The sequence below is a fragment of the Shewanella sp. AC91-MNA-CIBAN-0169 genome, from assembly GCF_040310165.1.
Classification (GTDB): domain Bacteria; phylum Pseudomonadota; class Gammaproteobacteria; order Enterobacterales; family Shewanellaceae; genus Shewanella.
Window position 1 is genome coordinate 57,672 of the sequence record NZ_JBEOPM010000010.1, and the last position, 57,671, is coordinate 115,342.

The 57,671-nt window shown below is 41.3% G+C and carries 55 protein-coding genes (2 of these 55 cut by a window edge); 28 read left to right on the plus strand and 27 right to left on the minus strand.

What is annotated here, in order from left to right:
* On the plus strand, positions 1-473 hold the 3' end of the coding sequence (locus tag AAEY98_RS10490) for an HD-GYP domain-containing protein (protein WP_351016822.1). 751 nt of this gene lie to the left of the window's left edge; only the last 473 of its 1,224 coding nucleotides appear in the window; the start codon falls outside the window, past its left edge; it ends in the stop codon at positions 471-473.
* Positions 474-625: 152 nt separating this feature from the next.
* On the opposite strand, the gene AAEY98_RS10495 is transcribed toward AAEY98_RS10490, so the two are convergent.
* Positions 626-1,690 (minus strand): 3-deoxy-7-phosphoheptulonate synthase, encoded by a 1,065-nt coding sequence (locus AAEY98_RS10495; protein ID WP_101086933.1) that lies wholly within the window; start codon positions 1,688-1,690, stop codon positions 626-628.
* A gap of 206 nt (positions 1,691-1,896) precedes the next feature.
* Positions 1,897-2,709: a posphoenolpyruvate synthetase regulatory kinase/phosphorylase PpsR gene (gene ppsR / locus AAEY98_RS10500; protein WP_101086934.1), complete on the minus strand. Its 813-nt coding sequence runs from the start codon at positions 2,707-2,709 to the stop codon at positions 1,897-1,899.
* A 126-nt stretch (positions 2,710-2,835) separates the two neighbouring features.
* Here ppsR and ppsA point away from each other — a divergent pair, with 126 nt between their 5' ends.
* From ppsA to AAEY98_RS10530, 6 genes are all read left to right on the plus strand, one after another.
* Positions 2,836-5,205 (plus strand): phosphoenolpyruvate synthase, encoded by a 2,370-nt coding sequence (ppsA, locus tag AAEY98_RS10505; RefSeq protein WP_101087220.1) that lies wholly within the window; start codon positions 2,836-2,838, stop codon positions 5,203-5,205.
* Positions 5,206-5,335: 130 nt separating this feature from the next.
* Positions 5,336-8,383, plus strand: a complete 3,048-nt coding sequence (ydiJ, locus tag AAEY98_RS10510; RefSeq protein WP_351016893.1) for a D-2-hydroxyglutarate dehydrogenase YdiJ — start codon at positions 5,336-5,338, stop codon at positions 8,381-8,383.
* A 9-nt stretch (positions 8,384-8,392) separates the two neighbouring features.
* Positions 8,393-8,848 (plus strand): DUF1285 domain-containing protein, encoded by a 456-nt coding sequence (locus AAEY98_RS10515; RefSeq protein WP_162023306.1) that lies wholly within the window; start codon positions 8,393-8,395, stop codon positions 8,846-8,848.
* Positions 8,849-8,976: 128 nt separating this feature from the next.
* Positions 8,977-9,393: a MarR family winged helix-turn-helix transcriptional regulator gene (locus AAEY98_RS10520; RefSeq protein WP_101086936.1), complete on the plus strand. Its 417-nt coding sequence runs from the start codon at positions 8,977-8,979 to the stop codon at positions 9,391-9,393.
* 148 nt (positions 9,394-9,541) lie between these two features.
* Positions 9,542-10,174 (plus strand): 3'-5' exonuclease, encoded by a 633-nt coding sequence (locus tag AAEY98_RS10525; protein WP_351016826.1) that lies wholly within the window; start codon positions 9,542-9,544, stop codon positions 10,172-10,174.
* Between the two features lie 375 nt (positions 10,175-10,549).
* Positions 10,550-11,035 (plus strand): VOC family protein, encoded by a 486-nt coding sequence (locus AAEY98_RS10530; RefSeq protein ID WP_101086938.1) that lies wholly within the window; start codon positions 10,550-10,552, stop codon positions 11,033-11,035.
* Between the two features lie 689 nt (positions 11,036-11,724).
* Here AAEY98_RS10530 and AAEY98_RS10535 read toward each other — a convergent pair.
* Positions 11,725-12,168 carry a SirB2 family protein gene (locus AAEY98_RS10535; RefSeq protein ID WP_182743910.1) on the minus strand — a complete coding sequence of 148 codons (444 nt, stop codon included), beginning with the start codon at positions 12,166-12,168 and terminating at the stop codon, positions 11,725-11,727.
* Between the two features lie 406 nt (positions 12,169-12,574).
* Between AAEY98_RS10535 and AAEY98_RS10540 the strand changes: the two genes are divergently transcribed.
* Positions 12,575-12,979 (plus strand): NUDIX hydrolase, encoded by a 405-nt coding sequence (locus AAEY98_RS10540; RefSeq protein WP_351016830.1) that lies wholly within the window; start codon positions 12,575-12,577, stop codon positions 12,977-12,979.
* Here AAEY98_RS10540 and AAEY98_RS10545 read toward each other — a convergent pair.
* Together AAEY98_RS10545 and AAEY98_RS10550 are read right to left on the minus strand one after the other, a co-directional pair.
* Positions 12,941-13,963 carry a Gfo/Idh/MocA family protein gene (locus AAEY98_RS10545; protein ID WP_351016832.1) on the minus strand — a complete coding sequence of 341 codons (1,023 nt, stop codon included), beginning with the start codon at positions 13,961-13,963 and terminating at the stop codon, positions 12,941-12,943. The genes AAEY98_RS10540 and AAEY98_RS10545 overlap by 39 nt on opposite strands.
* Before the next feature lie 3 nt (positions 13,964-13,966).
* Positions 13,967-14,281: a putative quinol monooxygenase gene (locus AAEY98_RS10550; RefSeq protein WP_242445139.1), complete on the minus strand. Its 315-nt coding sequence runs from the start codon at positions 14,279-14,281 to the stop codon at positions 13,967-13,969.
* Positions 14,282-14,410: 129 nt separating this feature from the next.
* Between AAEY98_RS10550 and AAEY98_RS10555 the strand changes: the two genes are divergently transcribed.
* The gene (locus AAEY98_RS10555; RefSeq protein ID WP_101086941.1) at positions 14,411-15,280 is read left to right on the plus strand and encodes a LysR family transcriptional regulator; all 870 of its coding nucleotides are present in this window, start codon (positions 14,411-14,413) and stop codon (positions 15,278-15,280) included.
* A 166-nt stretch (positions 15,281-15,446) separates the two neighbouring features.
* Positions 15,447-17,168: a sensor domain-containing diguanylate cyclase gene (locus AAEY98_RS10560; RefSeq protein ID WP_351016835.1), complete on the plus strand. Its 1,722-nt coding sequence runs from the start codon at positions 15,447-15,449 to the stop codon at positions 17,166-17,168.
* A gap of 76 nt (positions 17,169-17,244) precedes the next feature.
* Here AAEY98_RS10560 and AAEY98_RS10565 read toward each other — a convergent pair whose 3' ends face one another.
* From AAEY98_RS10565 to AAEY98_RS10580, 4 genes are read right to left on the minus strand one after another with little or no spacing between them, the layout of a single operon-like run.
* On the minus strand, positions 17,245-17,646 hold the full coding sequence (locus tag AAEY98_RS10565) for a CBS domain-containing protein (protein ID WP_101086943.1): 402 nt from the start codon (positions 17,644-17,646) through the stop codon (positions 17,245-17,247).
* The gene (locus tag AAEY98_RS10570; RefSeq protein ID WP_011637728.1) at positions 17,643-17,993 is read right to left on the minus strand and encodes a P-II family nitrogen regulator; all 351 of its coding nucleotides are present in this window, start codon (positions 17,991-17,993) and stop codon (positions 17,643-17,645) included. The genes AAEY98_RS10565 and AAEY98_RS10570 overlap by 4 nt, the downstream gene beginning before the upstream one ends.
* Before the next feature lie 3 nt (positions 17,994-17,996).
* Positions 17,997-18,770 carry a DUF1538 domain-containing protein gene (locus AAEY98_RS10575; protein ID WP_350996900.1) on the minus strand — a complete coding sequence of 258 codons (774 nt, stop codon included), beginning with the start codon at positions 18,768-18,770 and terminating at the stop codon, positions 17,997-17,999.
* Between the two features lie 24 nt (positions 18,771-18,794).
* On the minus strand, positions 18,795-19,532 hold the full coding sequence (locus tag AAEY98_RS10580; RefSeq protein WP_101086945.1) for a DUF1538 domain-containing protein: 738 nt from the start codon (positions 19,530-19,532) through the stop codon (positions 18,795-18,797).
* A 225-nt stretch (positions 19,533-19,757) separates the two neighbouring features.
* Here AAEY98_RS10580 and AAEY98_RS10585 point away from each other — a divergent pair, with 225 nt between their 5' ends.
* Positions 19,758-20,864, plus strand: a complete 1,107-nt coding sequence (locus AAEY98_RS10585; protein ID WP_350978062.1) for an energy transducer TonB — start codon at positions 19,758-19,760, stop codon at positions 20,862-20,864.
* Between the two features lie 47 nt (positions 20,865-20,911).
* Here the strand turns inward: AAEY98_RS10585 and AAEY98_RS10590 are convergent, their stop codons facing one another.
* From AAEY98_RS10590 to AAEY98_RS10610, 5 genes are all read right to left on the minus strand, one after another.
* Complete coding sequence (locus AAEY98_RS10590) at positions 20,912-21,256, minus strand: hypothetical protein (RefSeq protein ID WP_101086947.1); 345 nt, start codon at positions 21,254-21,256, stop codon at positions 20,912-20,914.
* 354 nt (positions 21,257-21,610) lie between these two features.
* Entirely contained in the window at positions 21,611-22,069 is a 459-nt protein-coding gene (locus AAEY98_RS10595; RefSeq protein ID WP_101086948.1) for a CBS domain-containing protein, read from the minus strand.
* Positions 22,070-22,175: 106 nt separating this feature from the next.
* Positions 22,176-23,915: a bifunctional ornithine lipid synthase OlsF gene (gene olsF, locus AAEY98_RS10600; RefSeq protein WP_351016838.1), complete on the minus strand. Its 1,740-nt coding sequence runs from the start codon at positions 23,913-23,915 to the stop codon at positions 22,176-22,178.
* A gap of 13 nt (positions 23,916-23,928) precedes the next feature.
* On the minus strand, positions 23,929-24,831 hold the full coding sequence (locus tag AAEY98_RS10605; RefSeq protein ID WP_101086950.1) for a UDP-2,3-diacylglucosamine diphosphatase: 903 nt from the start codon (positions 24,829-24,831) through the stop codon (positions 23,929-23,931).
* A gap of 260 nt (positions 24,832-25,091) precedes the next feature.
* Positions 25,092-26,123: a Glu/Leu/Phe/Val dehydrogenase dimerization domain-containing protein gene (locus AAEY98_RS10610; protein ID WP_101086951.1), complete on the minus strand. Its 1,032-nt coding sequence runs from the start codon at positions 26,121-26,123 to the stop codon at positions 25,092-25,094.
* Positions 26,124-26,407: 284 nt separating this feature from the next.
* On the opposite strand from AAEY98_RS10610, the gene AAEY98_RS10615 reads away from it, so the two are divergent.
* Positions 26,408-26,848 (plus strand): DUF4826 family protein, encoded by a 441-nt coding sequence (locus tag AAEY98_RS10615; protein ID WP_101086952.1) that lies wholly within the window; start codon positions 26,408-26,410, stop codon positions 26,846-26,848.
* A 144-nt stretch (positions 26,849-26,992) separates the two neighbouring features.
* Here AAEY98_RS10615 and AAEY98_RS10620 read toward each other — a convergent pair whose 3' ends face one another.
* The 6 genes from AAEY98_RS10620 to AAEY98_RS10645 form a co-directional block, all read right to left on the minus strand.
* On the minus strand, positions 26,993-28,135 hold the full coding sequence (locus AAEY98_RS10620) for a ribosomal protein uL16 3-hydroxylase (protein ID WP_162024353.1): 1,143 nt from the start codon (positions 28,133-28,135) through the stop codon (positions 26,993-26,995).
* 93 nt (positions 28,136-28,228) lie between these two features.
* Complete coding sequence (purB, locus tag AAEY98_RS10625; RefSeq protein WP_101086954.1) at positions 28,229-29,599, minus strand: adenylosuccinate lyase; 1,371 nt, start codon at positions 29,597-29,599, stop codon at positions 28,229-28,231.
* Positions 29,600-29,638: 39 nt separating this feature from the next.
* Entirely contained in the window at positions 29,639-30,271 is a 633-nt protein-coding gene (hflD, locus tag AAEY98_RS10630; RefSeq protein WP_351016841.1) for a high frequency lysogenization protein HflD, read from the minus strand.
* Positions 30,272-30,274: 3 nt separating this feature from the next.
* Entirely contained in the window at positions 30,275-31,393 is a 1,119-nt protein-coding gene (gene mnmA, locus AAEY98_RS10635; protein WP_101086955.1) for a tRNA 2-thiouridine(34) synthase MnmA, read from the minus strand.
* A 282-nt stretch (positions 31,394-31,675) separates the two neighbouring features.
* Positions 31,676-32,149 carry an NUDIX hydrolase gene (locus AAEY98_RS10640; protein WP_351016843.1) on the minus strand — a complete coding sequence of 158 codons (474 nt, stop codon included), beginning with the start codon at positions 32,147-32,149 and terminating at the stop codon, positions 31,676-31,678.
* A 32-nt stretch (positions 32,150-32,181) separates the two neighbouring features.
* Positions 32,182-32,877 (minus strand): pseudouridine synthase, encoded by a 696-nt coding sequence (locus AAEY98_RS10645; protein WP_351016846.1) that lies wholly within the window; start codon positions 32,875-32,877, stop codon positions 32,182-32,184.
* Positions 32,878-33,257: 380 nt separating this feature from the next.
* On the opposite strand from AAEY98_RS10645, the gene AAEY98_RS10650 reads away from it, so the two are divergent.
* The gene (locus AAEY98_RS10650) at positions 33,258-35,483 is read left to right on the plus strand and encodes an NADP-dependent isocitrate dehydrogenase (protein ID WP_351016849.1); all 2,226 of its coding nucleotides are present in this window, start codon (positions 33,258-33,260) and stop codon (positions 35,481-35,483) included.
* Between the two features lie 155 nt (positions 35,484-35,638).
* Here AAEY98_RS10650 and cspD read toward each other — a convergent pair whose 3' ends face one another.
* Positions 35,639-35,845 carry a cold shock domain-containing protein CspD gene (gene cspD, locus AAEY98_RS10655; protein ID WP_011637711.1) on the minus strand — a complete coding sequence of 69 codons (207 nt, stop codon included), beginning with the start codon at positions 35,843-35,845 and terminating at the stop codon, positions 35,639-35,641.
* Between the two features lie 196 nt (positions 35,846-36,041).
* Between cspD and clpS the strand changes: the two genes are divergently transcribed.
* The gene (gene clpS / locus AAEY98_RS10660) at positions 36,042-36,350 is read left to right on the plus strand and encodes an ATP-dependent Clp protease adapter ClpS (RefSeq protein ID WP_101086959.1); all 309 of its coding nucleotides are present in this window, start codon (positions 36,042-36,044) and stop codon (positions 36,348-36,350) included.
* Between the two features lie 42 nt (positions 36,351-36,392).
* Positions 36,393-38,651, plus strand: coding sequence for an ATP-dependent Clp protease ATP-binding subunit ClpA (clpA, locus tag AAEY98_RS10665; RefSeq protein WP_101086960.1), 2,259 nt, complete (start codon positions 36,393-36,395; stop codon positions 38,649-38,651).
* Between the two features lie 398 nt (positions 38,652-39,049).
* Here the strand turns inward: clpA and infA are convergent, their stop codons facing one another.
* The 3 genes from infA to aat all read right to left on the minus strand — a co-directional run bounded on the left by infA (position 39,050) and on the right by aat (position 40,764).
* Positions 39,050-39,268: a translation initiation factor IF-1 gene (infA, locus tag AAEY98_RS10670; RefSeq protein WP_011496276.1), complete on the minus strand. Its 219-nt coding sequence runs from the start codon at positions 39,266-39,268 to the stop codon at positions 39,050-39,052.
* Between the two features lie 79 nt (positions 39,269-39,347).
* Positions 39,348-40,067, minus strand: coding sequence for an arginyltransferase (locus AAEY98_RS10675; protein WP_162023297.1), 720 nt, complete (start codon positions 40,065-40,067; stop codon positions 39,348-39,350).
* Positions 40,057-40,764 (minus strand): leucyl/phenylalanyl-tRNA--protein transferase, encoded by a 708-nt coding sequence (gene aat / locus AAEY98_RS10680; protein WP_101086962.1) that lies wholly within the window; start codon positions 40,762-40,764, stop codon positions 40,057-40,059. Before aat ends, AAEY98_RS10675 begins: the two co-directional genes overlap by 11 nt.
* A gap of 52 nt (positions 40,765-40,816) precedes the next feature.
* Here aat and AAEY98_RS10685 point away from each other — a divergent pair, with 52 nt between their 5' ends.
* The gene (locus AAEY98_RS10685) at positions 40,817-41,305 is read left to right on the plus strand and encodes an outer membrane lipoprotein (RefSeq protein ID WP_502959385.1); all 489 of its coding nucleotides are present in this window, start codon (positions 40,817-40,819) and stop codon (positions 41,303-41,305) included.
* A gap of 174 nt (positions 41,306-41,479) precedes the next feature.
* Here the strand turns inward: AAEY98_RS10685 and AAEY98_RS10690 are convergent, their stop codons facing one another.
* Entirely contained in the window at positions 41,480-41,842 is a 363-nt protein-coding gene (locus AAEY98_RS10690; RefSeq protein ID WP_192115052.1) for a hypothetical protein, read from the minus strand.
* Between the two features lie 424 nt (positions 41,843-42,266).
* On the opposite strand from AAEY98_RS10690, the gene AAEY98_RS10695 reads away from it, so the two are divergent.
* A complete protein-coding gene (locus AAEY98_RS10695) occupies positions 42,267-43,019 on the plus strand; it encodes a Nif3-like dinuclear metal center hexameric protein (RefSeq protein ID WP_347813079.1) in 753 nt (250 codons plus the stop codon).
* A 101-nt stretch (positions 43,020-43,120) separates the two neighbouring features.
* The gene (locus AAEY98_RS10700) at positions 43,121-45,046 is read left to right on the plus strand and encodes a monovalent cation:proton antiporter-2 (CPA2) family protein (RefSeq protein ID WP_162023294.1); all 1,926 of its coding nucleotides are present in this window, start codon (positions 43,121-43,123) and stop codon (positions 45,044-45,046) included.
* Positions 45,047-45,165: 119 nt separating this feature from the next.
* Here AAEY98_RS10700 and metG read toward each other — a convergent pair whose 3' ends face one another.
* A complete protein-coding gene (gene metG, locus AAEY98_RS10705) occupies positions 45,166-47,217 on the minus strand; it encodes a methionine--tRNA ligase (RefSeq protein WP_101086967.1) in 2,052 nt (683 codons plus the stop codon).
* A gap of 156 nt (positions 47,218-47,373) precedes the next feature.
* On the opposite strand from metG, the gene apbC reads away from it, so the two are divergent.
* The 9 genes from apbC to AAEY98_RS10750 are packed head-to-tail and all read left to right on the plus strand — an operon-like array spanning position 47,374 to position 54,466.
* Positions 47,374-48,489 carry an iron-sulfur cluster carrier protein ApbC gene (gene apbC / locus AAEY98_RS10710; RefSeq protein ID WP_101086968.1) on the plus strand — a complete coding sequence of 372 codons (1,116 nt, stop codon included), beginning with the start codon at positions 47,374-47,376 and terminating at the stop codon, positions 48,487-48,489.
* A 9-nt stretch (positions 48,490-48,498) separates the two neighbouring features.
* On the plus strand, positions 48,499-49,137 hold the full coding sequence (gene udk, locus AAEY98_RS10715) for a uridine kinase (protein WP_101086969.1): 639 nt from the start codon (positions 48,499-48,501) through the stop codon (positions 49,135-49,137).
* 23 nt (positions 49,138-49,160) lie between these two features.
* A complete protein-coding gene (gene dcd, locus AAEY98_RS10720) occupies positions 49,161-49,745 on the plus strand; it encodes a dCTP deaminase (protein WP_101086970.1) in 585 nt (194 codons plus the stop codon).
* Positions 49,745-50,578, plus strand: coding sequence for an aminodeoxychorismate lyase (gene pabC / locus AAEY98_RS10725; RefSeq protein WP_192115050.1), 834 nt, complete (start codon positions 49,745-49,747; stop codon positions 50,576-50,578). The genes dcd and pabC overlap by 1 nt, the downstream gene beginning before the upstream one ends.
* The gene (gene mltG, locus AAEY98_RS10730) at positions 50,578-51,588 is read left to right on the plus strand and encodes an endolytic transglycosylase MltG (protein WP_424540183.1); all 1,011 of its coding nucleotides are present in this window, start codon (positions 50,578-50,580) and stop codon (positions 51,586-51,588) included. Before pabC ends, mltG begins: the two co-directional genes overlap by 1 nt.
* The gene (tmk, locus tag AAEY98_RS10735; protein WP_351016856.1) at positions 51,585-52,232 is read left to right on the plus strand and encodes a dTMP kinase; all 648 of its coding nucleotides are present in this window, start codon (positions 51,585-51,587) and stop codon (positions 52,230-52,232) included. Before mltG ends, tmk begins: the two co-directional genes overlap by 4 nt.
* Before the next feature lie 28 nt (positions 52,233-52,260).
* On the plus strand, positions 52,261-53,244 hold the full coding sequence (gene holB / locus AAEY98_RS10740; RefSeq protein WP_192115048.1) for a DNA polymerase III subunit delta': 984 nt from the start codon (positions 52,261-52,263) through the stop codon (positions 53,242-53,244).
* A 51-nt stretch (positions 53,245-53,295) separates the two neighbouring features.
* Positions 53,296-53,622: a PilZ domain-containing protein gene (locus AAEY98_RS10745; protein ID WP_182743898.1), complete on the plus strand. Its 327-nt coding sequence runs from the start codon at positions 53,296-53,298 to the stop codon at positions 53,620-53,622.
* 55 nt (positions 53,623-53,677) lie between these two features.
* The gene (locus AAEY98_RS10750) at positions 53,678-54,466 is read left to right on the plus strand and encodes a TatD family hydrolase (RefSeq protein ID WP_192115047.1); all 789 of its coding nucleotides are present in this window, start codon (positions 53,678-53,680) and stop codon (positions 54,464-54,466) included.
* Between the two features lie 483 nt (positions 54,467-54,949).
* Here AAEY98_RS10750 and rsmF read toward each other — a convergent pair whose 3' ends face one another.
* Positions 54,950-56,404, minus strand: coding sequence for a 16S rRNA (cytosine(1407)-C(5))-methyltransferase RsmF (gene rsmF, locus AAEY98_RS10755; protein ID WP_192115046.1), 1,455 nt, complete (start codon positions 56,402-56,404; stop codon positions 54,950-54,952).
* A 124-nt stretch (positions 56,405-56,528) separates the two neighbouring features.
* Here rsmF and AAEY98_RS10760 point away from each other — a divergent pair, with 124 nt between their 5' ends.
* Positions 56,529-57,671, plus strand: the 5' portion of a protein-coding gene (locus AAEY98_RS10760) for a spore maturation protein (protein WP_162023288.1). The gene runs 84 nt beyond the window's last position; 1,143 of the gene's 1,227 nt are visible here — the first part of the coding sequence; the start codon lies at positions 56,529-56,531; the stop codon falls past the right edge of the window.

Here is a 57,671-nt window from a genome sequence, read left to right on the forward strand (position 1 = left end):
AAATTAGCCTCTCAGCCATTTTGCATGATATTGGCAAAGTGGGTATCGCCGATCATATTTTGTTAAAACCAGGGCGCTTATCGGTAGAAGAATTTGAGCAGATTAAGGCTCATCCAGTGATTGGAGAAAAAGTGCTTAACAGTTTATTAGCGTATGCCCCTCAGTGTACATTTATAAGAATGGGACGTGACATTGCCGGCGCCCATCATGAAAAGTGGGATGGCAGTGGTTATCCTAATGGGTTAGCAGGCGAATCTATCCCGTTGTCAGCCAGAATTGTAGCCTTAGTCGATGTGTACGATGCATTAACCTCACCACGATGTTACAAAAGGCCTTTTAGTCATGAAGAAGCGATGGCGTTGATTCTTGAAGGAAAAGGCAAACACTTTGACCCTAAATTGGTCGATAGCTTTATGGTCATTAGTGAACAATTTTCTGTGTTGTCAAAAGCATCTTTACTCGAAGAGGATTAACGTTATTGATAGAGACGTATAAACAACAATGCCAGTCCTGGGGACTGGCATTGTTAAACAATATTATACAGTTACGGTAATAATAGAGCCGATATATAAACAGGATTTTAGTTGGCTTTGTTTTTGCCAGCCATTAACCCATAGCGAGGCTCTTACTGTGCTAGCAAGGCTTTACGTTCTTTTGAAGCTTGAGCTAAATCACGTAAAAGTTTTTCAGAATCAGCCCAATGCAAACACGCATCGGTAATACTTTGGCCATACACTAATGGTTCGTCTTTAACCACTTTCTGGTTGCCTTCAATCATAAAGCTTTCTGCCATAATACCTGCAATTGCGGTACTACCACTGCGCAGCTGAGCCATAATGCTATCGGCAACATTTAACTGATTTTTATGCTGTTTCTCACTGTTACCATGGCTAAAATCAACCACCATACGTTGAGTTACGCCCACTTGTTCAAGCTGTGCGCGTGCAACTTCAATATCTTCAGCTGAATAATTTGGGGTTTTACCACCACGCAAAATAATATGTCCAAATGGGTTGCCGTGGGTACGGTAAACCGCCATAGCGCCGTCTTTATCTGGAGAGTAAAAAATATGCGGCGCCTGTGCGGCACGTACAGCATCAACAGCGATATTGATGTTACCGTCAGTACCATTTTTAAAGCCAACAGGGCAAGACAATGCAGAAGCCATTTCGCGGTGAATTTGGCTTTCAGTAGTACGTGCACCAATAGCACCCCAGGTAATAAGGTCTGCGATGTACTGGCCGTTCACCATGTCTAAAAACTCAGTGGCGATAGGTAACTTGAGTTCAGTGATTTGTTGTAATAACTGACGTGCCATACGCAAGCCTTTATTCGGGCTAAAGCTGCCGTCCAAATCTGGATCTGAAATTAAGCCTTTCCAACCAACAATGGTACGAGGTTTTTCAAAGTACACCCGCATTAAAATGCACAAGTCATCTTTTAGTTCGTGATGTAAGGCCGACAAACGCTCTGCATATTCGAGTGCTGCTTTAGTGTCATGGATTGAGCAAGGGCCAATGATGACCAGTAAGCGCTGATCTTCTCCGGCAATAATTGCTTCTACTTCACGACGTTGCGCAACCAAGTAGTCTGCAGCATTTTGCGTTAATGGATATTCTGAAGCCAACTGAGCAGGAGAAATAACTTTGCTTAATAAGGTTGTTCTGAGTTCATCTGTTTTAATTGTCATGCATATTACCGAGAAATCGTGAGATGCATCTGCATCATATTGAACGGGATTATATACCCAAAGAAGTTCAAGATGCGAGGCTTAGCCTCGGATTCTAACGGTTAAAAAACAGATTGCCGTAAAAGGCAAAGACGAATCAACCTGGGTTAAGTTCGTCTTTTGGTGGTTTTTCATTCTATTTCATGCAAAAAATGATTGTTTATAAATTAGAACATATGACGTTCTAAACCGGTGATATCAAGAATTTTGGTGGCAATTTCTTCAACCGAATGGTTGGTGGTATTTACAAAGGGAATACGTTCTTTTTTATACAGCATTTCGACTTCTTTCACTTCAAGTCGACATTGTCTTAATGAAGAGTAGCGGCTATTTTCCATGCGGCTTTGACGTATCTCATGCAAACGATGAGGATCGATGGTTAAACCAAAGAGCTTTGATTTGTTGCGTTTCAATGCTTCAGGTAACTTGAGGTTATCCATGTCATCTTCAGTAAACGGGTAGTTTGCAGCCTTTATACCAAACTGCATTGACAGATATAAGCTTGATGGCGTTTTACCGCAACGAGACACGCCTAATAAAATAATGTCAGCTTTATCCATGTGTTTCATGGTTTGGCCGTCATCATTCTCCATGGTGTAGTTAATCGCATCGATACGGGTTTCATAACCATGGTTACTTTTACCATGAGTTCGGTGTAATAAAGGCTTAGCTTGTACCCCTAAGTGTTGTTCTAGTGGCGCAACAAAGGTGTTCAAAAAGTCATAATCGACACATTCACTCGAAAAAATCACATTGCGGATCTCAGGATTAATGATTGAGTGGAACACAAGCGGCCTTTCGCCTGTTGTAATAAAACAATCATTTATTTGTTGCTTAACTTTTTGAGCTCGCTGAATTGTTTCAACGAATGGAATCGTAAGTGCTTCAAATTCTATAGGAAATTGCGAAAGTACGGCATGTCCAAAAACCTCTGCTGTGATCGCGGTCCCATCTGAAATATAGAATACTTTTGGTGTCATTCTGACCTCTTGTAGTAATAAAATTACAAATAAAATTATAGATTTACGCTTGTTGTATGGGAGTGTAAGATGCTCTTGCCCTCGTGTGAAGTGGCCACTGAAATAAAAACTTGCGGAGATAAAACTGTGCAGCAATACGTACTCTGGTATCAAGAATTAGGCATGGGCGATGTAAACAAGGTTGGCGGTAAAAATGCATCCCTTGGAGAGATGATCAGCAATCTGGCTAATGCAGGGGTTCAAGTTCCTGGCGGTTTTGCAACGACCTCGCATGCGTTCAATGAGTTCCTTGAACAAAGTGGAGTTAACCAGAAGATTTTTGACATTCTGGCGACATTGGATGTTGATGATGTCAATAAACTGGCAAAAGTAGGTGCGCAGATCAGACAGTGGGTTATTGAAACCCCATTCCAGCCGGCATTAGAAGACGCTATTCGTGAAGCTTACGAGCAGTTGTCAAGCGAAACTCAAGAAGCGTCATTTGCAGTGCGTTCATCAGCTACCGCTGAAGACATGCCAGATGCCTCTTTTGCAGGCCAACAAGAAACATTCCTAAACGTTAAAGGTTTTGATGCGGTCATGCTAGCAATTAAGCATGTTTATGCCTCGCTCTTTAACGACCGTGCAATTTCTTATCGTGTTCATCAAGGTTACGAACATCAAGGTGTGGCTTTATCTGCTGGCGTACAACGTATGGTACGTTCAGACAAAGCCGCTTCTGGTGTGATGTTTACCATGGACACTGAGTCAGGAAACAATGACGTTGTCTTTATCACTTCATCTTTTGGTTTAGGTGAAATGGTTGTACAAGGCGCGGTTAACCCAGACGAATTCTATGTGCACAAACCGATTTTAGCGCAAGGGCATAAAGCTGTTGTGCGCCGAAATATCGGCAGTAAGTTGATTCAGATGGTTTACTCTGATGATGCTGGCCATGGCAAGCAAGTTAAAATTGAAGATGTTTCTGCTGAACAGCGTCGTATTTTCTCGATTAACGATGACGAAGTCATGGAGCTTGCTAAGCAAGCAATGGTTATTGAAAAGCATTATGGCCGTGCGATGGACATTGAATGGGCAAAAGACGGTAACGACGGTAAGTTGTATATTGTTCAAGCTCGTCCAGAAACGGTTCGTAGTCGTGAAGATGTCCAGTTAATTGAACGTTATCACTTAAAAACGAAGGGTGACGTGATCTGTGAAGGTCGTGCAATTGGTCATAAAATTGGTACCGGTATCGCGAAGGTATTAACCTCGATTGATCAAATGGACCAAATTGAACCCGGTGACGTGTTAGTGACCGACATGACAGACCCAGATTGGGAACCTATCATGAAACGTGCTAGTGCGATTGTGACCAACCGTGGTGGTCGTACTTGCCATGCTGCAATTATTGCACGTGAATTAGGTGTACCCGCTGTAGTAGGTTGTGGTGATGTTACCGACCGTATCAAAACGGGCGACATCGTCACAGTATCTTGTGCAGAAGGTGATACCGGTTTAATTTATTCAGGTAAACAAGATTTTGAAATCATCACTAACCGTGTTGATACATTACCTCCTTTGCCAATGAAAATTATGATGAACGTGGGTAACCCAGATCGCGCATTTGATTTTGCACGTTTGCCTAACGAAGGTGTCGGTTTAGCGCGTTTAGAGTTCATCATTAACCGCATGATTGGTATTCACCCTAAAGCTTTGCTTGATTTCAACGGTCAGACTGCTGAACTGCAAAATGAAATCAACGAAATGATCGCGGGTTATGACTCGCCTGTTGAGTTTTATGTTGCGCGTTTAGTTGAAGGTATTGCCACTATTGCATCGGCTTTCTATCCGAAGAAAGTTATCGTACGTATGTCTGACTTTAAGTCGAACGAGTACGCAAACTTAGTGGGTGGTGACCGTTACGAGCCAGATGAAGAAAACCCAATGTTGGGCTTCCGTGGTGCTAGCCGTTATATTTCTGAATCATTCCGCGATTGTTTCGCGCTTGAATGTGAAGCGATTAAACGTGTTCGTAATCAAATGGGCTTAACTAACGTTGAAGTGATGATCCCATTTGTTCGTACCGTAAACGAAGCATCTCAAGTCATTGAGTTACTGAAAGAGCAAGGCTTAGAGCGCGGTAAAGATGGCTTACGCGTTATTATGATGTGTGAACTACCATCAAACGCTTTGCTAGCTGATCAGTTCCTTGAGCATTTTGATGGTTTCTCTATCGGCTCAAATGACTTAACTCAGTTAACATTAGGTCTCGATCGTGACTCAGGAATCATCAGTCACTTGTTTGACGAGCGTAATGATGCAGTAAAAGCATTGCTTTCAATGGCCATTAAAGCGGCTAAAGCAAAAGGTGCTTATGTGGGGATTTGTGGCCAAGGCCCATCAGATCATTCCGACTTTGCTGCATGGTTAGTTGAACAAGGTATTGATTCTGTATCACTTAATCCTGATACGGTCATTGACACTTGGTTATATTTAGCCGAAGCACATGGCTAAATAAGAGTAAAAATTACAGGTTTATTTATTCTCCAACCTGTATTTTTATCAAGTTGTAATAAAAGCCGCTTTTTAGCGGCTTTTTTTTGTTTATAATGGTTACAATATGCCAATAAATAATAAGTCCTCTATGTTACCTTTGCTATCACATAAACAAACATTAGAACCTATCTATCTTGAGTATCTTGACGCGCTTGAACAAAGCGAGTTTGAAGGTGAAATAGACAAGCGTTACAGTGCGCGGCTTATTCAGGCAACCGATAATTCGGTGTATCAATTTTTGCCCCAAGCGGTGATATATCCTCTACATCAACAAGATGTCGAGCTGGTGTTATCGTTAGCGGCACAACCACAATATAAACAAGTGACCTTTAGTGCGCGTGGCGGCGGAACGGGAACAAATGGCCAATCGCTTACCCACGGATTAATTTTAGATGTGTCACGCCACTTAAACCAAGTGCTAGAAATTAATGCCGAGGAAGGTTGGGCGAGGGTACAAGCCGGTGTAGTGAAAGATGCGTTAAATGACGCCTTACGTCCACATGGATTCTTTTTCAGTCCCGACTTATCAACGTCAAACCGTGCAACTGTTGGTGGCATGGTCAATACCGATGCATCTGGTGCAGGTTCATTAGTTTACGGTAAAACCTCCGATCATGTGTTAGGCATAACCAGTGTACTGATTGATGGCAGCGTATTAACCACCACACCAATCGACCAAGACAAACTGGCTGAGCAACCTTTTGGTGACAACCAACTAGGAAATAGCATTGCCAGTCAAGTCGCAGAAGTTTGTCGCGTAAAGCGTGACACCATCATTGAACGTTTTCCAAAATTGAATCGTTTTCTAACGGGCTATGATTTAAAGCATGTGTGGAACGATGATTTAAGCCAGTTTGATTTATCGCGTATTTTAACGGGCTCAGAAGGTACGCTTGCGGTGATCACCGAAACCAAGCTAAACCTGACCCCATTGCCGAAAACCCGCATGATGGTCAACATCAAATATGATTCATTTGAATCTGCGTTGCGTCATGCCCCATCATTGGTACAAGCTAAAGCAACGGTAGTCGAAACGGTTGACTCAAAAGTACTAAACCTTGCCCGCGAAGACATTATTTGGCATTCAGTTGCCGAGCAAATTAAAGCGGTACCTAATAAGACCATTGAAGGGCTTAATATGGTCGAGTTTGCTGGCGAAGATGACGATGTGAAACAGAAAGTCGCTTTGCTAGAAGAGATGCTCAGTGGGCAGCTCAGCCAACAACAATTTGGTTTAGTGGGTTTTCAAGTTATTACCGACAGAACGGATATTGACAGTATCTATGCCATGCGCAAAAAGGCCGTTGGCTTATTGGGTGCAACAAAAGGCAGTCGTAAACCATTAGCGTTTGCCGAAGATACCGCCGTACCACCTGAAAACTTAGCCGACTATATTATGGAGTTTCGTGCACTGCTCGATAGCCATAATTTACAATACGGTATGTTTGGTCATGTGGATGCAGGTGTACTGCACGTGCGACCAGCATTAGATATGTGTGATGTTGCCGACGAGCAATTGCTGAAAGTGATATCTGATCAAGTTGCCGCCTTAACGCTTAAGTATGGCGGTTTAATGTGGGGCGAACACGGTAAAGGTGTCCGTGGTGAATATGGCCCTGCGGTATTTGGTGATGAGCTTTATGCTGTGCTTGAGCAAATCAAAGGCTTGTTTGATCCTGATAATCGCTTAAATCCAGGTAAATTAGTGGCGCCTCCTAAATCTGGCCCATTAATGTTTAACGTCGACAGCGCCAAACGCGGCAGTTTCGACCGACAAATCCCCGTTCAAGTGCGTGATGCTTTTCCAGATGTGATGAACTGTAACGGTAATGGCTTATGTTTTAATTACAGCAGTTACTCACCAATGTGTCCGTCATTTAAAGTCACTGGCGATAGAGTGCAATCACCTAAAGGCCGTGCTGGATTAATGCGCGAATGGTTACGTTTACTTGAAGCCGAAGGTGTTGATGTTGACGCGTTAGCAAAATCTAAACCACTAGGGTGGATGCAGCGTACTCAAAATACCCTCAATAACCAGCGTGACTATGATTATTCGCACGAAGTCATGGAATCACTTAAAGGCTGTTTAGCCTGTAAAGCCTGTTCGGGTCAGTGCCCGGTTAAAGTCGATGTGCCTAAGTTTAGAGCCCAGTTCTTTAATATTTATTACAAACGCTATTTACGCCCAGCCAAAGACTATTTAGTTGCAGGTATCGAAGATTCCTTACCACTGATGGCCGCAATGCCTAAATTAACCAATTTGGCCTCGCAAAATCCGCTGAGCAAGTGGGTGATAAAAAAAGCCATTGGTTATGTCGATGCGCCTAAGTTATCCGTGCCGACACTAAAACAGCGTTTAGATGGTCATGCTAGCCGTGGTTACGATTTAGAAGCCTTGTGCGCAATTCCGCAAGCGCAGCGCAGTAAACATGTATTAGTAGTGCAAGATCCATTTAACAGTTTTTACGATGCAGGTTTGGTTTATCGGTTTATTCAATTAATCGAAAAGTTAGGCTTTAAACCCGTATTACTGCCATTCAAGCCCAATGGCAAACCGACTCATATTAAAGGCTTTTTAGACAAATTTGCTAAAACAGCGCAAAACAGTGCCGATTTCTTAAACCGCGTACATGCCCTTGGCATGCCGATGGTGGGGTTAGATCCTGCATTAGTGTTATGTTATCGCGACGAATACAAAGAGGTCTTAGGTCAGCGTCGTGGGCCATTTGAGGTGCTATTGGCCAATGAGTGGTTAACCGATGTAGTAGTAAACCGAAGTGAAGCATCTGCTTTAGCAACAGATGCACCGCAATTCACCTGGTTTAGTCATTGTACTGAATCGACAGCCAAACCTAATACGGCTAATGAATGGAAAGCGATATTTAGCCACTTTGGTGCCAAACTAAGCAGCGTTAATTTAGGTTGTTGTGGTATGGCGGGCACCTATGGCCATGAACTGGAAAACCTTGAACGCTCAGAGCAGTTATTTGAAATGTCTTGGCAACCAAGCATTGAGAAAATTGCTGAGCATAGCCAAGTATTAGTATCTGGTTATTCATGTCGTAGCCAAGTTAAACGCTTTGCTGGTTTTAAACCGCAACACCCTATTGAAGCGTTACTTAAATTACTCGGATAGGTAAGCATAATGACAGATGAAACAGCAGCATTAGGTTCGTATACTCACCCTCAAGGTGTGGCACTTTGCAGTGATGAAGCGCTGTTTCATATTCAAGCTAATGGTGATTGGCTTTACCTCAATAGTCCGTTGCCTGCAAAGTTTGCGGCTTTGTTCAGTAGTATTTTGCACTGTATCGACAATGAGTATTTATTAATCACCCCGGTCGAAAAAGTCAAAGTCACCGTTGAAGCCTATCCATTCCTGCTGGTGGACTATCATCAAGCTGCATCAACGGAAGTTCAGGTAAATGATAGTCAGTTGATATTTACCAGCAGCATAGGTACGCAGCTCTCAGCCATTAATATCGCAGATATTATCGTCACAGATGATGGCATATACGCGCCATTAATCAGAGGCTTGGTGGGGCAATTAAACCGAGCCTGTTATTATCGTTATATCAATGAATACTTATCTTTTGACTAAAAGAGCTTTTCTTAACGTATAGAGATGGTAATCTAAAATCTGTTCAAGTGTGGTTGAACTGCAGTGTAGGCATTAGTATTTGTCTTAACACAGTCAATTTATCTCACTGACGATGTAGGAGGTATCATTTGAAACGCTTTGAAAGTTTAAGTTACCTGATTTCTCATCTTAATATTGCCTTGCAGCAAGAAATTGATACGCGCTTAAAGCGCTACGACTTAGACAGTAAACTTTGGCCGGTATTATTTACCTTATGGCAAGAAGAAGGTTTAAGCCAAACTGAGTTATCTAAACGTTGTGATGTGGCTAATTACACCATGACTCGTCTGCTGGACCATCTGCAAGTCCAGGGATTTATCACCCGTCATCAAGAAGCGGATAACCGCCGCGCATTCCAAATATTTTTAACCGACAACGGTAAAGCGCTTCAACAAGATTTAATTCATGAAGCTGAGTGGGTCAATCAACGTTTTTTAGCGGCATTAGCTGATGACGAGCAAGATGAGTTTATGCGGCTGTTGAATAAAGTGAATCAGTTTAGTTAATAATTTTTAACGGTGACTAGCGCTCTTTATGGTCTAAGATCATGCAATTTGTCGTGTAAAGTAAGCAGGTTAAGTAAACCGTTACCTAATAATTTGGATGTGGCATCGGGCAAATCCAAGAAGCGATTTATGCCTTGTAAATAGCACAATGAATACTGACTCTCTGGAAAATAAGGATCCAATGGAAAGGCCAACAAAGGAACAAATTCGTGATTTACCCATTTATAATGGTATTAGTCTAGATAATATAATCGTTGTCACAAACAAAGCAGACTCGATAAGTGCAATAGCGGAGTTAAGAACACACTCTTGTTTAGGGTTTGACACAGAGAGTAAACCTTGTTTTATAAAAGGTGAGGTCAGTGATGGACCTCATCTAATTCAGCTAGCCACAAAATCTAAAGTATTCTTATTTCCTACTAAATTTTATGAAAACTTTACTGCAATCGCAGAAATATTATCTGACCCAACAATAAGGAAGGTAGGTTTTGGGTTGAAAGAAGATAAAAAAATTCTTTTTAGAAAATTTGGAATTAAATTAGTCAATACAGAAGAACTATCTTCAAAAGTGATGCGTTTTACGCAAATTAAAGAACGCGTTGGCGCTAGAGTTGCGGTTGCGATATTTTTTAATCAACGGCTCTCAAAGAGCGCACAACAATCAAATTGGTCAATATTTCCTCTACACGATCATCAAAAAAAATACGCAGCAAATGATGCTCATACCGCACTATTAATAGAACTAGAAATTGAACTAGAAATAGAAAGACAGAGCCATTAATCTCCCTAAAGCATGTGAGTCTCTCACCAATCAATAGACAATATACAGTTATTTGGCCAAGTGAATATAGCTGATCGCGATGAGTTAGGTGCTTATAAACTGTCCGCTTTGGCTCTGCGCTTACCTACTCATTTATAAAACCTGCTATTTGATTTCTACTTGATTGCTTTCAAGCTTCTTTGCTGTGCTGAATCTGTCATATTAACTCTGGCTAAGCCATTACTTGATAAAACTTACTTTTTTGACCAATCAATTGTCATAAATTTTAGTTATTAATTTGATAATATTTGATAATTTTTATTTATTATTAGTTCACTGTAAGATTACTCCATCGAAACAAATGACGAATCAATCAATAGTTTTTAGGGGTAAGTTATGAAAATGAATCACGTAGGTTTGATGGTTGGCGACATGGATAAAGCGGTTGAGTTTTATACTAAAGCGCTGGGTCTAAGAGTGGTAATGGGTAACACTAAGGTTCAAGAAGAACGTGAAACTGCTATTGGCAGAATGTGTGTGGCAGTATTTGGTGAAGGCTTCAAAGGCTTTAACATTGCACATTTAGTCACGACTGACGGTATTGGTGTTGAGATGTTTGAAATGAAAGATCGTCAAGAACGTCATGAAGTTGATTTCACCCGTCTTGGTATCTTCCACTTTTGTTTGCAAACAGATGATTTTGAGGGGGCAATTGCACGTACTGTGCAATATGGCGGTAAAGCTCGTATGGATATCATGCGCTACCACCCAGAAGACGACAACAATCTAACCCAAATGGTGTACTTAGAAGATCCGTTTGGTAACTTGTTTGAACTTTACTCGCACACCTATGAAGAAACTTATTCTACTGATTACGAGTAATTTTTTAAGCTTCTCTGCGCAACATGAAAAAGTTACCAAAAGGTAGCTTTTTTATGTCTGGCGGTAAATTTTCTAGGCTACATTGGAGTATTTCAGGATTAGAAACTCCGTTCACATTAACCCATCAAACAAGTGGTAAAGCTTAATTAAGGTAATGCTTAGCTTCTCATCGCATATAAACCGAAAACTAACATGGCCAACGAAAGCTAGCCTGACTCTGATACGCAGGATGCCTTGAAGCACAGGGTCAATGATGTTTCCGATATCATAACGACATTTCCAATATCCATATAGGTCAGATGTGCGAGAAAGGCCTGTCCGGCTCATGCATTCTATTGTAAAGAGTCTTCAACGTCCTTAAATTCACAGTTGAATTTGTCCATTTCTAAGTCAAGCAAACTAACTCGTTTATGTGCAATTCTGAGTTTGATGGCTGACACATTTATGTCCCTAAACGTGTTTGGACTATGGCCTGCTATCACTATCGCCGTGGCGCTTCACCCACACCAGACTAAGAGGAAGCCCACAGTTGTCCTAAATACTTGCGTAGACGTGACACACTCATGCCTAAAACAAGTGACTAATTATTATAAACATCTTAAATCGGCCTAATGAATAAACACCGAGCGCATAAGCATTTGTCTTATTAATAGTGGCTAAAATTAATTAACCACTTTAATCAAAACAGCTTAGCAAATAGCAGTTAGCATAGACTGGCCTAAGTCATAAAAAACATTAGCACCTTCTTCAATTCCTTTTGATTTAAGATGGTCGGCAAAACCAAGTCGTGCAGTCATTGCTAACCAAAAGATTGTGCTCAGTAAGCCGACAATACGCCACGGTGTTGACTTGGCCCACTTAAGTGCAAAAGTAATAGAGAGCACATACAGTACGAAACCACCTAATTTAGATGAAGCCCAACCATTCACAAAGGGGTACAGGTTAAGTGGATTTGCTACAACCAGATAAATAAAGGTGCAGATAAAGAGAGTATATAAAACATGCGGCCCGATTTTTAGTAATTTATGATTGACCTTGTCAGACCCTTTCATCGTTAACACAAAGTTAATCATAAAAAATATAAACGTAATCGCAATTATTGTTAGATGAGTGTGCTTAACTATCATGTACATATTGTTGTTTCCTAAAAGTAATTTTCATTTAAGACTTATACCGCCTCTAATTTAAAGCAAACCTTGTAACAAACAAGCGTTAGTAAGGTAGCGACTTTTTAAGCATCTTTACCTTTTTAATTAAAATTAATGCCATATGATTACGCAAAATACTGAACTTAAGATTAATCAGGTTGACTTGTCCTAATCAACATACCATGAGTATCGAATATGTGTATGTTTAGAATAGAATTTCTTTCATAAATGTTAGTTGTTTTTATCTATATTACTATGTTCTCAATTACTTATTGAGTAGAGTAGAGTTGATTTGATGTCGTATTCTGAACGATAGATAAAAGTCTAATGCGATTGTTTGAGTGTAGTAATCATCATAGCAATCACAACTAATTTAAAATGGAAAATCATCATGGCATTTAATGATTTATTTAGACTCAGTTCCCACGCTGTTATCACCAATGACGATGGGCAAGTGCTGTTGTTAAAAGCCAATTATGCTGACAAAAATTGGGGCTTGCCGGGTGGTGGACTTGACCCTAATGAAACGATTCATCAGGCATTACAGCGAGAATGTTTAGAGGAGTTGGGTTGTGAGGTTGATGTGCAATATCTGTCTGGAGTGTATTTTCACAGTGCATATCAGTCGCAAGCGTTTATCTTTCGTTGTCAGTTACCGCAATGCGCGCAAATACAGCTTAGTGATGAACACAGCGAATATGCTTACGTTGCTGTTGCTGAATTATCGACGATTCAGCAACAGCGGGTGAACGAGTGTTTATCGTTCAGTGGTGTGGTTCGCAGCGCAGCTTTCTAACGCGGCGTTATGCCATGTTGTTAGCATTTGCATGACATCCACAGAGTCACTGAGCTGTACTAAGGGTCTTGGTACTGTGTATTGCTTATTGTCTAATGCGTTAAGCACTGCTTCTACTTGATAGTAAAAACCATTGCCTTTGGCTTCAACGTCTACTACTTCAACATCTTGTTCATATAACCTAACGGTAAAATGATTACCCTGAGATGCTGGTAACCAAGGGTTTGAGGTGAACTCAATACATCCTAAGCTGCCCAAGATAGTAAAGCCTGCGTGCAGACCATAGTCTTCAGCGGTGTGAAGATGACATTGCACGCCATTGCTGTAACTGACGATGGCAGTCGATTCGCAAATATTACTGTCTTGACCACGTCTTCCGGTCGCTTCTATGTGGTATTGCTGGCTCAGCTCGGTGCCAAATTGTTGCTGCATCACTAGCTGCATTAATGATGCAGGGTAACAACCTAGGTTAAATAATGCCCCAAGGCTGGCAGGGTTAACAAACTGGCTAATGGCAGCGCAATATTGGCCGCGGATACTTTTAACTTCACCTATTACACCACTTGCTAGCGTTTTGCTTAGCTGTTGCATAAATGGGTGAGCTAAATACATTAAGCCTTCAAGGAAAAACACCTTGTTTTGAGCTACTGCCGCAAGACTTTCGATGGTTTTTGGCATATCTACGGACAGTGATTTTTCACATAAAATCGCTTTGCCAGCATCAGCAGCTTTTACCACGTATTCATGATGTAAGTGATTTGGCAGGGCAATGTATATAACATCGACTTCAGGGTTGTTGATTAACGCATCAAAATTAGTAAATTGATGTGGAATTTGATACTGATTCGCAAACTCTGCCAATGTTGTGGTGTTGCGCCCTGCAACGCCATAAATTGTACTTTGACCTTGTGCTTTAATCGCATCGGCCATTACACCAGAGATAAAACTGGTGCCTAATATTGCCCACTTAATTGATCCAGACATTCATTATCCCTCAGTGGTTAATAGTTGATAGTCAAACGCTTGCTGTAGATCGGTTAATGCCGATTTGATAAATGCTTGGGTATGATCGGCTGCAAAGTGGGCATCAAACGCAGCTTGGTCATCATAACGTTCCCAAAAAACAAACTGTTTAGGGTTCGTTTTATTTTGCAGCGCCATTGCAAGCGAACAGCCTGGTTCGCTATTCATATCCACACAAAATTGACGGACAGCTGCGATTCCCTGTGCTAATGGCACTTGGTCTTTAATGTGAATTTCGGCGGTGATGAACACGCCTTGTTGATCCAGTTTGTTATCCATATCGACCCCTTAATAATAATGGGTCATCGTAAACCAGTTCGGCGCAAGGCAAAATGGTTTGATGGTGTTTACAGAAAACACCATAGGTTTATAATTAACACTGGTTTGATGCAGGATTAGGGATATTCAGTGGATAAATTAACCGCGATGCAGGTGTTTAGTCATGTGGCTGAGCAGGGCAACTATGGCACAGCTGCGCATAAATTTAATATCAGCCGGACTATGGTCAGTAAACACATTAATCAGTTAGAGGCCTACCTTGGAATTAAGCTGATTAACCGTACCACCCGCCAGCAAGAACTCACTGAGTCTGGGTTAGTGTATTATCAAGAATGTAAAACGATTTTAGCGTCTATTACAGAAGCTGAAAATACCTTACAGACGATGACAGGCACGCCGCGAGGTAGTATTAGAATTAATGCGCCTGTCAGCTTTGGTAATACCGTGTTAGCACCGATAGTGAATCAATTTTTACTGCAATATCCTCAAATTGATGTGGAATTACGCCTTGATAATCATCTCATCGATCCTATTCACAATAATGTGGATTTAGTGGTGAGAATAGGTGCGTTGGATGATTCGGCGTTAATTGGACGCCATATTATGAATTATGAAATGCAATTTTGTGCGTCATCGCAGTACTTAGCACAACATCCAGTAATACAATCGCGTGACGATTTACGCCACCATCAGTGTCTGGGCTTCAGCTATTCTACCAATGGGTCATTGTCTATTGCACATCAACAAATTTTTGGTAAACGTCATTTCAGATTATTATCAAACAGCGGTGTGGTACTCACCCGGGCAGCCATTGATGGCTTAGGGGTTATTTTACAACCGACTATTGTCGTGAGTGAGGCGATAGCTGCGGGCTTACTGGTGAATATTGATTGTTTAATCCCGCCAGAAGCCATGCCAATTCACTTACTGTATAAAGACAAAAACCTGCCGCTTAAAACCAGAGCATTAATTGATTTTATTGTGGAGCAATTAGCCTAACGGTTGGTATCTAATGGCTGCTTTAATGGCATTATTAATCGTATTAATATTGTTTATAAGATCGAACAAAAATATGTTTGATGTTGCCTGTTTGTTAGACAAAAAGTACATCAGAGGCTAATCTAATATCAAACAATTCGATTGAGTATTTACTATTCGCTTCTTAATGATCTTTTTATTCTTTTATAGTTTTCACGTTACAAGTAAACCTATTGAATTATCAGATGTTGTTGAAGAGTTATTCATTAACGAACACGTCAGTATTCTGCAGGTTGCGAGTGATGATGTTTCGTTTGAGAATGCGTTTATCCAATACCAGCAAGGACAGTTTGCTCCAAATCTTGACGGAAAAGTCAGTTTTGGTTTTACTCATGATGTACTTTGGGTGTCTGCGTTGATTAATAATTCAACAAAAAAACCACTAAAAAAGTTTTTTTATCTCGACTCAGCTTGGTTAGATCACGCTGATTTCTATTTTATTCGACAGAGTCAGGTAATAGAAAAAGCATTTACGGGTGACGCCATCCCCTTTAGCCTGCGAACAAATCAAACTCGAATGGTAGCTCAACCGCATGTATTTAAACCCGGTATAACTCAGGTGTTAATGCGGTTTGAGTCAAAAGACCCTTTGTTGATCCCACTGTATTTAACGACCGAAGAAATCATTCAAAGTAATTTAGAAGTGACGAATTATTTTTATGGTTTTTTATACGGCGCTTTTTTTATCTTATTCGTTTATAACATTGTGCTTTCTGTAAGCTTAAAAGACAGTAGCTATATATATTATTCTTTGTATTTATTGTCATTTTTAAGTTTAAATATCGCTTACACGGGCCATGGTTTTAAAGTTATCTGGCCAGAAAATTTGTTTGTGCAGCGCTGGGCAATGATACTTTTTTTATATTGTTACATCATTTTCGGTATCGCGTTTTGCTTTGAGTTCCTTAAATTAAAAGTCTATTTACCTAACGTATATCGTTTTAATAAAACGATATACGCCTGTCTGGTGTTGTTAGTTGTGTCGCTGTTTATATACGCAGATCAATTACTCGCCGTTAATGTTGGTGTGGCATTGACTTCATTATTAGTCGTTATTTTTATTAGCTTAGGTTTTTTAGCCTTAAGAAATGGCCATGCAATGGTCAAATTTTTTATCCCTGCGGTATTTTTAGGTGCGGGTGGTGCAGCCCTTTCTGCCGCAACAACTTGGGGTGCTATTCCGTATAACACGATGTTATTTCACAGTATTGAAGTAGGCATGCTGATTGAAATGTTTATTTTAGCCTTGGCGTTAGCGTTTAATTTAAAACAAGTTGATAAAGCGCGGATTACAGCCGAAGTCATCGCGCAAGTAGATCATTTAACCGGGTTATATAATCGTCGTGCTTTTATTGTCAATGCCAGTCCTCTGTGGGATCTTGGCATGAGAGAACAAAAAACATTTTCAATGATCCTGTTAGATATCGATTGGTTTAAAACAATAAACGATGATTATGGTCATGCTGTAGGTGATGCCACCCTTAAAAGTATTGCTGATACACTAAAGCAACATATTAGAAATAGTGACGTGTTAGCGCGTTGGGGTGGAGAAGAGTTTATTATTTTTTTACCTAATACCGACAAATTAGCGGCTATTCAACTGGCTAATTTTATTCGTAAAAAAATTGAAAAAATGGTTGTGTTACATGATGGCTGTTCGTTATCAATAACCGCAAGCTTTGGTGTTGCAGAGTGTAATAATCAAATGACAAAATTAGAAGACCTCACCAAAATTGCCGATATAGCATTATACAGAGCTAAAAATAGTGGACGTAATATTGTCTGTGAAATACCGGAAAATTTAACAAGCATAGATCGAGTTGTAGGGCAAAGTCAGCCAATCAGTTAGGTTGCGGTTAGGCTCACTGATCATGAAGTCTGTTCCGCTTCATCATGCTAAAATGCCCCGCTGTAGTATATTGATATTATTTTTTAATCATGCCCTTAAGTACAATATTGTCATAAGTGACAAAACCTAAAATCTCACCCGCTTCAATCACCGGCGCTTTATTGATATTAAAACGTTCAAAAAGTCGAGCCGTGTAGCGTACGTCCATATCAGCAGACAATGAGAGCACTGGCTTTATCATGATTTCGTAAATGTTGGTACGCTCTGGTGACTTGTCTTTGGCTAACACTTTGCGGGCGATATCGCTCATGAGTACCATGCCGAATTCGTCATGCTCATTGCGTTTATTTACCACTAATATATTCACGTTATTGCTAATGGCTTCTTGGATCGCTTCGGCCACTGTGTGCATACCATCAACCATGACGTACTGGTTATTCATGACGTCGCGGTTACGTATAGGGGTTGTGCTACTCATATTTGATCCTCAATGTCTTTACTCAACTTTTGAACCTGATGGGCCACACCAACGGCATCCTCAACATCAATTTGTATCGCAATACCTTTGCCTGAATTAGTGTCAAATTCACCTACATTTGAAATGGTTTCGAGAATGTTGCGGCTCATGTGTTCTTCTACCAACCATAAAATCACATCACGCTGAACATCTAAGGTAAGCCCCATAAAGGTTTTCTTTTTTTCTAAGCCTTCACCGCGAGCATGATTAATTACCGTGGCACCCGTTGCACCTGCAACACGCGCTGCATCAAGTACCTTATCGGTACAGTCATCGTCGACAAAGGCGACAATTAATTTAAAGCGCATAGGTTACTCCTTAGTGGCTTTTCGTTTGGATAAATAGTCAACCGCTTGGGCGTACCCCATTACAGTGATCATCGGAAATAAACTGGCAAAGGCAATCAAGCCAAAGCCATCAATTAATGGATTACGGCCTTCAACATTGGTGGCCAGTCCAAGTCCTAATGCCGCGACTAATGGAACCGTTACCGTTGAGGTGGTTACGCCACCAGAGTCATAAGCTAAAGGGACAATCATTTTGGGGGCATAAAAGGTTTGAATGACCACCACAACATAGCCGGCCATAATGTAATAGTGAATGGGATCACCAACCACAATACGAAAACAGCCTAACGTAATCCCAATCGCCACGCCAAATGCCACTGACATTCGCAGACCTTGAATGCCAATGGTGCCACCAGAGACTTGGTTGGCTTTGATGGCCACTGCGATTAATGACGGTTCTGCGATGGTGGTGCTAAAACCGATTGCGGCGGCAAACACATAAACCCAAAAGTAGTCTTGCCAAATATACGGCTCATTGCCACCATCAGGGTGTAAAAACTCGCTGGTGGTCAATTGATTGGCCATGCTCTCACCGATAGGGAATAGCGCCAATTGTAAGCCCACGAGAAAGAAGGTGAGGCCGATAATCACATAAAAAAATCCAAGCAATACTTTACGCCATTGGTTTATTGGGCGTTTAAGCACGCCCAGCTGAAAGCCAAATAGAATTATCGCAATAGGTATGACATCACGAGCAGTCAGTAATAAAGTGCTAATCAGTTCATTGAGCAAAACCACTCCTCATTTTATTGGCGATAGCGATCACTGCAAAAACACCATGCCGTATAGCAATACAAAAATCATTGGACTAAGGCTTGCAAAAGCAATTAATCCAAAGCCATCTACCATCGGATTACGACCTTTAATGACGCTTGCCAGGCCAACCCCTAGTGCAGTGACTAAAGGCACAGTAATGGTCGATGTGGTGACGCCACCAGAATCATAAGCGATACCAATAATGTTGGCTGGTGCAAAGCTGGTGAGGATCATCACCAACACGTAACCGCCAATAATGAGGTAATGGATTGGCCATCCCTTAAGAATACGAATGACCCCAAGTAAAATGGCCAGACCAACCGAGATAGCGACGGTTAATCGTAAGCCCATTGCATAGGAACTCATGGCTTGTTGGTTTGACTCTATCGCACCAGCATTCGCGGCAACCTGCGCTGCTTCGTTTGCAACAGCCGTAAGAGCAGGTTCTGCTAATGTGGTGCCAAAACCTAACGAGAATGAGAAAATAACTAACCAAAATACACTGCCTTTTCGTGCTAATGCTTCAGCCAGTGATTCGCCAATCGGAAATAAACCCATTTCCAAACCAAATACAAAAAAGGTCAGTCCCAATACAATAAACACCACACCCACAAGAATAGATCCAAGTTGTGCAGGCGCTTGATGAAGCACAAATATTTCAAAAAAACTGACCACTAAGATAATAGGAATAAGGTCTTTGAAGCTGCTTAACATCGCTTGGAGCAATTTGATGATGGCTGACATCTTAGCTCCTGTAATGGTTTCGCTGACATAAATAGCCAGCAACTAAATTAGTGTGCCTATGGAACAATATTTCACAACATATTGTTTACAATTATTTGCAGTAAGTTGACGTAGGTCATAAAAATGGGTAAAAGTGGAGGGCTGTTTATTAAAATATTACTCGACCAGTATTTTTCGAAGTGCGAGAAAAGGTTAAGGATAAAATCAAAAAGGATTTAGAACGTTATGAAGACACTTTTACGCTTATCGATAGCAGCGGCTTTTATGAGCCAATTTGCTTATGCTGAACCAGCAAACACAGAAGCTTTTTCACACGCTTACCAGCAATACAATGTTTCTGTTGAAAACCACAACAACCAAGATACGCTGAAATATGCGCAGCAAGCCTATGAGTTAGGTCAAATTAAATTCGGTCAAGACAGCTTTGATAGCGCTAAGTTAGCCATTAATTATGCAAATGCGGTAATGGTTGAACCTAAGAAAAAGAATCAAGGCCGTGTTATTGAAGATGACGCGACGCTTAAGGCGCATCAATTATTTACTTCTGCATTAGCTGTATACCGTGAAAACGTGACCGATAATGGTATCGAGTTAATCGATCCTTTGATTGGGTTAGCTGAATCGACAACAGATGATAAATACGCGAAAACGTTATTATTTGAAGCAATAGAGATTGCAGAAAAAGCTGACAATGAGTTAACGGTTGCCGAAGTAAAACTCATTACGTTTCATCGCTTATCGCATACCGAGTATTATACCCGCACAGTGAGAACTTTGGCGTTTGACGCTTACGATATTTATACCAGTAAGTTACCAGAAGATGCCATTAAACGAGTTGATGCTACTTACCTCGTTGCTGCGTTATATGATTCCATGGGTAAGCCAAGTCAAGCAATTACAAATTTAGTTGAAGTTATCAAACAATATCAGGCATTACCTTATAGTCATCCTTATGAACTTCGTGCGCATGCCTTGTTAGTGAAACTGTATGAGCAAAAAGGCCTAGGAGATAAAGCCACTGAGCATTGTATTGCGATTGGTAAAATGACGCCATGGAATGACCAACAAGAACAAACCCCGTTATTTAGAAAACCACCAAAATACCCGCAATCATATGCCCAAAGAAGAAAATCTGGTTGGGTGCAAGTTGAGTTTACAGTTGATGAAAATGGTTTTGTTAAATCACCTGAGATCATTGACTCTAAAGGTGGCACCCAGTTTGAAAAAGAATCGATAGAAGCGCTTAGTCAATGGCGTTATGCGCCTAAATTTGTTGATGGTAAGCCAACAGAAGCAAAATCTACCGTTCAGCTTGATTTCACCATAGGTTAATACCTAAGCCAGCTTGTGTTATACCAATCTCATTGGTTATGTTTAACTTAAGTTAACCAATACAAGCTGAGCATGCCAACACATACAACAACGAAGCTAGTTTCGATTAGGAACTGGCTTTTTTGTAGCTGTTTTTTACCTTGATTTAAAATAGTCACCAATTGGTTTTGTTTGTAAATACGGCAAGAGACTAATTCTGTTTGTGGATCGACTATTAATTGAAAACGACACTTTTTGCCATTATTAAGCAGTACATCATGCATGCTTTGTAAACCAAAGTTGAACTTGCGTGACACCACTTTGCCATTAATAAATACTCGTTCTAGTCCGCACCAATTACTCGCTTGCAACTCAATGTTGTCTTGATTGAGGTGGTATGTAAACTTAATCATAATGCTGTCCTTATCACATGATAGCCACGAGCCCTGTGTCTAATAAAAGCAGAGTAATGTGACATTTTCCAGCATATAAATATGAACAATTTACGAAATGAAGCTATCTAGTTGGCAAGCTTAGTAATATTTATTTTTTGGAAGAGCTATTGCCAAAATATGATTTTTCGGCATTTAAATATTAGCGGTTGATGATAAATGAAGCAGGGTTGTATGTCGGAATATACGGATAATATACGGAACTTATACATGAGTATTCGATCAAAAGAACAGATCAAAAGAACAGTTCAAAAATACAGTAGTAACAGGCAGACTATTTTTTGTTAACGATTAAATAGATGAAAAGCAGACCATTTACTTCACGTAATAGGCCTTCAATAGATCTTTCCAAGTAATAATGCCCACGATGGTGTTGTTGTCTAATACCGGTAAACACCCTATATCGTGGTCTAAAATAAGTCTGGTTGCTTGGTTGATATCGCAATGAGGGGCGATAGTGAATGGATTGTGAGTCATGACTTGATGAACCCTTTTATGCAGGGTTTCAGTGTCCCGAATTAATTCAGCAGCGGTACCGATATTAGGACTGAGCGCCCGTAGAAAGTCCCGATGAGACAATATGCCACTCAATTGCTCGTTATCAACCACGAGTAGATGATGAAAGCTGACATTGTCAAAAATTTCTTTTGCCAGTGTCAGCCGGTCATCCATCTCTATGGTAACCACTCGCGTAGTCATGATGTCCGCGACACAGAGATGTTTAGTCGGGTTATCAGGTAATGTCTCTGTCAACAATTCAGTAGCAGTTGTCATAAGCGATTCTCCACGTATTTATTCTTTTATATCAGATAAATATCAGTGTAACAATCATTTAACGGCCAATGACAACGACTTAATCACGTTATAAGCTTGTATCTGGTCAAGATGCAATTTTGTTTTCAGGTAAATGACCAGCCAAGTATTTTTGATATTTTATCGGCTTTAACTGATGAATATCGACTAACACTAAACCATCGATACAGTCACCAAACTCTGCATCAATACCAAAGTCGAGAAACTGTACGCCATTGTTGTCGCACAATTCGCCATATTGCTTAAATAACGTCGGTACTGATACACCCATATTCGATAGCGTCCGTTTGAGTATTTTAAAGTTCTCAGCATAGTCATCGCCATTAAATAACTGATGCAATTGATGCTGACGTTCGTCGGTGAATTGATATGAATTAAATGAAGTCGCTAAAACGTGTTTGGTGGCAAAATGATGTTGGTAAAAAAACACCAGCATCTCTTTGGCGGGAACAGGTAGACTATCGCTTAGCGACACGGGCCCAAAGAGGTAACGATACTGTGGGTTTTTAATTAAAAACGCACCAATACCTTGCCACAAATATTCTAAACTACGGCGGCCCCAATATTTAGGTTGGACAAAGCTGCGGCCAAGTTCGAGTCCTTGGTCAAAATAGGGAGCAAACGCATCGTGGTATTCAAATAGTGATTGGCTATACAGCGCATTTTCACCAATGGATTCGTGGAGCATTTTGGCACTGGCAAAACGATAGGCACCCACAATCTCTAATTCGTCTTTATCCCATAACACTAAATGAAAATAGTGATTATCATATTTATCGGTATCGCGACGTTTACCGGTACCTTCGCCCACGGCTCTGAAGGCGATTTCACGAAGCCGGCCAATCTCACGCATAACTGCACTGCTTTGAGTATGCTTATACAAATAGATTTGTTTATTGTCTTGGGTTTTACCGAGCAATTCGCATTGTTGTAAAGCTTGTTGTAATTCACAGCGTTTTTCTGGATGGGCAATGGCATTTTGGGTGATAAATAATGGACTGCGATTTTTACCTATGCGGTATAAATGATTTTTAAGCAAATTCACTTTGGTTTTAAGCGGAAAATCTTGAGTGCTGACCACTTCTTTTGCAATCAATTGGCCAATTCGCACCGGCATCACATGATCCATTTGTTTGAACATTTCTTTAATCAGTAATAGCGTTGCCAATGGCTTGTAAATCATTGAGGCGCCATAAAACGTAGCAGAGTTTTTTGCGTCAACGAACATCGGTAAAAGGGGGGCATTACAGGCGCGAGCCATTTTTAAAAAGCCGCTGTGCCAATGTAAGTCAGTAACCCCTGTTGGGCGTAAACGTGACACTTCACCCGAGGGGAAAATCAATATCGCGCCTTCATTTTTGAGGTGATGATGAATTTCATTTAAGTGTTGTTTCGGTGTTCCACCAGTCATGTTACGTACTGGCAATAAAATGGAATGAAGCGGTTTAATGGCCATTAGTAATTCATTGGCAACGACCTTGATGTCTGGTCTCACCTGACTAATCAGTTTGATTAATGCCAGCGCATCAAGTGAACCGATAGGGTGATTGGCGTAGATCACCACTCGGCCTTCAATGGGAATATTTTCAATTTCGTTATTGGGGACGCTGTAACTGAAATTCAAACAGGCAAGAATTTGTTCAACAAAATCGACCCCGGATAAATGCGCATGTTCGTTGGCAATGTCATTACACTGCTTTTCATGAAGCAAGTAGCGCAACATGGCTTTAGTCGGCACGGCTAACCAAGGCTTGTTATGCACATTTGGCAGGTTTTTTTCGACCATATTATCAACAGTAAATATCATATTTTAGCCTTATTTATGCAACGTGCTGTTTTTGGGGCGTGATGATTGATGTAGCCTCTGAACTGCCAAAATCAATCGTGTTTACTGCTGTAGCTTGCAACGTTTGTTCATCCCACTTAAGCAACTGCACATCTCCAGATTCTGTCTCTGCTATGAGAGTACAATTTTCAACCCAATCACCATCATTTGCGTAAGTGATGATGTGGTTATTAATCGTATGCTGTGATAATTCTGGCTGATGAATATGGCCACATATCACCATGTCGACTTGTTTTTTAATGGCATAGCGCAGTACGGCATCTCGGTATTGGTTAATGGCTTGCTGAGCTTTGTTGACGCGGAGTTTTATGTAGCTGGCTAGTGACCAATATGGATATCCTAGGCGGCTTCTTACTCTGTGTAACTGACGATTTAGCCACAACAACACATCATATAAATGGTCGCCTAATTTTGCGTAGGTACGACTAACACATACTTGTGAGTCAAATTGATCGCCATGAAGTATTAAAAAACGTTTACCACTCAGAGACTGATGAATATGCTGTTTAACGAGGGTAATACCTCTGAAATGACTGTCGGCATAATCTTTGAAAGCCTCATCATGATTACCTGGTATGTAAATAACTTGGGTGCCACTACTGGCCAGTTCGAGGATTTTTTGTATCACTTTATTGTGGCTGTCGGGCCAATAAACACGTTTTTTCAGTGCCCAGATATCGACAATGTCACCGACTAAATACAAGTATTGGCATTGGCTATGATTGAGGAAATGTAATAAAAAGTCTGCTTTACAATCAATGCTGCCTAGATGAACATCCGATATCCACAACGCATGAAAATGCTGAATTTTGTCACTATGCGTTAAGTGAGATAAAGGTTGCCGTTGTTGATTGCTTTTTTTGCTGTGTGAGATCATCCGTCATTCACCCTAATACACAGATTGCGTCAGTGTTGATGTAGAGTAGGGCAGTTATTTGACGCTAAGGTGAACGATTTGTTGCAACTTGATGAACCCGTCACCAGCAATATCTGGAGGGAAGAGTAATAAAAAAGGAAATGCACAGGCATTTCCTTTTAGCTTTTTTTATAAAGTTATGTTTATAAATTGATTTTTATAAATGCATGTTTATAAAGTTATATTAAGGGATTCAAAAGCCTTAATATCAAGCTGATTAACTATCTTGCGGCATCAATAATTGCTTTAGCCATTTCATCGGCTACAGAACCGGTAGTGCGGTTCTCGCTATCAGCACGTTCAAAAATAGTCAGCAGGGTATTGTAAATCTGCTCAACCTTGGCGGTAGAGGCTGCAGCGTCATAGTTTTTCTCAAATGACACATTGATAATACCGCCAGCATTAATCACATAATCTGGCGCGTACAGAATACCCATTTGCTTGAGTTTTTCACCGTGGCGAACTTCAGCTAACTGGTTATTGGCACAACCGGCAACAATGGTCGCTTTTAGTAATGGCAAGGTTGTGTCGTTAAGTGTTGCACCTAATGCACAAGGCGCATAGACATCAACATCCTGGGTATAGATATCTTGTGGAGCAACAACGGTTGCACCAAATTCGGTTGCAACACGGTCAAGCGAGGCTTGATGAATGTCGGTAACAATGAGTTCAGCGCCTGCATCATGTAAATGCTTACACAAGTAATAACCAACGTGTCCCACGCCTTGCACAGAGACTTTAATTCCCTTTAGGCTATCAATGCCGCGTTGATGTTTTACGGCGGCTTTAATGCCAAGGTACGTGCCTAACGCGGTAAGTGGCGATGGATCGCCTGATTTACCTTCAAGTCCAGCAACAAATTCAGTTTCACGACTGGCTATCATGATGTCTGATGTCGATACGCCAACGTCTTCTGCAGAATAATATTTGCCACCTAAACTGTTCACAAAGCGCCCAAATGCAAGGAATAACGCTTCGCGGTCGGTTGTTTTAGGATCGGCGATGATCACTGCTTTACCGCCACCCATGGTGAGACCGGCTAACGCATTTTTATAAGTCATTCCACGAGAAAGACGTAATACGTCTGTTAAGGCTTCATCATCCGATTGATAGTTCCACATACGACAACCACCTACGGCAGGGCCTAGGTTAGTGTTATGGACTGCAATTATGGCTTTTAAACCACTTTGTTTATCATGACAAAAGACCACTTGTTCGTGTTCATCGAACGAAACATGATTAAAAACTGCCACGTGACATCTCCGCTTGCTAGCTTGTTAAAGTAAAGTTCTCACACCTTCTGTTAATTGAGTACAAAAGGCGCAAACGACTGCTTGTTATATTTATTGCAGCACGATAGCATTTAGCGATACTCTCAACAAAGCATGATTTAGTTATTTTTGTCATTGATGTGGAAATTTAGCTTGCCACCTTACGTAAACGTAAAGTAACTTATGTTGCATCAGTGTTTTTGAGATTGAATATCAGGTTGCATTTTTGTTCTAACCTGTAATATAACAATAAGATAGGAAGTATTATGACTGAAGAAGTAGCAGAGCCGGTTGCACAGCCAACACCAGAGCCTGAGGCATTAAGACAAGAGTGGGTTCGTACTCAATTTCAAAAGGCGAACCGTTTTTTGGCTGAGAAAGGGGTGATCCCAAGTAAAGTACTTGCTGACGAAAGCCGTTATCTTGCTCCTTATTTAGCCATTTGGAAGATGGAATCGAAGCAACCTAAAAAACAAACATTTTGGGTAATGTCTGGTGATTTACCTTCGGATTATGTTGATGTGAAAGTCGCGGCAACAGCTCGTGATGCGATTAGACATTTTTCAATGATGTGGCAACTTAAAGCAGAGAACTTGCACAAGTCGGGTGTAACCAAAGATCCTACTCAACTTAAGTTTGCACAATTATTGGTGTCGCGAGCAGAAAGCTTATATAAAATGAATCAAGATGAGAAACTGTGGGGGTAATGCCCTAAGCCACTAGTAACTTGACGTAATAAACATAAAAAAGGCACTCACAGTGCCTTTTTTTATTATCTTGAGCTTGATGGATCATATCGATGAGCTCTTGTTGATAGCCGCCATCAAGCTCAGTGACTTATATGCTAATGATTACTCGCAATCGTCTTCGGCTAAATAGAATAACCCTTGATTGAGTAATTCGGTTAGAACATCCATTGCCGCTGGGTTGGCTGTGAATAAACCAGCCTCTTCAGGCGTGATCCTTACCTGGTTAGCCAATAGTTGTAACATGTCATTTGTAACATTAGTAAAGGTGTACACTTCACCATTAATAAACAAACGCTGCTCATTATCATTTTCTAACTGCAATACTTTCAAACCACCAATGCGTTGAATTATCGCGCCTTGCTCAATCGCTTCCAATAACTCATCGGCCGTTAATGGCTCTTCGCCTTCACAGATATCAAGTTCGAAACGATTTTGACTCAGTAGCTTACCTAGCATGGTTTGATAGCTGGCTGGATCTTGAGCCAATTGGGTCAATAAATCCATAATACCCTGCTGGTGTGATTGGCTAATCATCCCTGGTGTTGCTGGCTCATCCACAGAATTAAAACGTTTTTGGCCTTGGTTGCTGTCGATTAAACTATCCGCGAGTTCAGTTAATAATTCTTGTTGGCTAGGCGCTCTAAAACCAATCGAATATGACAAGGCGAGCGATAGTGTTTCGCCGCAATGTGGGTATCCTGGTGGAATGTAGAGCACGTCGCCTTTTTGCAATACCACATCGATAATCGGTTCAAAGTCGTCAACTAGCGGTGAGTTAGGGTTATCGCCGCGACGCTTATGTTGACCTTTGTCGCCCACTTTCCAACGACGTTCGCCATCGCCTTGAATGATAAACACATCGTAGTTATCGATATGCGGCCCAACACCACCACCTGGCGTGGCAAATGATGCCATTAGGTCATCAAAGCGCCAGTCTGGTAAAAATCGAAATGCTTCGACTAAAGCCTGTGAGTCAGGGTACCAATGGTTGACGGCTTGAACTAATAGCTGCCAGTTGTCTTCACCAAATTGGTCATAGTCTTCAAATGGACCTTGGACTACGTCCCAGTCATCACCTTTTGTGACCACAACGCGTGATGATATTTCTTCTTCACAGGCTAGGCCGGCAAGTTCATCTGCTGCGATAGGATCTTCAAAGTCGATAAAAGCCTGTTTGATAACAAGTGGTTTTTGCTGCCAATGCTGTTTAATAAAGGCTTGGGTATCAATATTTAATGTGTACATCATTGACCTCAGGTCGAGATAATTAACGAGTGGTAATACAATAAAAAAGCGGCCACATATGCGACCGCTAATGTTATGTATAAGCTTATAAGACTATTTTAGCTCATCAACAAAGGCTTCTGCGCGGCCAATGTAGTTTGCTGGGGTCATCTTTTTCAATTCAATTTTTACGTGTTCTGGTAATTCAAGACCATCGATGAATACTGCAAGTTGTGCAGCATCAATACGTTTGCCACGCGTCAGTTCTTTTAACTTCTCATACGGTTTTTCAATACCGTAACGACGCATTACGGTTTGTACTGGCTCTGCCAATACTTCCCAGTTTTTGTCTAATTCAGCTAAAAGTTGTGCTTCATTCACTTCTAACTTGCTAATGCCTTTCAAGGTTGCTTGATATGCAATTAACGAGTGAGCCATACCAACGCCTAAGTTACGTAACACGGTTGAGTCAGTTAGGTCACGTTGCCATCTTGAAACGGGTAATTTAGCGGCTAAATGTTGCATTAGCGCGTTAGCGATACCTAAGTTACCTTCCGAGTTTTCAAAATCAATTGGATTGACTTTGTGCGGCATCGTTGATGAACCAATTTCGCCTGCGATAGTGCGCTGCTTAAAGTGGCCTAGTGCAACATAACCCCAAATATCACGATCAAAATCGATTAGGATGGTGTTGAAACGAGCAATGGCATCGAACAATTCAGCAATGTAATCATGTGGCTCAATCTGAGTGGTATACGCGTTCCAATTAATGCCAAGGCTGGTGACAAAACGCTGTGACAACTCATGCCAGTTTACTTCTGGGTATGCAGAGATGTGTGCGTTGTAGTTACCGACTGCACCGTTAATTTTACCCATAATTTCAACAGCGTTGATTTGGTTTAATTGACGATCTAAACGTACTGCAACGTTAGCCATCTCTTTACCAAGTGTAGATGGTGATGCTGGTTGGCCGTGGGTGCGTGACATTAACGGCACGCTTTTATTGTCATGCGCTAATTTTTTGATCGCATCAATAATCTGCTGACAATGCGGCACTAGCACTTGTTCACGCGCTTCTTTTAACATTAAGCCATGAGATAAGTTGTTAATGTCTTCAGAGGTACAGGCAAAATGGACAAATTCATCAATGGCGACTAACTCGGCATTATTGGCAATTTGTTCTTTAATAAAGTACTCAACCGCTTTAACGTCGTGATTGGTGGTGCTTTCAATCGCTTTAACGCGCAGGGCGTCTTGTTCGCTAAAGTTGTCCTTGATGCTGTCTAGCACGGCAAGGGCGGTTTCGCTAAAAGGGGGAACTTCTTCAATCTCTGGGCAGCTAGATAATAGCTTTAACCAGTTGATTTCAACTTGAACACGGTACTTAGTAAGACCGAACTCGCTGAAAATCCCTCGTAATGAGGCGGTTTTACTACCATAACGACCGTCTACCGGAGAGATAGCAGTTAGTGCGGAAAGATCCATTTGAAGCTCCTTGATGAACTTTGTTGTAGGGTGATTCGATTAATTGTTATTTTGGCTTTGTTTTGCTGTATCAAATATGGCCTTACGGGCAAACACTAAATGGCGGCGTTTGCCACCTAATTGGCGCCATAATACTGCACTGCGCATTGCAGCAAGCAGTAACGCACGAATTTTGTTTTGCACCTGAGGCTGTTTTAAGCAATCGGGATTACCTGATATTTGTAATTTAGGGCCTAATTCACTGATGATATCACTGTAAATACTGGCAAAATTGGCAAGTACTTGTTCATCGGTAATCGCAAAATGTGCCAGTTGGCGATGCACTTGATTGATGCGCTCTGCCAGCATACCCAAACCATTGGGCGAGCGGGCAAGCTTACGTTCAAGCGCTAATACGCCAACTAAGTAACGAGTGGTTTCGACATCTTTGTTACTGCCATCGCCGAGCTGATTTTGAATCAGTTGGTAGCCATTATCTAAAATGGCTTTATCTTGATAGACCTCAACTGTCGATTCAGGCTCTGTGATTAAAATAGTATTAAGCGTAGCAGCTAAGGCGTCTTTGTCACTTTCGCCGTGGCGTGCTAAATACTGCACTTGGCCAATCGCTTGTAAAATACCCGCGAAGGCCATAGTGCGTTCAAACAAGATGTTGTCTGGAGTTTGGCTCACGGATTATCCTCGAATTAAAGTATCGATTATGCCGCCACCTAAACAGATGTCACCATCATAAAACACGGCTGATTGCCCAGGGGTCACTGCGGCAACCGCCTCATCAAACATCACCGTAATATTGTCTGCGTCATCATAGGTGAGGGTACATCCAACATCACGTTGACGATAACGGGTCTTTACCGTAATCGTGCTGTTATTGGCAGGACCTTTACGATCAACCCAATGGAGCTGATTGACAGTCATACCTGTTGACATTAAACGAGGGTGATTGCCGCCTTGCGCCACAATAAGCACATTACGGACTAAATCTTTTTCGACCACATACCATGGGTCTTCATTGCTGTTTTTCAGTCCACCAATGCCAAGGCCTTTGCGTTGTCCAAGTGTGTGATACATCAACCCTTGATGTGTACCAATCACTTCACCTTCCGATGTTTCGATATCACCAGGTTGTGCTGGTAAATACGTTGCTAAGAAGTCAGTAAATTTACGTTCACCAATAAAGCATATGCCAGTGCTGTCTTTTTTGTCGTGAGTAATGAGTCCCAATTTTTGGGCTATTTCGCGTACTTGATGTTTTTCAAGTTCACCGACAGGGAACAAGCTACGGGCAACTTGTTCGTGGCTTAAGGTGTATAAGAAGTAACTTTGATCTTTATTGCCATCAACCCCACGGAGCATTTCAACGCTGCCATCGCTATTATCACGACGACGAACATAATGGCCCATGGCGATATAATCAGCATCTAAAATGTCGTCGGCAAATTCAAGAAATGCTTTAAATTTGATTTCTTTATTACACATGATATCGGGATTAGGCGTGCGGCCTGCTTTGTATTCTGCTAAGAAGTATTCGAATACATTATCCCAGTATTCGGCAGCAAAATTGACGGTGTGCATTTTTATACCTAGCTTGTCGCAAACCGCTTGAGCATCTTTTAAATCATCTGCTGCTGCGCAATATTCATCAGTATCGTCTTCTTCCCAGTTCTTCATAAACAGACCTTCAACTTCGTAGCCTTGCTGCATTAACAAGTAAGCTGATACTGAAGAGTCCACACCGCCGGACATGCCGACAATGACTTTTTTTCCGTTTGAAGTAGGGCTGAGTGATGTCATAAATCCTAAAAACCTTGAAGAAAGATAATGTATATATTGTGCCGCAATGCCGATGTTTCAAGGCGATTGTGCTAGATTTTTGCTAGTCGTTAACTTGAATACTATTAGTTGCGAATATCGCAGAGATTATAGTTGCACATATCGCAGAGATTATAGTTGCACATATCGAAGAGATTAATTGGTAAACGGTCAATTAATACGACATTTGTGCGGCGCGTATTCTATCACGCATTCGCTTAATGGGCTATCTTGAGGCACATACAAATAGCCTAATACAAGCCATTAAAAATAATCGACATTGAGCAACGATAACGGCGTGTGCTGTGCGGAATGGTTTTTATCCGTTTGTTGTAAAAAATCTTCAATACTTTTTAGCACTAATGGGCTACGAAGCTGGTTGCCAAGGGCGATGATGTCTGCAAGATTAAGCCAATGGGTAGCGGTAATGGCATTATCACCGGGTGTGGCGTGTTGTTGCTCGGCCAGCTCAATACAAAATGTATAACGAACAAAGGCTAAATCTGTAGCTGCCCGAAATTGATAGATCCCTACTAAGGCTTGTGGTGTCAGCTCAAGTCCCGTTTCTTCAACAATTTCACGAGCGCATGCTGCAATAATCGATTCATTGGCCTCTAAATGCCCCGCTGGTTGGTTAAATTTAACCTCACCGTAGATGCATTCTTCAACCAATAAAAATTTACCTTGGCAGTGGATCACGCAAGCTACAGTAGTATTAGGTTTATAGCGTTCAGTCATATTTCCCTCTTGTATAAAGCGTCTGCCAGCGATTACATTGCTGTGCTGATCACTTTGTATTCACCATTTGGTAAATCATCTAGACACCATTGACCTATTTTATAACGGATTAATCTTAAGGTTGGGTGACCTACATGTGCGGTCATTCTTCTGACTTGGCGATTTCGACCTTCACAAATTTGCACTTCAAGCCAGGTTGTTGGAATGGCTTTTCGCTCTCGCACCGGCGGGGTTCTTGGCCAAATATCAGGAGATGTCATTACGCAAACTTTAGCCGGTAATGTCATGCCGTCTTTTAATTCAACCCCATTACATAAGGCATTGATTGCCTCATCTGATGGTTCGCCTTCCACTTGAACCCAATAGGTTTTAAAGGTTTTTTGCGATGGCTGGGTAAGCTTTGCCTGCAATTGTCCGTCGTTGGTAAGCAATAGCAAACCTTCACTATCACGGTCTAAACGTCCTGCTGCGTAAACATCGGCTACTGGAATAAAGTCTTTTAATGTTTGTCGGCCTGCTTCATCGGTAAATTGGCACAACACGTCAAATGGCTTGTTAAATAATACGATGACGGGATTTTCAGGCCGTGGTTTTTGTGGCGGTCGCGATTTTGCCCTGCCACGATTGGCTGGCGCACTTGTTGCCTCTGAATTAACTGGTTTTGTAGACGCGCCAGTTCTGTAAGTAGATGTTTTTTTAAATTGACTGAATTTACCGATTTTTGACATAAAGGTATGGTTAACATCCTTTGCTAATACAAGTGAGTGAAAAGTGAACGAATATAAATCTATTTATGGTAGTTTACTGCGTATTCGCCCTTAGTGGAATTTGAAAATTACTAAGAATGATCTATGATGTCCGCCTAAAAATTGTGATCTGTACCTAATTTATCATTCTGAGATATCGGCTTTAACCGCTAAATCTCAGAGGTTTGAGAACAAAATATAATAATAAAGGGATAGGGGATTTCACATACTTGGCTTATAAAAAAGTGTGCCATGGTCGCTGACCACGGTTAACTTGTGCGAGTGTTATCCACCAAAGCCCGTCAAATGCTTACGCAATTTATTCTAATAAATTATAAATTTACAATAATGTAGGAAACAAAATGAAAGATAACACTCCAACGATCATATACACAGAAACCGACGAAGCACCGGCACTTGCCACGCTGTCTTTATTACCGATTATCCGCACTTTCACTAACGCTGCTGGCGTAAAAGTTGAAACGCGCGATATCTCTTTGTCAGGTCGTGTTATTGCTAACTTCCCTGAAAAGTTAACCGCAGAGCAAAAAATTGCTGATGCGCTAACCGAATTAGGCGAATTGGCTAATAAGCCAGAAGCTAACATCATTAAATTACCTAACGTTAGTGCATCAATTCCGCAGTTAAAAGCCTGTATTGCTGAACTTCAAGCAAAAGGTTATGACATTCCTAACTATCCTGATGAGCCTAAAAATGACGCAGAAGTTGAAGCTCAATCGCGTTATGATAAAATTAAAGGTAGCGCGGTAAACCCAGTATTACGTGAAGGTAACTCAGATCGTCGTGCACCAACGTCAGTGAAAAACTACGCCAAGAAAAACCCACATTCAATGGGTAAATGGGCCAGCGACTCTAAGTCTCACGTTGCTCATATGAACGAAGGTGACTTCTATGGCAGTGAGCAGTCTGTCACTCTAGCGGTAGCTGATAAAGTCAATATCGTGTTGACTCAACAAGACGGCAAAGACGTTGTATTGAAAAGCGGCTTAGCGTTATTAGCGGACGAAATTATTGACTCATCAGTGATGAGCAAAAAAGCGTTAGTGGATTTTTATGCTCGTGAAATCGAAGCGGCAAAATCTGAAGATGTTTTGCTATCTTTACACCTTAAAGCGACCATGATGAAAGTGTCTGACCCAATATTATTTGGTCTTGCCGTTAAAGTGTTCTTTAAAGATGTGTTCGATAAGCACGGTAAATTATTTGCTGAGCTAGGCGTTGATGTAAACAATGGTTTTGGTGATGTTTATGCCAAAATTAGCACGTTACCAGAAGCTAAACGTAACGAAATTGAAGCAGATATTGCTGCTGTTTATGCTGCTCGTCCAGCACTTGCGATGGTTGATTCTGATAAAGGTATCACTAACTTACACGTACCTAGTGACATCATTATTGATGCATCAATGCCTGCAGCTATCCGTTCTTCGGGGAAAATGTGGGGTCCTGATGGCCAGTTACAAGACACCAAAGCAATGATCCCAGATCGTTGTTACGCTGGTGTTTATCAAGAAACGATTTCGTTCTGTAAAAAGCACGGTGCATTTGATCCAACAACTATGGGCAGCGTACCTAACGTGGGCTTAATGGCTCAAAAAGCAGAAGAATACGGCAGCCACGATAAAACCTTTGAAATTAAAGCTACTGGTACGGTTAATGTGATTAACCAAGCCGGTGATGTGTTAATGAGCCATGACGTTGAAGCTGGCGACATTTATCGCATGTGCCAAGTGAAAGATGCGCCAATTCGCGACTGGGTAAAACTAGCCGTCAAGCGTGCACGTTTAAGTAATACACCAGCGGTATTTTGGTTAGACAGTAACCGTGCTCACGATGCTGAGTTAATTAAGAAAGTGGCTCAATATCTAGCTGAGCAAGATACTGCTGGTTTAGACATTCAAATAATGACGCCAGAGGATGCAACTCGCTTTACGCTAGAGCGCATCATCAAAGGTGAAGACACTATTTCGGTAACGGGTAACGTGTTACGTGACTACTTAACCGATTTATTCCCAATTCTTGAACTGGGTACCAGTGCTAAAATGTTGTCTATCGTGCCGTTAATGAATGGCGGTGGCTTATTTGAAACAGGTGCCGGTGGTTCAGCGCCTAAGCACGTGCAACAAGTCGAAAAAGAAGGTCACTTACGTTGGGATTCATTAGGTGAGTTTTTAGCACTTGCTGCGTCTTTAGAACATTTAAGCCAAACGACCAATAATCCTAAGGCACAAGTATTAGCAGACACCTTAGATGTGGCAATTGGTGTATTCCTTGATACCAATAAATCACCATCACGTCGTGTAGGTGAACTTGATAACCGCGGTAGTCACTTCTACCTAGCGATGTATTGGGCACAAGCATTAACTGAGCAAACGGCTGATGCAGAGCTTGCTGCACACTTTGCACCTCTAGCTAAGTCATTGGCTGCAAATGAAACGGTTATTCTTGCTGAATTGAACGGTGCACAAGGCCCAGCAGTTGATTTAGGTGGTTATTACCGTTTAGATGCAGCTAAAGCCGAACAAGCAATGCGCCCTAGTGCAACATTAAACCAGTTTGTAATTGGTTAATCTGCACAAGAACTCTCCTAACTAGGTGTGAGTTATTCTGTTAATGAATACATCTTCAATTGAAGGTGTATTAAATTGATTGAGTTGATGTTTTTTTAGGCAATAAAAAAGACAGGGATTAAAATCCCTGTCTTTTTGTTTTATAGTCTCACCAATTAGATTGTTGGCGAGATGGCTGAAGCATGCATTCCTTTGGGGCCTTCTTCAACTTCGAAGCACACAGGTTGACCTGCTTTTAAGGTACGATAACCTTCCATTTCGATAGTTGAATAGTGCGCAAATACATCTTCGCCACCCTGATCAGGGCAAATAAACCCGAATCCTTTGGCGTTGTTGAACCATTTAACAGTTCCGTTTGCCATACTTCCACTTCCTTCTGTTGTCTACTTACCAGTAAGATAGTAAAACTTATTATCCAGCGGTCTAGTATTCGCCGCCTAACAAACAGAATGAAATTTGTACGAAAATATGTCAAGTAGTAATTAACAAAAAAACAACATTTAATTAATTTAACGATATCAAGTGGTCGGGAACCAAACGAGAGGCTAGAATTAAACAATGGCTAAATTAGGCAATGTAGAACATATTGAAGGAAAGGTTGAATCTGAACTACAACCACCCCATATGTATAAAGTGGTGCTAAACAATGATGATTACACCCCGATGGACTTTGTGGTAGAAGTATTACAACGTTTTTTTGAGAAAAATGAACAGCAAGCTGTAGATATTATGTTAGCGATCCATAACCAAGGCAAAGGATTGTGTGGTGTATTTCCATTTGGGATTGCAGAAACAAAAGTTTTTCAAGTAAATCAGTTTGCAAGAGAAAACCAACATCCGTTACTGTGTACGTTAGAGAAAGTATAAAATCGATATCTCACAGTCTGTGGTTAAATTTAGGGGGTGCTTATGCTGAACAAAGACCTGGAAGTCACCTTGAACCTAGCGTTTCAGCAAGCTAGAGATTCACGTCATGAATACATGACGGTAGAACATTTATTATTAGCGCTGATTGATAATCCTTCTGCCTACGAAGCATTAATTGCTTGTGGGGCGGATGTTAATCGTTTACGAGAAGAAGTGGCTAATTTCATTCAACAAACCACGCCCATTATTGCAGAATCAACTGAAGAACGTGAAACCCAACCCACTTTGGGATTTCAACGTGTTTTGCAACGAGCTGTATTCCATGTGCAATCGTCTGGTCGTAACGAAGTTTCTGGTGCCAATGTACTCGTCGCTATTTTTAGTGAACAAGAATCGCAAGCAGTGTATTTACTGCGTCGTTGTGATATTACCCGTTTAGATGTGGTTAATTTTATTTCTCATGGCATGTCAAAAGAAGATGATTCTGGCGAACCACAAGATCAAGAACGCATTGACGAACAATCTGAAAATCCAGAAGACCGCAGCATGTTGGCGCAGTTTGCTGCTAATTTAAATCAATTAGCCCAAGACGGCAGTATCGATCCATTAATTGGCCGTGATGCTGAAATTGAACGTGCTATTCAAACATTGTGCCGTCGCCGTAAGAATAACCCATTACTAGTGGGTGAAGCTGGGGTGGGGAAAACGGCTATTGCTGAAGGTTTAGCTTATCGTATTGTCAATAAGCAAGTGCCTGATGTTATGGCCAATGCAACGGTGTATTCGTTAGATTTAGGCTCATTATTAGCGGGCACTAAATACCGTGGTGATTTTGAAAAGCGTTTTAAAAGCTTATTAAAAGAACTCGCTGCTGATGAGCATGCCATTTTGTTTATTGATGAAATTCATACCATTATTGGTGCTGGTGCCGCTTCTGGCGGTGTGATGGATGCATCTAACTTACTTAAACCATTATTATCGAGTGGTAAGTTACGTTGCATGGGCTCAACCACATTCCAAGAATATCAAAGCATTTTCGAGAAAGACCGTGCTTTAGCGCGTCGCTTCCAAAAGATTGATATTAATGAGCCTTCAGTTGCCGAAACCACCAAAATTTTGATGGGACTTAAATCTAAGTACGAAGAATACCATGGGGTGCGTTATACCCAAGCTGCCATCAGCAGTGCGGCTATTTTATCGGCCAAACACATAAACGATCGTCATTTACCTGATAAAGCGATTGATGTGATTGACGAAGCCGGTGCGCGCATGGTGATGATGCCGCAAAGCAAACGTAAGAAGACCATTGGTCAAGCGGAAATAGAGGCCATTATTGCTAAGTTGGCGCGTATTCCTGAGAAGTCGGTATCGTCGACTGACAAGGATATGTTACGTAACCTTGAACGTAACCTTAAGATGGTGGTATTTGGTCAAGACAAAGCGATTGAGAGCCTTAGTGCTGCTATACGCTTATCGCGCAGCGGTTTAGGTTCTGAGAAAAAGCCAGTAGGCAGCTTCATGTTTGCAGGCCCGACTGGGGTAGGTAAAACAGAAGTCACTAATCAATTAGCTAATTGTCTTAACCTTAAACTGATTCGCTTTGATATGTCTGAGTACATGGAACGTCATACCGTGTCACGTTTAATCGGGGCGCCTCCAGGTTATGTGGGTTATGACCAAGGTGGTATGTTAACCGATGCTGTGATTAAAAATCCGCATTGTGTGGTGCTACTTGATGAAATTGAAAAGGCGCATCCTGATGTATTCAACTTGTTACTGCAAGTGATGGATCACGGTACTTTGACCGACAACAATGGTCGCAAAGCAGATTTCAGAAATGTCACCTTAGTGATGACCACCAACGCTGGCGTACAAGAAACTATTCGTAAATCGATTGGTTTTAGACAGCAAGATCACACTCAAGATGCCTTAGCTGAAATCAATAAAGTCTTTTCACCTGAGTTCCGTAATCGCTTAGATTCAATTGTATGGTTTAATCATTTGGATATGACCGTTATCGCCAAAGTGGTTGATAAGTTCTTAGTTGAGCTTCAGGCACAGCTAGATGATAAGCGTGTCACGCTAGATGTTAGTGATGAAGCGCGAACCTTGCTTGCAGAGAAAGGTTATGACAAGTCGATGGGCGCACGCCCAATGTCACGTGTCGTCACTGAATTGATTAAACGTCCGTTAGCGGATGAGATTCTGTTTGGTGTGCTTGAAAGGGGTGGTATTGCGCATATTGACGTTAAAGAAGGTGAGATCAATATCGATTGCGAGTCGTTAGAAAAAGTCTCGTAGGAATCAATCCATATACTTGAAAATATGCCATTAAAAAAGATGACCCATGGGTCATCTTTTTTTATGTATGTTAATTGCGCCCAATACCGTAACTTATAAATAAGCCTTCAACTCAAAGCATTTCTTACTGTTCAATTCAATGGGTATTGATAGCAAAATGGGTATTCCCTTTTTAAATCAATAAACATAGTAGTGGATCGTATGAGGTGCTTCTGCAAAACGGATTACAACCATCGCGATGCCTGGTTGAATGCTCTGATAAAGGGATACCCATTACGTTGAACATTCGTCTTGTTTGATGCGTGTTGCTTTACGTTGAATACACTTTATTTATGCAGTTTGGTATAACAACAAAAAAACCGACAGGCAGTCGGTTTTTACATTGTTGAGGCTAGCGATTAACGTGCGCGGAAGACGATACGACCTTTTGATAGGTCATAAGGAGTCAACTGTACAGTGACTTTGTCACCCGTTAAAATACGGATGTAGTTTTTGCGCATTTTGCCAGAGATGTGGGCTATCACCACATGTCCATTTTCAAGCTCTACGCGGAACATTGTATTTGGCAAGGTCTCAAGGATAGTGCCCTGCATTTCAATGTTGTCTTCTTTCGCCATTAATTAGTTATCCCATTAGCCTTCAAATATGAAAAAATCGGGCGTATCATGCCCCAAAAACACTGAACTGTAAAGGGCGTTAACGAGAAAGAGCCGTAAGATTTTCACCAACTTGCCAACCGAGTGCTGTTAAAATTTGATACGGACGGTATTGACGTTTGTAGCTCATTTTCCGATTTTGATCAATTTGATAGCCTAAATATAAAAAACGTTTACCCAATGATTTTGCTAATTGGCATTGGATTAAAATCATCAGCGAGCCTAATGAACGGTCGGCATAATCAGGATCAAAATAACTGTAAATTGCTGAGAAGCTGCTCATCATTTCATCGGTTACGGCTACCCCAATTAATCGCTCTTGATCAAACACCTCAATAAACATCGGCGGTAACCAATCTGATAATAAAAAATCATCATATTGGGTTGGCGATGCAGGAAACATTGGCCCATCGTTGTGACGTTCATTGATATAACGTTGATACAAATCATAGTGCTCTGGCCGTGAGGTATGAGTGACTTTCCAATGCAAATCTTGGTTGTTTTTTAAGGTTCTTTTTTGGCGTTTAGATAATATAAAATCATTAACATTCAATCTAATAGACTGACAAGCTTGGCAGGAGGGACAACGAGGTTTGTAAATAGCATTGCCGTTACGACGAAAGCCCATCGTCAGCAGTTGTTCAAACAGCGCGGCGTCTATTTGCGGCTCTTGGATCACCAGCAATTGCTCTTTATTACCTTCAATATAATTGCAATCAAAAGGCTGGCTTATTCCAACGCTGACAGATTTAGAATTCAATAAACACCTCTTGTTTGTTCCACATTGACGCTGAAGTTGTACGATCTCTGTACTGATGAAGCACCGTTAAAAACTCGCTTCTAGGTAAGGCTTTAGCCCCAAGGCTAACTAAGTGAGGATTCATTACTTGCGCATCAATCAATTGGAAATCGTGTTTCACCAAGTGTTGATTCAGTATAGCAAAGGCTGCTTTTGATGCATTTGTTTGACGATGAAACATCGATTCACCGCAAAAAATACCGCCCACCGGAATACCATACAATCCGCCCACTAGCTGTTCGCCATCCCATACTTCAATAGAATGAGCACGCCCTTGGAGATGCAGTTCATAGTAGGCCATTTGTATTTCGGCCGAAATCCAAGTGCCATCTTGGGTGTTACGGGGCCCAGCACAACCGGCAACAACATCTAAAAATGCATGATTAATGGTAAAGCGCCATGAAGACTTTTTAAGAAATTTAATTAAGCTTTTACTGCCAAAAGGATGGCTTGGTGTGAACACCGCTCGAGGATCGGGAGACCACCACAAAATGGGGTCATTAGCGTTAAACCAAGGGAAAATACCTTGGTAATAGGCTTGTGCTAGGCGGTCTGGCCGTAAGTCTCCTCCGATGGCTAATAGACCATTCGGATCAGTAAGAGCTTGCTCTGGCGGCGGGAAGCCGATGGATTGATTTAAATAAGACAGTGAGTTCACAATTGAGTATATTATTTGTAATACCTTATCGTTAACTTAGCGGAAAATGGCCATGTTTAAAATCATAACTGTAAGTGTGAAGAGTTTTTTTGCAGTATTGCTGACTATTTGTTTGTTTTGTGGTCAAAGCCAAGCTGCTTACGAACGTAATCAAGCCGTTCCAGTTGAAAAAGTGTTATACGGCCACATTGAATCTGTGAAGCATGTGACAGAGAAACAGCTAGTAGAAGACAGTCGAAGCGGTTGGAAAACCTTTGGCGGTGCATTAATCGGTGGTGTCATCGGTCATCAATTTGGTGGCGGTTCAGGTAAAGATGTTGCCACTGTTTTGGGGGCGTTGATTGGCGGTGGCATTGGCAGTCAGCACGGTAACCAACAATATTATCTTGAAACTAAGTTAGTTGAACTAATGATAAAGCAAGAAGATGGTAGCCAAGTTATGGTGATCCAAGATGCGGATCCGGGTATGAGTTTTACTGCCGGAGATGAGGTTAGGGTGGTTTACTTAACCGGTTATGTCAGGGTCGACTTAGCGATGTAAATATTCTCGATGTATTTATTCGCGATGTAATTATTCTCGATGTATTTATTCTCGATGTAATTATTCTCGATGTGAAAATGCAACTAAAACAAAAGGAGCCTAGGCTCCTTTTGTTTACACACTGTGGTCAATATTTGCTAACAATACTGTTTGATCTGTTGTTGCTAATAGAGATTAAAATCCACGCGGCAAGGTTTGATTACCGGTTGTGTTTTCGAGTTTTTTACGCCACAACTGCTTAGGCGTTAATCCGCCTGAGTTTGATTGCACTTTTTTACTCGGTTGTTTTTTCGCTGCAGTTTTTGCCGTTAACCTTGCAGCAGGCTTAATAGCTGCTTGGCGCGCAGTCGGTGCTTTTTTTACTGACGATGCAGTTAGTTGTGCATGCATGGATTCAAGTTCGCTAAAGCGCACTGATTTACCGCCGTCAATTTTGTACCAGCTGCCAGCTTGTTCAATAGAAACTGCTTGTCCAGACTGCTTTTCAAGAGCCATTTGTAGTTGGCCGATGACCTCTTCTTTAGTCAATGTTGTCATAGTTAATAACCTATTTGTTATCATGTTAAATGAAGGTTGTTACTAATTTTAATGTGTGAAGGCTACAAAAGTCCAATTAGTGGCTGTAATTGTCGGTTTATCCCTCATAAAGTCCGATTTATCAGCGTTTATGACTGCTGTTGTTGAAATATTCGACAGTGAGTTACATTGAATTATTAAACTCATCTCTAGTGAAGGTATTGAATAAATAAGCTAAAATTAGCACGATACCGTTTATTATTCTGAGCAGAGGTTAATTAGTTAAATCCCTAAAAAATCGTACAACTCAGTGGCTGATTCGCTTGCAATTTAACAACGGATTGTAAGTGATAAACGGCCCATTATCTTCTGAGTTGGCTTCAGAGGCTTCTATCCATTTTGTTAGGAAAATATTATGTCAACACATCATCAAGGCTCCTCTACCATTACTCGTCAAACGTTAGGGACATATTTAGACAGTTTTTTAAACGTGTCAGCCTTTAAAGACTATGCTCCTAATGGCTTACAAGTTGAAGGTAAGTCTGATATCCGCACGATTGTGACAGGCGTAACAGCATGCCAAGCATTAATTGAGCAAGCGGCGGCCGTTAATGCTGATGCTATTCTTGTTCATCACGGTTTTTTTTGGAAAAACGAGCCAGAAATTATCACTGGGATGAAGTATCGCCGAATTAAGGCATTAATGGACCATGATATGAGTTTATTCGGCTACCATTTACCGCTTGATGCCCATCACGGTATTGGAAATAATGCCCAACTAGCTTACCAGTTAGGGATTATTAGTCCTCGAGTATATGAACCAGTAGCACAAGACTTACTCTGGCATGGTCATTTAGAGCATCCTTTAAGCGCCAGCGAATTGAGTCAATTACTGACTAAGGTACTTAAACGTGCACCATTACATATTGGTGATAACAGCAAGCCTATTTCAACCTTGGCTTGGTGTACTGGTGGTGCTCAAGACTATATTGATTATGCAGCCCAAATGGGGGTAGATGCGTTTATAAGCGGTGAAGTGTCAGAACGTACTTATCATGCAGCAATGGAGCAAGGGCTGCATTATTTTGCTGCAGGACATCATGCTACTGAACAATTTGGTATTCAGGCATTAGGGCAGCATTTAGCCAGTAAGTTTGATTTAACCCATCATTTTATTGATATCGTTAACCCAGTGTAGTGGATTAAAATACATCGCTAAATATTGGCCCGCACTTGTACTTGCACTTGTAATTGCAGTGTAAAAGTCGATATTAATTATTTACCCGATAAGGACCCCCAATGACAGAGTACTTTTTACAGGCTTTTATTTATCTCACCGCTGCAGTCATTGCTGTTCCGTTAGCGAATAAATTAGGCTTGGGTTCCGTGTTGGGATATTTGATTGCGGGTGTGGTCATTGGTCCTATTGTTGGTTTAGTGGGCAGTGAAACCAATACCATTCAACACTTCGCCGAATTTGGTGTGGTGATGATGCTATTTTTGGTTGGCTTAGAACTGGAACCCAAAATGTTGTGGGCGATGCGTAATCGTTTACTGGGGCTTGGTGGCTTACAAGTTGTGGGTTCGGTTGTGGTGGTAATGGCTTGTGCAATTTATGCGGGCTACCAACTGAGTATTGCATTAACGATAGGATTAATTTTTTCACTATCCTCTACCGCAATTGTGTTGCAGACCTTATCTGAAAAACGCCTCAATAAAACCCACGCCGGAAAGAACGCATTTTCGGTATTGTTGTTTCAAGACATCGCGGTCATCCCCATGTTGGCCTTTATTCCGTTATTAGCCTTACCTGAGTTAGTTGAGAAAGCCCAAGCTGCAGTTAGTAGTATGAGTGAACAACACGAGCAGTTAAGCCTAGTGGCCTCATTACCTGGTTGGGCATATGCCATTGTACTGGTATTAGCTATTGGGGCTGTGGTGTTAGGTGGTCACTATCTCAGTAGGCCATTATTTAAAATGGTCGCCGAATCAGGTGCTCGTGAAATCTCCACCGCAGCAGCACTGATGTTGGTCATCGGCATTGCGGCATTAATGAGTTTAGTGGGTATATCACCCGCATTAGGCACCTTTTTAGCAGGCGTTGTACTGGCAAACAGTGAATTTAAGCATGAGCTTGAAGCCAATATTGGTCCGTTTAAAGGCTTATTATTGGGATTGTTTTTTATCACTGTTGGCGCTGGAATCGACTTTACGGTTCTATTTGCTGATTTTGGTGAAATAATTGCAATCACCTTAAGTGTTATGCTGATTAAAGCACTTGTGCTGTATTTATTAGCGTTGATTTTTAGGATTAAGGGCAGTGATCGTTGGTTGTTTGCGTTATGTCTGGCTCAAGCGGGGGAGTTTGGTTTTGTATTACTGAGTTTCAGTGTTCAACAGCATGTTATTCCAACTGATCTGGCGCAGACTTTATCTATCGTAGTCGCGTTATCGATGTTTTTAACCCCAGGGTTATTTATATTATTCGATAAAGTGATTTATCCACGCTTTCAAGTGAAAAAAAATCAGCGTGAACAGGATAATATTGATGATGAGGGCACGGTGATTATTGCGGGTATTGGCCGTTTTGGCCAGGTGGTAAATCGCTTTTTAATTTCGAATAATATTAAAACCGTAGTGCTCGATTATCAGGTTTCACAGGTCGACGCTATCAGGCGCATTAATACTAAGGCCTATTTCGGTGATGCGACTCGTCCAGATTTATTAAAAACTGCTGGTATTGAACAAGCTTCGCTTTTTGTGGTGGCCATCGATAATAGAGAAAGTAGTGTGGAGTTAGTTAAATACTTACATCATACCTACCCTAAACTTAAGATTGTTGCTAGAGCATTTGACCGTGGTCATGGGCATTTATTAAAAGAGGCTGGCGCTGACGCGGTCGAGTCGGAAACGCATCATTCAGCTCTTGAGCTCAGCTTGTCATCGTTACAGTTATTAGGTCATTCGGAAGAATATGTGTTGAGACGAAAGGCAACCTATAAGCGGGTTGAAAAAGAAGCCTCTAAACGTTTATACGATATGTGGTTGAAAGAATCAGTGGGTGAGCGTTTTGGTAACGATTTTATTAAACTGTTTATGTTATATGAAGAGCGATTAAAGCAGGCAATGGATGAAGATAATGCCACTCACCAACAAGATGTAGATATCCAGAACGAAGTTAATGCAAAGCCAAAATCAGATGTTGATGTTAATTCTAATCATTAATGCACTACTTTATACTTGTAGATTAATCACTTAATCACTTAATCACTGGTAGTGTTTTTCTGGATGTGTTTCTGTTGAAAAGACCGCCAAGGCGGTCTTTTTTTCTATGTATTTAACAGTTACTTAACGCGCATGCCAGGTTGAGCACCTTCATGGGGTTCTAGTATAAACAGATCTTTACCGCCAGGACCTGCAGCTAATACCATACCTTCTGAATCACCAAACTTCATTGTACGTGGGGCAAGGTTTGCCACCATCACGGTGAGTTTGCCAACCAAATCTTCAGGAGCATAAGCAGATTTAATACCCGCAAATACTTGTTTGGTTTCGCCGCCTAAATCTAATTCAAGACGCAGTAATTTATTGGCTTTCTCGATATGTTCCGCTTTGCTGATACGCGCAATCCGTAAGTCAATTTTTGCGAAATCTTCAAAGCTTATTTCTGGGCTGATAGGATCTTGCTCTAATTGATTAACGGCTTGTGTCGGCGCATCGGTTTTAGGTGCGTCCGTATTACTGGCTTGCAAGTTCTCTTTAGAGGCATCGATGATAGCTTCAATGCTTTTGGGTTCGATACGCTGCATTAATGCTTTAAATGGCGCTATTTCATGACCTGATAAATCTTGGCCCAAATTGTCCCACGTTAAGGTTAACTGTAAAAAACCTTCAACATCACCGGCCAGTTTTGGTAATACAGGCTTGAGGTAAGTGACCAAGATTCTGAATAAGTTTAATGCATTACTGCAAACTTGATGTGCTTCATCTTGTTTATCGTCTTGCTTAACTAATTGCCAAGGTGCTGCGTCGGCAACATAGGCGTTAGCAATATCAGCTAATGCCATGATTTCACGCATCGCTTTGCCAAATTCGCGAGTTTCATATAATTCGGCAATCACTTCGCTTTTGGCTAAGAATATGTCGGTTAAGCTACTGTCGGTTACCTTGGCTAACTTTCCGTCAAAACGTTTGCCGATAAAACCTGCCGTTCGTGAAGCAAGGTTAACTAATTTACCGACTAAATCTGAGTTAACTCGTTGAGCGAAATCTTCTAAATTTAAATCCAAATCATCAATACGACTATTTAATTTAGCCGCGTAATAATAACGTAGGTATTCCGGATCTAAATTATCTAAATAAGTACGCGCTTTAATAAACGTGCCTTTAGACTTAGACATTTTTGAACCGTTTACCGTGACATAGCCGTGAGCATAAACACTGGTCGGTTTACGAATGCCAGCGCCTTCAAGCATTGCTGGCCAGAATAAACTGTGGAAATAAACAATGTCTTTACCGATGAAGTGATACACCTCAGCGGTAGAGTCTAAACTCCAAAAATCGTCAAAGTTTAAATCATCACGCTTGTCACATAGGTTTTTAAATGAGCCCATATAACCGATAGGTGCATCTAACCAAACATAGAAAAATTTACCGGGAGCATCAGGGATTTCAAAACCAAAGTAGGGTGCATCACGAGAGATGTCCCATTGCTTTAGGCCTTGTTCAAACCATTCGTTAAGCTTGTTGGCCATTTCTTGTTGCAATGAACCTGATTGAATCCACTCTTTTAACATGCCTTCAAATGCTGGCAGGTCGAAAAAGAAGTGTTCGGTATCTTTCATTATTGGTGTAGCACCAGAGACTGCCGATTTAGGATTTATCAGATCGGTTGTACTATAAGTTGCACCACAGTTGTCACAGTTATCACCGTATTGATCTTCAGACTTACATTTTGGGCAGGTGCCTTTAACAAAACGGTCAGGCAAGAACATTAACTTTTCAGGGTCATATAATTGTGAAATGGTTTTGGTTTTGATGTAACCGCGATCACGGAGCTTTAGATAAATATCACTGGCCAAAATGCGGTTTTCGTCGCTGTGAGTACTGTGAAAGTTATCAAACTGGATATTGAAATCCGCGAAATCTTGCTGGTGCTCTTTTTGCACTTGGGCAATCATTTCTTCTGGCGTAATGCCCATTTGCTGTGCTTTAAGCATAATCGGCGTGCCGTGAGCATCGTCGGCACAAATGTAGTGGCATTCATGTCCACGTAACTTTTGAAAACGTGACCAAATATCCGTTTGGATATATTCAAGCATGTGGCCTAGATGGATTGGGCCATTGGCATAAGGAAGGGCACTTGTGACCAGTATTTTACGCTGTGATTTTGTCATTTTGTCTCGATATCAAATTACACCAAAAATATTGCCTGATACTAACTGATTAGCAGACTTTTTTCACCAAAACATGACTTAAAAAGGCTTATTAGTCGCTATTTTTTTACCAAGTTCTGATACACTTGTGCAAATTTCTGGTTCGGAGCTGCCGTTTTGGTCAATACGCATACAAATTATCAATTAAGTGATGAATTATTGTCACCAGTGTTAGATATTTTAGAAGCATTTGAAGATCCTTATTTGCATAAAGGTTTGGTCAGTGCAGGATGTGTTACAGCATTGTCGATAGAAGGAAAACGCCTACAATTAGGCTTAGTTTATCCTTATCCGTGTATGACACAATACCGTGACACCGTGATGGCAATAACCAATAAATTGGCTGTTCTTGACGCCATTGATGAAGTGGAATGTGAAATTGATTTCCAACCACGGGTTTATTCAGCGCTGCCAGCCATTGCACCTATTCCTAATGTAAAACAAGTTATTGCTGTGGCTTCTGGTAAAGGCGGTGTGGGTAAATCAACCACCGCAGTAAACCTCGCATTAGCGTTAAAAGCTGAAGGCGCCGAAGTGGGTATTTTAGATGCCGACATTTATGGCCCGTCTATTCCATTGATGTTGGGCATTCCTAATTTTCGTCCACAATCGCCAGATGGAAAGCACATGACACCTGCATTGGTGCATGGCATTTCTGCGCAATCAATTGGCTTTATGCTAAGTGGTGATGAAGCTGCAGTTTGGCGTGGTCCTATGGCCGCAGGTGCTTTAGCACAGTTACTTAACGAAACGCAGTGGCCTGAATTAGACTATTTAATCGTCGATATGCCACCAGGAACTGGTGATATTCAACTGACATTATCGCAAAAAGTACCGGTTAGCGGTGCGGTGATAGTGACAACGCCGCAAGATATTGCTTTAGCGGATGCCAAGAAAGGCATCACCATGTTCAACAAGGTCAACATTCCAGTACTTGGGATTATCGAGAACATGAGTTTTCATCTTTGTCCTGAATGTGGCCATAAAGAACACCCATTTGGTACTCATGGTGGTAGTCAAATAGCGGAACGTTATAACGTACCATTATTAGGCTCACTGCCATTACACATCAATATTCGTGAATCAATGGACAATGGTACGCCGAGCGTGATGAGCGAACCAGAAAGTGAAGTGTCAGGGATATATCGCGAAATTGCCCGCAAACTAGGGGCAGAATTAGCACTTCAACAAGTACAATCAACCGTAAAAATTAGCATATCAGAAGACGAGTAAGGTTAAGAGATGAATTCTCAGCAGTGTGTCATTATTGGGATTGCCGGTGCGTCGGCTTCAGGTAAAAGTTTAATTGCTAAAACAATTTTTGAAGAATTGTGTCGTGATTTAGGAACAAATCAAATTGGTGTGATCAATGAGGATGCTTATTATCATGATCAAAGCCATTTGACGATGGAAGATCGTGTCAAAACTAATTACGACCATCCAAAAGCGTTAGACCATCAGTTATTAGCGTCTCATTTATCTCAGCTTAAACAAGGTGAGCCAGTTAGCATTCCATGTTACAGCTATACTGAGCATACTCGTATTAGCGACACGTTGACCATGCAGCCTAAAAAAGTGATTATCTTAGAAGGCATTCTATTATTAACCAATCCTAAATTACGTGACTTAATGGATGCCAGTGTGTTTATGGATACGCCATTAGATATTTGCTTTTTACGTCGGTTAACTCGTGATGTTGCTGAACGTGGCAGAACAATGGAATCGGTTATTTCACAATATAAACGAACCGTACGCCCGATGTTTTTACAGTTTATTGAGCCGTCAAAACAATATGCCGATATTATCGTTCCACGGGGCGGTAAAAACCGTATCGCAACTGATATTTTAAAAGCTAGAATTCAGCATTTATTGGCGAAGTAGCCTTATCTAGAAGAGAGTGCAGCATGCGTTTAACCGATATAGAAATTGAGCAATGTTTAGATAATGGCACCATTATTATCGATCCTCGTCCTGGTATTGAAGCCATTTCGGGAGTGAGCGTGGATGTACGTTTAGGCAGCCAATTTCGTGTATTTAAAGACCATACTGCACCTTACATCGATTTAAGTGGCCCTAGTGCAGAAATGCAAATAGCACTTGATCGGATCATGAGCGATAAAATTGAAATTGCTGATGATCAAGCTTTTTTCCTTCATCCTGGCGAATTAGCATTAGCGGTAACCTATGAAAGTGTGACCTTACCTGCAGATGTTGTAGGTTGGTTAGATGGTCGCTCATCACTTGCCCGTTTAGGGTTGATGGTACATGTGACCGCACATCGTATTGATCCCGGTTGGCAAGGTAAAATCGTACTTGAGTTTTTTAACAGTGGCAAATTGCCGTTGGCTCTTCGCCCTGGTATGACGATTGGTGCGCTTAATTTCGAGCGCTTAAGCTCTGCGGTTGCTCGTCCATATAACACGCGTAAAAGCTCGAAGTACAAAGATCAACAAGAGGCTGTGGCAAGCCGGATCAGCCAGGATAAATAATGGCACCAGTTTGGGTTAATCACGTTGAAAACGGACTCATAAATCCATTTGATCGTGGTGTTGCTTATGGTGATGGTGTGTTCGCAACCATGCGCACAGCATCAGCTGATATGCCCGCAGGGATCCTATTCCTTGACGGGCATATTTCTCGTTTGCAGCAAAGTTGCGAGCGCCTAAGTATTCAGTGGCATCCAAGCGACTTATTAATACAACAATTGATCCTACTCGCCCAACAATACCCACAACATTGTATAAAGCTATTGCTGACGCGTGGAGTAGGTGGCCGTGGTTATCAGGCTCCTTTGAGCGTAAACGTTACAGAAGTCGTGTCAGTGCATCCAATTCCTGAGCATTATCTTGATTGGCAGCAAAGTGGTATCTCGCTAGCATCATCACCCATATGTCTTGGCAGGCAACCACTTCTGGCTGGAATAAAACACCTTAATCGATTGGAACAGGTGCTCATAAAGTCACAGCCGCTGCCTAGTACTCATCAAGATTGGTTAGTGTTTGACTGTGACGGTAATGTGATAGAGTCATCCATGGCCAATATTTTTGTGGTCAAAAATGGTCATGTGTTTACCCCAGCAATAACCCATGCGGGCGTAAGTGGTGTTATGCGTGAGACATTAATTGATACTCTACTCTGTCAGGGCTTATCTGTTATGGCTACACAATTAACACTTGGTGATATTCAGGCAGCGGACAATATATTTATAACAAACAGTTTATTTGGCATTGTTGATGTAACTGCCATTGACGATTTTCAATTTAGCCGTTGGACGCAAACATCGCGATTCAGGCACATTTTGAGTGTGAATTTATCATCATGATTAAAACCATAAAAACCTTTTTTTTAGCCAGTCTTATTCCTCTATTTACAGTCGTTTGTCTTGGAGGATATTGGCTTGTCTCTGGCTTAATCGCTTACCAAAAACAGCCACTACAGTTAACTGAAATTCAAACGTTAACGGTTGAACCTGGCACCAGTGTGATTAAGCTTGCGCAACAACTAGAACAACAATCATTGATTACCGATAGCTGGAAAGTTAAATATCTGGTCAAACTTGAACCTAAGCTTGCTCATATAAAAACCGGTCTGTATCAAATGATCCCTGGCGATACATTAGAAGCGTTATTAAAGCGATTATATTTAGGCCAACAAGTGGTTTTTAGCATCACCTTAATCGAAGGTAAAACTATTACCGAGTGGCAGCAAACATTGTCCACTACTGAGCATTTGGCAAAGAATACCGACGACTTTAATCAAGTGTTATTACAAAATGGTGATACTTCTGGTTTGCCTGAAGGTAAGTTCTATCCAGAAACATTCCATTATCATGCAGATGATAACTTACAGACGATTTTAAACCGCAGCTACACCATGATGCAGCTAAGCTTAGCGCAAGCATGGGAAGGGCGCGATCCTGATTTAGCCTTATCATCACCTTACGAATTATTGATTATTGCATCTATTATTGAAAAAGAAACGGGCAAACCTGAAGAGCGTGATTGGGTGTCTGCAGTGTTTAATAATAGACTTAAAAAAGGCATGCGTCTTCAGACCGACCCCACGGTAATTTATGGCATGGGTGAACGTTATAAAGGTAATATTACTCGTAAAGATTTACGCGAAGCAACGGCATTCAATACCTACAAAATTGATGGTTTACCGCCAACGCCTATCGCTGCACCAAGTCGCGCATCATTATTTGCCGCCGCTAATCCAGCCAAAGTAAATTACTTGTACTTTGTTTCACGTAATGATGGCAGTCATGTGTTTTCATCTACGTTGAAAGCCCATAATAATGCCGTAAACGAATTTCAGAGAAAAAGAAAATGAGTCAACAACAAGGCAAGTTTATTGTAATCGAAGGATTAGAAGGCGCGGGTAAATCAAGCGCGATAGCCCTCGTTAACGATATTATTAAGCAGCATATTGGTCAGGCTCCTGTGTGTACTCGTGAGCCGGGCGGGACTCCTTTAGCAGAAAAAATGCGCGATTTAGTTAAAATTGCCGATGAGACAGATCCATTATGCGATGAAGCAGAATGCTTACTTATTTATGCAGCGCGAACACAATTAATCGCCAATGTTATTAAGCCTGCTTTGTCTGCGGGTCAATGGGTACTTGGCGATAGACACAATCTGTCATCATTAGCTTATCAAGGTGGTGGCCGAGGGTTAATGCCATTAGTGAAAGCGGTCAGTGATGCTTGCTTACGTGGTTTTAAACCCGATCTCACTTTATATTTGGATATTGATCCTACGTTAGGCTTAAGCCGTGCAGCCAGTCGTGGCGAGCTTGATAGAATAGAGCAACAAGCGATTGATTTTTTTGAGCGAGCCAGACGAACCTACTTACAATTAGCCCATGAAGATGACAGCATTGTGGTGATTGATGCCAGTCAATCCATGGAACAAGTGCATAATGATATTGGTATACAATTACAACGCCATTTATCCACTCTTATGAGTGAGCAGTGATTGATATTAAAAGGGATAATGTGCCGACATGAGAGATTATCAGATTGACCAGCTGCCTTGGTTAGCCGATCCACATCAGCGTTTTGTTGACCAGCATTATCGAGGCAAAAGCAGTCATGCGCATTTGTTCAACATCGATAAAGCATTAGGAGGCGATAAGCTTGCTAAGGCTGCAGCGCAAACTGTGCTTTGCCAGCAACTCACTCCGGTTGGTGCTTGTGGCCAGTGTAAAAGTTGTTTGTTATTGGCAGCAGGTAATCATCCTGATTTATATATAATCGAACCAGATGGCAACCAAATTAAAGTCGATCAAATTCGTCAGCTCTGCCAAGCGTTAACCCAAACGGCTCAGCAAGGTGGCGCACGTGTAGCTATAATCGTTAATGCCGAACGCTTAAATTTGGCAGCGGCTAATGCATTATTGAAAACCCTTGAAGAACCTGGCGATGATGTTGTACTCATTTTGCAAACCAATACATCAGCCCAGTTACTAGCGACCATTACCAGTCGTTGTCAAACGCTTAATTTTGTTGAGCCAACTAAAAACGAGATCCATCAGTGGTTAGCGGCGCAGCAGTTGTTACCGCCAGCCAATGCCGATGGCAAAATCCATGATGTTACATGGTGTCTTAGTGTTGTTGGTGGTCCTCTTGCGTTAGCAAATAGTTTAACCAGTCAGCATTATCAACAACTGCTGACATTTCGCCAAGATTGGGCCCAAAGTTTACAAACGGGTCATTTAAGCAACAGTTTATTGAAGGTGTCTGAACAACAAATTGTTGATGCACTTAATGTTTTGTATTTGTACTTGCGCCAATATGTGTTAAAAAGTAATAAGCTAAAAACTGAAAACACGAGTCGTCAGTCATTAAATCCACTGGTTCAATCAAAAGTCATTGAACTTGCTGGGCGTGTGATGACCATGTGTCATAGACTTGAAACAATGCCGAGTGTGAACGCGCCAGCCTTGTGTCAACAATATGTGCTCACATTTAGACAGTTGACCCATTAAAACGTTTTTATATTGATTTTTAACCTGCTTATGGAAAGAAAATAATTATTTATGGTCGATCTTGTTGTTAATTACGATACATTACATAAACTTTATCGTGCTTATATGCCTTTTATTAAGCCTGCAGGTTTATTCGTTGCGACTACAGAAAGTCATTTTTTAGGCCAAGAGCTTACTATTTCTTATCGATTACCTAATGCCACCCAAACAAATGAATTTAAAGGCACAGTGGTATGGATTAATCCATTAGGTGCATCTGGTGGGCGCCCAGCGGGTATTGGGGTTAAAATTAAAACTGATGTTGAAAGTCATAAACATCATATTGAAAAATTATTATCAAGCGAACTTGCCTCTAGCGATTTGACCTGCACTATGTAGCTAGGTATTCTTGCGCATCTGTTTTATTTGTTAATGTAGTTGCGAAAGAATTCCCATGCTAATTGATTCACATTGCCACCTTGACCGCTTAAAAGCGGCCCCAGACTCAGCCAGTTTACAATTCATTATGGACAATGCCAAAGCTCAAGGTGTTGACTATCTATTGTGCGTCAACGTTCGTCAGCAAGGCTTTGAAGCCATGCGAGATAAAATGTCTGCCTTTAATAATGTGTTTTTGTCTTCTGGCGTACATCCTCTCGATGTACAAGAAGGGTTGAATATTGAAGACATTAAACGTTTTGCAGAAGATCCCAGAGTGGTTGCCATTGGCGAAACAGGCTTAGATTATTTCTATTCAAATGACACAAAAACCTTGCAACAGCAGTGCTTTGAACAACAAATTTCGTTAGCTGTAGAGGTGAATAAACCATTAATTGTACATACTCGCGATGCCCGTGAAGATACCATTAATATGCTAAAAGCAGGTCATGCCGACAAAGTGGGTGGCGTGCTGCATTGCTTTACTGAAAACTGGGAAATGGCCAAAGCCGCCATTGATTTAGGCTTTTATATTTCTGTTTCAGGAATTGTAACGTTTAAAAATGCAGGTGAATTGCGCAGTGTTATTCGCCAAGTACCAAAAGACCGATTACTGGTCGAAACCGATTCACCTTATTTAGCTCCGGTGCCGCATCGTGGTCAAGAAAATCAGCCTGCTTATGTTCGAGATGTTGCCGAATTTGTCGCAGAATTGCGCGGTGAAAAATTCGAAGAGTTAGCTCAATACACCACGGATAACTTTTTTAATTTATTTAAAGATGCCGCTAAGTTAGTTGGCCGCTAAATCAAATCTGCAGCTAGCTCAATCCTGAGACTAACAGCAAATTATCTAATTTGTGGCTTACTTCGCGGCAATAAAGTTCTGATATGCCTGCTGTGCAGGCAAACAAAATAATGTTAGCGCAGTTGCTTAAATAATTGCGCTAACGTTACTCAAATACCACCATGAACCTATGACTTAAGCACATTTTAGAGCGTGCTGGTGGGTGAAATAATAAAAAAAGGCCCAAAACTATCCAATTGTTTTGGGCCTAGGGAAAGGGCTCGATTAAGAGCCTTGCGCTACTGTTGTGGCATCTTAAGATAGCTTAAAATGCCAAATACTGAGTCGAACATGAATTAATTATAGGCACTCAAATTGTGTTGTGCATAAAATTTAATTAATAATGTTGGTTTAGCACTCTGTTTTATCACTGTGTTTTATAGTAATTCATTGATAATTATGTTTTATATTCTTTATTCTTGCTCATCGAAATAGTGTAGCGTGCTATAGGCTCAAGTTAACGTTATCGCGGACCAAATCACGCGGTAAATTGTTTTTCAGTCTATGGCCTAAATGTTTTACAACCCCAAGCACGACTTTATGATAACTCACTAACATTTCGCCTTGTGGCATGATGGCTAACTGCTGCTGTGTCGGTTGATCAAAAGTGCTTGTAGCAATATCACGGCCCATTAAAAAACCTTGTGCTTGCGCCGCACTTAATTCCATTGTTTTTGCTGGATTATGTGCTGCTGCTGATAGAGCAATGACGGCTTCATGTTTTGCTTTGTAGCCTTTTTTCATCGCATCAGCGAGCTTAATGCCAATACGCTGAAAGCGCATTTTGCCTATAAAAGGAATAAATTGGACTGGAAACAACCAATATTCATCGTCACGCAACATGATCACATCATCGCTGGGTAACTCGAGACAGAAGTTGTTTTGAAAGTATTGTGTTAATTCCACTTTTTGCTTTTCGTTTACGGGAGTAAAAGGAAAGTTTTTTTGTAATTTAGGCTGTTTTTTTACTCGCTCGACTGAGGCGGTTTTACGAATTTTGGCGACAAAAAAACCTTCGCTGTCGTAAATTTGTGGCCAAACATGTAAAAAACCTTCTTTAGTGCATGCTTTATTTGCACCATCAAATAACTCAGCCAGTGACACAAACTCAACCGCATCAGGGTAAGTTTGCTGTAAGTGATAACAGATATGTTGGTTTTCTAACTGGCTTAGAGTACAAGTCGAATAGACTAACACTCCGCCTGGCTTTAACGCTAAAAATGCTGATTCGATAAGATCTTTTTGGGTTTCAGCAATCGCAGTAACATCTTCAATATCCCAGTGTTTTAATGCCAAGGGATCTTTACGGACGGTACCTTCGCCGCCACAAGGAGCATCCAATAAAATAGCATCAAACGATTCATATAAATATTCACCAAAGACTCGGCCATCAAAATGGGTTAGGGCGGTGTGGCTGGCCCCCATACGTAACACATTAGCGTGTAATACTTTAACGCGACTGGCAGAATATTCATTAGCGACTAATAAGCCACTGTTATTCATTAAGGCTGCGATTTGAGTGGTCTTAGAACCTGGAGCTGAGGCGACATCCAAGATTATTTCGGCGGCGGTTTCATTGGAAAATAATGCGGTCGGCGGCAGCATTGAGCTGGCTTCTTGGATATAAAATAGCCCTTGAATATGTTCAATGGCATTACCCAGTTGGATATCATCTTTACCCTCAATCCAAAATCCGTCAGCACACCAAGGTACTGGAGACAGTTGCCAGCCGGCTTTAGTCATGATGCTAAAAAATTGTGCAGTACTGATTTTAAGCGTATTCACCCGAATGGATTTACGAAGTGGTTTATCACAATAGGCGATAAACTCTTCTAAAGCCAAGTGAGCGGGTAACTCTTTCTCAATGTGATTGATAAAGTTTATATTTAATTGGGCCATAATAAAAAACGATACATTATTGTTGCAGTAATTGAAGCGATCATATCACGGAATTGTACACCCTGTTTGGCAATGATTACTGTATATTGACGTTAATAAAACCGACTGGCTAATGGAGTGGTGTGTGCTAAATAGAGTGTGGTTATTATTTTTTATCATTGCTGCGTTGTCTATCTCGATTCAATTAGTGAATGGCAATGTCGATGTATTAAGCGAGTCGGTGACGGCATTGTTTGCCAGTGCTAAGTTAGCCGCTGACATCTCGCTTGGCTTAATCGGTGTGTTAGCGTTATGGATGGGCTTGATGCAAGTCGGTGAAAAGGCCGGTGTGGTGGGTTTGTTTGCCCGCATATTTGAACCTTTACTGTCTAAGTTGATGCCTGAGGTTCCTCGTGGACATGTCGCCTATGGCAGCATTAGCATGAATCTTACTGCTAATATGTTGGGACTGGACAATGCAGCAACGCCTTTAGGCTTAAAAGCGATGCATGATCTGCAATCTCTTAACCCTGTAAAATCAGTAGCAACCAACGCCCAAATTTTATTTTTAGTATTAAATACTTCCTCAGTAACATTAGTCCCTGTAACCGTCTTTCTTTATCGTGCCCAACAAGGTGCGGCTAATCCTGCTGATATCTTTTTACCCATTTTATTGGCCACAAGTGTTTCCACCGTTGTGGGACTATTGGTTGTCGCGTTAGTGCAGCGTATCTCGTTAATCAATAGTGTTATTTTGGCTTATGCTGCAACCATTATGAGTGTATTCATGGCCGGGATTGCTTATTTGGTGACATTATCCGCCGATGCGATAGGCCAGGTGTCTATGGTGTTAGGTAACGGTATACTGTTGTTGCTGATTTTAAGTTTTATTTTAGTCGCAGGTTATCGCAAAATTGCCGTGTATGACGAGTTTGTTGATGGCGCTAAACAGGGCTTTAGCCAAGCAATTCAGCTAATCCCTTATTTGCTGGCGATGTTATTAGCCATTGGGTTTCTTAGGGCTTCAGGGGCGTTAGATTATGCCTTACAGCTGTTAGCAAGTGGCGTGAGTGCATTAGGCGCCGATACGCGCTTTATTGATGCGATGCCAACCGCGTTCATGAAACCTTTTAGCGGTTCTGGTGCGCGTGCGATGATGTTAGAAACCATGAGTCATCACGGAGTTGATTCTTTTGCGGGCCGACTAGCAGCTATTTTACAAGGCAGTACCGAAACAACATTTTATGTGTTGGCTGTGTACTTTGGTTCAGTGGGGATCCGTAATGGT

Coding starts and splice junctions, on each gene's coding strand:
- AAEY98_RS10495 (WP_101086933.1), bottom strand. CDS start 1,690: ATGACAATTAAAACAGATGAACTCAGAACAACCTTATTAAGCAAAGTT.
- ppsR (WP_101086934.1), bottom strand. CDS start 2,709: ATGACACCAAAAGTATTCTATATTTCAGATGGGACCGCGATCACAGCA.
- ydiJ (WP_351016893.1), top strand. CDS start 5,336: ATGTTACCTTTGCTATCACATAAACAAACATTAGAACCTATCTATCTT.
- AAEY98_RS10515 (WP_162023306.1), top strand. CDS start 8,393: ATGACAGATGAAACAGCAGCATTAGGTTCGTATACTCACCCTCAAGGT.
- AAEY98_RS10525 (WP_351016826.1), top strand. CDS start 9,542: ATGAATACTGACTCTCTGGAAAATAAGGATCCAATGGAAAGGCCAACA.
- AAEY98_RS10530 (WP_101086938.1), top strand. CDS start 10,550: ATGAAAATGAATCACGTAGGTTTGATGGTTGGCGACATGGATAAAGCG.
- AAEY98_RS10535 (WP_182743910.1), bottom strand. CDS start 12,168: ATGTACATGATAGTTAAGCACACTCATCTAACAATAATTGCGATTACG.
- AAEY98_RS10540 (WP_351016830.1), top strand. CDS start 12,575: ATGGCATTTAATGATTTATTTAGACTCAGTTCCCACGCTGTTATCACC.
- AAEY98_RS10545 (WP_351016832.1), bottom strand. CDS start 13,963: ATGTCTGGATCAATTAAGTGGGCAATATTAGGCACCAGTTTTATCTCT.
- AAEY98_RS10550 (WP_242445139.1), bottom strand. CDS start 14,281: ATGGATAACAAACTGGATCAACAAGGCGTGTTCATCACCGCCGAAATT.
- AAEY98_RS10560 (WP_351016835.1), top strand. CDS start 15,447: ATGATCTTTTTATTCTTTTATAGTTTTCACGTTACAAGTAAACCTATT.
- AAEY98_RS10565 (WP_101086943.1), bottom strand. CDS start 17,646: ATGAGTAGCACAACCCCTATACGTAACCGCGACGTCATGAATAACCAG.
- AAEY98_RS10570 (WP_011637728.1), bottom strand. CDS start 17,993: ATGCGCTTTAAATTAATTGTCGCCTTTGTCGACGATGACTGTACCGAT.
- AAEY98_RS10580 (WP_101086945.1), bottom strand. CDS start 19,532: ATGTCAGCCATCATCAAATTGCTCCAAGCGATGTTAAGCAGCTTCAAA.
- AAEY98_RS10585 (WP_350978062.1), top strand. CDS start 19,758: ATGAAGACACTTTTACGCTTATCGATAGCAGCGGCTTTTATGAGCCAA.
- AAEY98_RS10590 (WP_101086947.1), bottom strand. CDS start 21,256: ATGATTAAGTTTACATACCACCTCAATCAAGACAACATTGAGTTGCAA.
- AAEY98_RS10595 (WP_101086948.1), bottom strand. CDS start 22,069: ATGACAACTGCTACTGAATTGTTGACAGAGACATTACCTGATAACCCG.
- olsF (WP_351016838.1), bottom strand. CDS start 23,915: ATGATATTTACTGTTGATAATATGGTCGAAAAAAACCTGCCAAATGTG.
- AAEY98_RS10605 (WP_101086950.1), bottom strand. CDS start 24,831: ATGATCTCACACAGCAAAAAAAGCAATCAACAACGGCAACCTTTATCT.
- AAEY98_RS10615 (WP_101086952.1), top strand. CDS start 26,408: ATGACTGAAGAAGTAGCAGAGCCGGTTGCACAGCCAACACCAGAGCCT.
- AAEY98_RS10620 (WP_162024353.1), bottom strand. CDS start 28,135: ATGTACACATTAAATATTGATACCCAAGCCTTTATTAAACAGCATTGG.
- purB (WP_101086954.1), bottom strand. CDS start 29,599: ATGGATCTTTCCGCACTAACTGCTATCTCTCCGGTAGACGGTCGTTAT.
- mnmA (WP_101086955.1), bottom strand. CDS start 31,393: ATGACATCACTCAGCCCTACTTCAAACGGAAAAAAAGTCATTGTCGGC.
- AAEY98_RS10640 (WP_351016843.1), bottom strand. CDS start 32,149: ATGACTGAACGCTATAAACCTAATACTACTGTAGCTTGCGTGATCCAC.
- AAEY98_RS10645 (WP_351016846.1), bottom strand. CDS start 32,877: ATGTCAAAAATCGGTAAATTCAGTCAATTTAAAAAAACATCTACTTAC.
- AAEY98_RS10650 (WP_351016849.1), top strand. CDS start 33,258: ATGAAAGATAACACTCCAACGATCATATACACAGAAACCGACGAAGCA.
- cspD (WP_011637711.1), bottom strand. CDS start 35,845: ATGGCAAACGGAACTGTTAAATGGTTCAACAACGCCAAAGGATTCGGG.
- clpS (WP_101086959.1), top strand. CDS start 36,042: ATGGCTAAATTAGGCAATGTAGAACATATTGAAGGAAAGGTTGAATCT.
- clpA (WP_101086960.1), top strand. CDS start 36,393: ATGCTGAACAAAGACCTGGAAGTCACCTTGAACCTAGCGTTTCAGCAA.
- infA (WP_011496276.1), bottom strand. CDS start 39,268: ATGGCGAAAGAAGACAACATTGAAATGCAGGGCACTATCCTTGAGACC.
- AAEY98_RS10685 (WP_502959385.1), top strand. CDS start 40,817: ATGTTTAAAATCATAACTGTAAGTGTGAAGAGTTTTTTTGCAGTATTG.
- AAEY98_RS10690 (WP_192115052.1), bottom strand. CDS start 41,842: ATGACAACATTGACTAAAGAAGAGGTCATCGGCCAACTACAAATGGCT.
- AAEY98_RS10700 (WP_162023294.1), top strand. CDS start 43,121: ATGACAGAGTACTTTTTACAGGCTTTTATTTATCTCACCGCTGCAGTC.
- metG (WP_101086967.1), bottom strand. CDS start 47,217: ATGACAAAATCACAGCGTAAAATACTGGTCACAAGTGCCCTTCCTTAT.
- udk (WP_101086969.1), top strand. CDS start 48,499: ATGAATTCTCAGCAGTGTGTCATTATTGGGATTGCCGGTGCGTCGGCT.
- dcd (WP_101086970.1), top strand. CDS start 49,161: ATGCGTTTAACCGATATAGAAATTGAGCAATGTTTAGATAATGGCACC.
- pabC (WP_192115050.1), top strand. CDS start 49,745: ATGGCACCAGTTTGGGTTAATCACGTTGAAAACGGACTCATAAATCCA.
- tmk (WP_351016856.1), top strand. CDS start 51,585: ATGAGTCAACAACAAGGCAAGTTTATTGTAATCGAAGGATTAGAAGGC.
- holB (WP_192115048.1), top strand. CDS start 52,261: ATGAGAGATTATCAGATTGACCAGCTGCCTTGGTTAGCCGATCCACAT.
- AAEY98_RS10745 (WP_182743898.1), top strand. CDS start 53,296: ATGGTCGATCTTGTTGTTAATTACGATACATTACATAAACTTTATCGT.
- AAEY98_RS10750 (WP_192115047.1), top strand. CDS start 53,678: ATGCTAATTGATTCACATTGCCACCTTGACCGCTTAAAAGCGGCCCCA.
- rsmF (WP_192115046.1), bottom strand. CDS start 56,404: ATGGCCCAATTAAATATAAACTTTATCAATCACATTGAGAAAGAGTTA.